Raw genomic sequence first — 57671 nt, forward strand, 5'->3', positions numbered from 1 at the left:
CAGCAAAACACACATTTACGGATGCAAAGTAAAACGGGGCTTTTGTGGTCGAGATCGTACTTTGTCTGTAGCACCGGAGGGGCAACGATTGAAACGCTCAGAGCCTACGTTCAGAGTCAGTCAACGTTTGATTGATCTTTAAAGCCCTGCGGGCTTTTCGCCTTATATCCCCGCCCGCATTGGGCGAGGGTTTACGGCGTTTTTCGCTAAGTGATGAGTTTATGAGTACAAATAGTGATAATAAAAATCACACTCATTCATAATATTTCATCATATAATGTAGTGTACCTATTAATACGTATTAAAAACACACATCACTATTTTGAATTCGGAGACGTTATGATTAATAAATTTAATCAACTTGTTGACTGTTCTGACTTAGGTAAATTGGTATTACGTGTTTCTCTTGGTGTTTTAATGTTATTACATGGACTTCATAAAATGGAACCAGGAGGATTAGCGGGTATTCAGGGCATGTTAGCTAACTTTAATCTACCAGCCTTTATTGCTTACGGTACCATTATTGGGGAAGTGGTTGCTCCTATCCTACTGATTATTGGTTTATTTACTCGTGTCTCAGCATTTGTTTTAGCCGGTACAATGTTGGTTGCTGTTTTGATGGTTCACTCTGGTGATCTATTTGCATTAAACCCTAAAACTGGGGGATGGGCACCAGAAAGTGCGGGCTTTTATCTATTTGCCGCGATTGCTGTTATGTTTTTAGGTAGTGGGCGTTTTGCTGTCAAAAAAGATTAATAAATTTAATAATCAATAAGTTTGAATGTTATCGTTATAACTTGATTAAAATAGATGAATAAACGCCCAGTTTGTTAATTTGAACTGGGCGTTCTCTTTGTAACGATTAAGACTTATTTTTTATTGGCGGGAGTTAATTTAAAGATCTTTTCATTCTCACCTAACCATTGCTGAGCGACTTGGTTTATATCATTAATATTTAATGTTTTTATAATGGCGGGATAAGTGAGTAAACGCTGATACTGTTGGTCATCGGTTGCAACTTGTGCAAGAGCATCTGTCCAATAGCTTGCACTGTCAGTTATCTGTGAATATTCAGTTAGCCAGATATTTTTAGCTTCTTGTAACTCTTGATCCGTAATGCCTGACTGTTTAACGTCATTCACGACTTTACGAGCAAGCGTAATTAATTCATCTGCGCGCTCAGGCGATGCCGTAAAGTTTAAACGACCAGTATAGTAGCTTGTAGGCATTTTCGTTAATACTTCAGAGAAACTAAGTGAATAAATACCACCAGCTCTTTCACGTAGGTTGAGTCTTAGTCGTTGGCTGATCACGGTATCGAGTAAATTTAGCGCTAATACTTGTTGCTGTGACCATTGAGCAGGTGCTGCATATTGAATGCTAACCATGCTTTTATCACTACTTGCAATAGGATATGTTTTGTTAAACGAAATAAGCTTCGGATTAATAGCGGGATCTGCCCAAAATAGGCGTTGCTCTGAACGCGTTGGTAAACTCGCTATCCAGCGTTCAACAAGAGGTTTAACTTGATTTAGATTGACAGGTCCACTGATAACTAACGTCATATCAGCAGGTTGCCCTAAAATCATTTGGTTTGTTTGTTGCAATTGTTGGGCAGTAAATTGTTTCCAAGCACCTTGAGGTGAAACCACTAAACGATCGCCATTTTGGTAGCTTTCTTTATTGATATTATCTAAGAAAGTACGTTCAACAGGTGTTTTTGAGATACCTAATGCCATGGCTTGCTTTTGTTGTTCTAACTTTTCGCCATTAAACTGTGGAGACGTTATTTTTAGATGCATTAATGTGAGTAAGGTTTCTAATTCATCAATTGGTGCTTCGCCACGAAAACCATGGAATAATAATTCGCTATAAGGGCGTAAACTTATTTTGTGTTGCTTGCTAAATAACGCCAATTCACGTGCATTATAATGACCATATCCACTGAATTCAGGTAATTTTAATGCCCATAGCACCATGCCTAAGCTTTGATTTGTCTCAAGTGAAGAGCCTCCTGGAATACGCAGTGAAACTTGAATATTATCTTTGAGATAATTGTCATTTTTCACAATCACTTTTACGTTATTGCTTAATGTCCACTCTTGTGTTTTTTCAATCGGCAGTGATTGCGTTGAAACAACGGAACCTGTGAGTTCAGGTTTAATATCTAACACAACATCTTGAGTTTTTAGCGTAAATGGCCCCGGGTTTGATTGCCTAATTTCGTGCCAACGTTGTGCGACTTTAGTTGCATTAAACAGATTAGCGTCATTATCAGGACCAATCACAGCAACTCGTGGCGATGATTGTTTGAGATATTGGGCAAAATAAGCGGATAATGTTTCAGGGGTCACTTTATTGATTAATTGATAGCTTAAATTTAGCGCCTGTTTTTTAGTTTGAATTGGCATATCCAATTCAATGGCTGTCGTAATTTGGTTGGCTAAATAATCGTGTTCGTAACGTTCTTCACTCGCAGCTTGTTGACTTAGACGTTTTAACAACGCGTTACGAGCATTATCTAACTCTTCTTGAGTAACGGGTACAGAGGCTAGACGCTGAACTTCTGTAAATAAGATATCTAATGCGCCTTGGTAATCATTGCCTTTAGGATGTGCAATCATCAATTGTTGTGAACGACGAGCATCTAACATTGCACCTTGAGCATTGGCGCTAATAGATACAATTAAGCCATTATCAACGATAGTGGAGAAACGTTGATTTAAAATTGACAGCCATAATGAATCCATTAAATCTTCATATTGACCTTGGCGACTATTTAAAGGGGCAGGCAAAGTCCGTTGTAAGGTGAACTGTAAAATACGCGAACCTTGCTCTTTGTCGAAAATCGTTTTAACAAGTAGATCATTGTGATCGATAAAATTGTGCCAAGATGGATCGTCAATCCCTTTATTCTCGCTGTTTTTAGCATTAAACAGTTGCTTAATATCGGCAATAGCATCGCCTTGATTAAAGTTACCAACCAGTACTAATGCCATTCTTTCTGGTTGATACCAAGTATCGTAATAGCGCTTTGCATCTTTCACATCGCCATATTTAACGATATCTAAATCGCCAATAGGATCACGATTTAGATAACGACTACCGTGATAACGTAACTCTTCTAACTGACGGTTAATGCGAAAACCGATACCTTGGCGCAAACGCCATTCTTCAACAATAACGGAACGCTCTTTATCAAATTCAATAGGGTCAAATGTCATTTCAAATGCCCAATCTGATAAGATTTGTAGCCCTGTTTTAATTTGGATCGGGTTTGCATTTGGTAATGACAGTTTATAAGTCGTCGCATTTAAACTTGTTGCAGCATTGACATGACTACCTAACTTCATGCCCAGACTTTCAAGTTGTTTAAACCCTGTTGTTCCTGGAAAATGAGTCGTACCTTTAAACGCCATATGCTCAGTAAAGTGTGAAAAACCGAGCTGTTTTTCATCTTCTTGTACTGATCCACTTTTAACTAAAAGGCGCATTTCAACACCCGTTTGTGGGCGTTGTAGTAAGTAGACATCTAAACCATTATCTAACGTAAAATGGCGAACATCAGGGCGTAGTGATAGCACACTATTATCACCTTGAGATGAGGTGCCTGTGGTACATCCTAAAAGTGAAAGACTGACTGCGACAATCAATAACTTACGATACATATTCGCTATCTCCTGCAGATTGAGAAAGGGACTCGGTCGGGGCTTTTAATGAAAGCACATTATCTGCAATCACATGTGTAAAGCGCTGGTGGCTGACTAAGGCAATACCCGCAGTTGGTAGATGTTGTTTTAGCAACATCAACATGTTTAATGCATTTTGTTCATCAAGTGCAGAGGTGGTTTCATCTAATAAAATAAGTTCCGGTTTATTGAGTAATAAACGAGCAAAAATAAGGCGTTGTTGCTCACCACCTGATAGACGTGTTGTCCAATCCGTTTCCAGTGAAAGTTGATTTTTTATTTTGTCCAAGCCCACTAAGTGGAGTGCTTCTTCATACTCTTTAGCGGAGAATTGATTTGGCTGACAAGGATAAGCAAGCAAACTATCTAAACGTGCAAAAGGCAGATACATCCGTTGTGGGATCCAACACACATTTGGCGAACGTTGAATTTCTCCTTTGAAATAAGGCCAATGTCCACTTAACGCTCTAAGCAATGTTGATTTACCTAAACCAGAACAACCTTCGATAACGATTAATTCACCCGCTTTTACAGAGAGGTCAACTTCTTGGATTAATAGGTTGTCATCTTGCATAAATAGAGAGAGATGAGCTTTTAATTTAGTCTGTTTATCATTTAAATCAGCGACTTCAGACTCATGGTCGTGTTCTAAGAGCACCACAAAATTATAAAGACGTGTCACCGTTGCTTGCCATGCAGCAATCTCTTTATATGAGAAAATAAACCAGCTTAATGCACCTGCAACACTAGAGAATGCTTGTCTTAATTGCATTAATCCCCCAAGCATTAACTCGCCTGCAAGGAATTTAGGTAAGGCAAAAATAATGGGAGCCATTGCAGTAGCTTGTTGGTAGCCCACAGTAAAGAATGCAAGATTTCTTTCGTAGCGGATAAGGTTATTCCAGTTATGAATAACCCCTAAAAAACGGCTCATTAATTCGTTGCGATCACTGATTTCACCGCGTTGGCCGGCAATCGCATCACCATGTTGTTTACGGGTGATGAGTGCTGTACGGTAATCAGCTTCTTTGCGCTGTTTATCCATATTAATTTTACGCAATGGCGAACCAATAAACTGCGTAATGGTGATCCCGATAATGGTATAGATAATACAAGCCCAGAACATATAGCCAGGAATAGTCCATTCGCTACCACCTAATGTGAAAGAGATAGCGCCAGACAGTGACCAAAGAATGGTGGCAAAGGAGATAAGAGTGAGTAACGAGTGTAAAAATGTCACAGTTAAACGCATTGTTGATTCGATCAGTAAACGAATATCTTCTGCAATACGCTGATCTGGGTTATCAGGCTCTTGAGAAGTGAGCCTTAACATATAGTGTTTACTGTTTTTTGATAACCAGCGATCCAGTACTTGTTCAGTCATACCTTCTCGCCAGCGAATAACCATTTTTTGGCGTAAGAAATCACCCATTACCACCACAGTAATTAATCCGGCAATAATAATGACAAATTGTTGAAGAAGTTTGTACAGCGCTTGTCCATCAAGTTGTTGTAATGCATTATAAAAACTGCCATTCCATTCATTCATTTTGACGTTAAACCAAACCGATGACAGGGTTAAGGTCAAAGAGATAATCAATAGAAACCAGCAGTAAAGGGCGGCACGCCGCCCCCAAAAAGGTGAAACTAAATAGAAAAATTGTTTTATTGTTTTCATTGCTTATTGGTCATATTTTTATTGTATATCGACTTGTATGCTCACATTAACTTCGTCAATTTATTAATAGTCGTAGCTGACTTGTAACCAGAACTGACGACCTGGTTCATACGATTTGTATTCTTTATCTTTGTAAGTGAAGTGATCAGCAACATTTCGAGTATTAAGAACGTTATTCACTTCAACAGAGACACCTACACCATAAGCAAACTCAGGTTGCCAGCTTAGTTTGGTATTCCAAGTAAAGCGGCTACTGTAGTTTTGTTTTTTATAGGCATAAATGTAACCATCTTCAGGGGTTTGAATCGGGTTACCGTTATTGGTTTTTTCTGCTTGAGAGCGCCAGCTATTCCATTGCAATTGGTTAAACCAAGTCACATTCCATTCATCCCAAACACTGGTGAGGTCGGCGGTGATTTTTAATGGGGAGTTAAAGTTGCCAGAAGGTAAGTCTTTGGCATCAATGATTTTACCATCATATGACACTTTATTATGGTTAACATTTTGGACATTGGGTCTAAGATCGGCATAACCTGAATCTTTAGGGGTATTAGTTTTGCTTTGTTGCCAACTTATTGAAGCATTGAAAACATGATCAGCTTGTGCCAATTCCCACGGCTGGCTATTTTTAACTGATAGCGTCACTGTGTCGTGTGAACTGCGCCCGTTATTATTAAACTGACGTATATTCAATAATTCTTTTGTTTTAGCATCTGGGTATTTTGTATCACTGCGAACTTCATCGCGACCGTTACGATGAGTGTATTGCAAACGCCATGTTGTTGAGGCAATTTCTTGTTGTAAACCTAAGGTGAATTCATCGTTATAAGGCGTTTTTAAAGCGTCTATACCATCAAAGTCAGTGCGGTTAGTCCATTTATTATCTGAACAATCCATATAACAATGTTGTAAACCCGCATTTTGCGCACCATAGAGAGAATAAGTGAGCATAGATCGGCCATAATAACGGTTTACACCACCAATAAGTAATGTATTACCAGTACCCCAAATATCATAAGTTCCGCTTAAACGTGGAGAGATATTATTTTTTTGAACAAAATCATCACGATCTAAACGAATACCTGGGCGTAATGTCAGACGTTTATATTGAATATTATCATCAAGATAAATAGCGTAACTGGTATAGGTAGCATCATGCGTGCCTGCTAAGTAACGAGTTGTCTGTGCTAATCCTCCCATCCATTCGCCATCATAAGTCGAGCCTCTATAGCTATAGTTATAATAAGGTGAAGTTCGGATATAAGAACCTTTGGTTCTATTTATCTCAAATCCTGTTGTTAGTTGATGAGAAACCGCTCCCCATTCGACAGGATTAAAACGCATAATACTTTTGGCACTGTAAGTTTTTTGCTGACTTTTTAAATCACCTTGCCCCCCACTGTATATACGTTGAGGGTGTTTCCAATCACTCCAATCTTCAACGGCAATGAAATAATTTTGATCATTGGTACGTTTATCTTCTAAATCTTGATAACCTGCGGTTAACTCTAATGAGCCAAGATTTAATTGGTGCTTATAGAGCGCAGTAAAACTTAAGCCATTATGTTCATTATCATAACCTGAGTTATAGACTGAACTTGAGAATAAATAACTTTTGTATCTAGCAATATTTGTTGATAAATCAAATGTTTGTTTTTCTGAAATATTCCAAGAGTATTTCAGAAAATAATTATCTGAGGTACGAGTTTGATCTTTATAATGAGGTGATTGTTCTAAATGTTCTAACTCGCCATTAGCATTATGAATAATGCCTCCTGAGGTACTTATCATCATCGGAATAGTTGATTCTCTGCGTGATGTTGAGAAAATAATCCCGGTATTGTCTGTTAAGCTCGTTTCAAACCAACCACCAAAGTTTTGTTTATCGTATTTTTTCTGGAAACGTGCAGGGTTACTGAAATCGTTATTTGCAGTATCAAAGTTTAGTTTTGGATCGGTGAAAATATTGTTCCAACTTGAACGAGTGGTACGGTAATAGGCATTAGCGTGGGTTTCGCCAGACCAACGACGACTCTGTACATCAACGCTACCGCCTGTAAATCCACCAAATTCCACCGGAATGTTGTTATCGTAAACAGTGACACTATCAATTAAGCGACTATCAAGGTACATCCCTTGTTCATCACTAGTAATACGAGTATTGGTTTCACCATTACCTGAATTGGCGGGGTCAAAGTCGTTGTTAAAACTGACACCATCAAGTTTGTAAGAGTTTTGATAACTACTAGAGCCGTGAATAGAAATACGTGAAGGTTTAATTTCACCCTGATTCATTGATGTGCTGTCATTATTGGAAAATTGAACAGCAGGGTTACTTTTGAGTAAGTCAGTGATGTTACCATCACCCGTATTACGCTGTTTTATCTCTTCTGAAGTAATGTATTGTGGGGCTGAAACCACATCAGTAGCTGGATGATAAGTACTACCAACACCTGTTACTTTAACTTCAGGAATAACGATCGCATTAGCCGTTGCAAGGGGACGAATAACAAATCCACTGTCTTGTGGAATAATTTCTAACCCACTACCGATTAAGACCTTTTGTAATGCTGTTTGGGTTTCAAATTGGCCTGAAAGTGCGGGGGCTCGTAGGTTTTTAACCGAATTTGCGTCAAATAAAATTTGAACTTGCCCTTGTTTTGCAATAGCACTTAATGAATCAGCTAAAGATTGTTCTGGTAAAGCGACTGAAACTGTAGATGCGTAAGCGCAAGGTGTAGCAATCGTGGTACTTATTAGTAATGCTAGCAAAGGCCTCTTAAGAGCCCTTTTTTTATTATGTATTCTCATTTCACCAATCCCATTCACTAACTTAATAATTGTTGTTACTAAGGAAGAGGGTGAAATGAGAATTATCCTCACCTGTAAAAAAGAATATTTTTCATATTTTAATTTACTTGTTGATAATTAAAGCATTATTTTTGTCAGTAAAAACAACATTAACCGGTAATATAAGTGGAATTGCGGTAATAAAGTTTTTGGCATCGTTTATGTTAGCGATCCCAGAGACTTTCATTTTGGCAATTTCCGGGGAGGAAATTTGAACATTGATATCAAGATAAGGTTTGAGTTTGGTTATCACTTCATTCAATGGGCGTTCAAAGAAATGCAGTTGACCAAAACGCCAACTTCCCACGGAATCAATTTTGACCGAAGAGATAACCAAACTGTCACTGGCTAATGTGCTGGTGGCTTGATAGCCTGCGTATAAATAGGCTGGAGAAGATTTTGGTGTTGCTTTTACTTCGACAATCCCTTCATGGACAGCAACGTTAACTTGATTGTTATCATAGCGACTAACTTCAAATTCAGTGCCAACAACTTTAATTAATCGGGTATCAGCATGAACATAAAAAGGGCGATACGGGTTTGATTTTACTTTGAAATAGGCTTGCCCTTTATCTAGCCATAATCGTCTTTCTTCTTGCACGTAAGCCACTCTGACCTGTGTATTTCTATCTAAATAAACTTTAGAGCCATCAGCTAAGGTCATTTCTTTCGGTGAATGGCTGGTTGCAAGCGTCATATTATCCATCAGTAATGCAGGTAAATGACTATAAGGAAGATATAAAACGGTGAGTAAACAAAGTGCAGCCGTGGTGTGGATCATCGGACGCCAAGGAGCGCGTTTTTTCTTTTCAACCGTGGTTATTGTTGGTCGTGGTAATGCATCGCATTGACGCCAGATACCTGCAATATCCTGATATGCCTGCCGGTTTACATCATTTTCTATCCACACTTTAAACGCTTGGCGCTGTTTTGGGGTTATCCTTTGACTGTGTTGTCGGGTAAACCAAAGAGCTGCTTGCTCATCAGGTGATCCATTGAGTAATTCATCATCAGACGTTAAAAAAAGTGAGTCTAGATCCTCATCTACGTGAGGTTTAGTTTCCGGTATATTCTTTTCCGGCTTACTCATCATTCGTGCATTTCTCCTGTCCTGCATCGACATATCTTTTGCAATATAATAGGGCTGCCGCAATATGTTTTTCCACCATACTGATTGAGATATCCATTTGCTCTGCAATTTCGCTTTGTGATAATCCATCAAAACGATAAAGAACAAATGCTTCTCGACGGCGTGGAGGTAATGTTTCAATTGCTTCGCTAAGTAGATCTAAACGCTGTTGGTGCTCAAGGACATATCCCGGATCAATCTCTGTCGTATAACTTTGAGTGGCATCATCGAGTTTACAGTCATCCTGATAGAGATCTTTTTGTTTTTGATTTTTTCTCCAATGGTCAATTAAAACGTGGTTCGCTATTTTAAACAGAAAAGCACGCTCTTCTTGCACGGGTGTTTGTTCTTTTCTGTTTAGCCATAGTGTAAATACATCTTGAGACAAATCATCTGCATCATGGTAATTACCCGTACGTTTGTGGAAAAAACGCACAAGTTGTCCATAGGTTGATTGATAGGCACAACTAATTTTTTGTGCCAATGATTTATTGCTAGCCATAATCTCTGGTGTTTAAAAAAGAGTGAAATAATAAGCTCTTACTGCTTCTTAAGCGAACAAGTTATGATAATTATCAAGCTAATTTTTTATTGTATTATTAATAATAAGCAATATCATTTGTGTTTGTATTATGCCTATAATTCATCAGAAAGAAAATCAGAGGCAAGAATTATGAGTAGTATATCGGCGACTTTCCCACGCCGTTGGTCGTTTTCTATTGGTGGATTAACTGCCAGTGTTTTATTTCATGCAACGCTAGTTGTTGTCGCTATTGGCTGGATAACAGCTAAAGATGAACGTTATGGTGTTTTACCACCGGCAATAACAATGGATCTCGGGGTTTACCAATTAGCTCAGACAGAAACAAAAGATGTTCCGGTTGGTCCTGAAAAAGTTATGTCTGTTCCCGAGCCGGCAGAAATAGAACCAGAACCAATTAAAGAAGTATTGGACTTGCCAAAAATGCCAGTGGTTGAACAAGGTACTTATGAACGCCTCCCCGAAAAGCCAAAAGTAAAGCCCGTGGTTAAGCCCAAACCAGTTGCTGTAAAAGTACCTGATGATCTTCCTGTCTCAGAAGCGCCATCAGATATAACAAGTGCACCTGCTTCTGGTTCTAATACAAGCAGTAGTGCTCAATTTAATAGTTTATCTTCCTCTTCTGTGAGTGGACAAATAGGGTGGGAAAGTTTGGTTCATAGCCATATTAATACCTATAAACGCTATCCACGAACAGCATTGCGTTTTAAAGCAACGGGCGTGACACAAGTATCTATTATGTTAAATGCAAAAGGTGAGTTATTGGATGCGAAAGTGGAAACATCTTCAGGTAATCGTATTCTTGATAAAGAGGCGTTAAATACAATTAAACGCGCTTCGCCATTTCCAGCACCTGAAAGCTATCGTTTAGTCAATGGAAATATTTCGTTTACCGTACCTTTAGGTTTTGATTACAGGCAAGAGAGTTAATTATTACAGTTCTACAATTAGTTATTAAATTTCAAACTAATAAAATAGAAAAAAGCAGAGAATAATCTCTGCTTTTTTTCTATTGAATACAGTAAATCGATGCGATTATTTACTCATTCGTTTGTACTTTATGCGGCGCGGCTGAATAGCATCGTTACCTAATGTACGCTTTTTGTATTCTTCATATTCGGTAAAGTTACCTTCGAAGAATTCCACTTTACCTTCATCTTGATAATCGATGATATGTGTAGCAATACGGTCAAGGAACCAACGGTCATGGGAAATAACCATAGCACAGCCAGGGAACTCTAACAGGGCATTTTCTAATGCACGTAAAGTTTCAACATCGAGGTCGTTGGTTGGTTCATCGAGTAGTAACATGTTACCGCCAACTTGTAGCAGTTTAGCAAGGTGCAAACGACCACGTTCACCACCAGAAAGTTCGCCAACACGTTTACCTTGGTCAACGCCTTTAAAGTTAAAGCGACCAACGTAGGCACGGCTTGGAATTTCAAAGTTGCCAATACGCATAATATCTTGGCCACCTGAAACTTCTTCCCAAACTGTTTTACTGTCGTCCATACTATCGCGGAACTGATCAACAGATGCGAGTTTAACTGTGTCACCAAGTGTTAAGGTGCCTGAATCGGGTTGTTCTTGGCCAGAGATCATCCGAAATAGTGTTGATTTACCTGCACCGTTAGGGCCGATAATACCGACAATTGCGCCTTTAGGAATAGAGAAGCTTAAATCATCAATCAGAACGCGATCACCATAAGATTTTGTTAGATTATTAATTTCTAACACTTTATCCCCTAAACGTGGTCCAGGTGGAATAAAGAGTTCACTGGTCTCATTACGTTTTTGGTAATCAACGCTATTAAGTTCTTCAAAGCGAGCAAGACGAGCCTTACCTTTTGCTTGACGGCCTTTAGGATTTTGACGGATCCACTCAAGTTCTTTCTGAATAGATTTATGGCGAGCCGCTTCAGTTGCTGCTTCTTGCTCAAGACGTGCGTCTTTTTGCTCTAACCATGAAGAGTAGTTACCTTCCCAAGGAATACCTTCACCACGGTCAAGCTCTAAGATCCATCCCGCTACGTTATCAAGGAAGTAACGGTCATGCGTGATCGCGACAACAGTGCCTTCATAATCGTGTAAGAAGCGCTCTAACCAAGCCACAGATTCTGCGTCTAAGTGGTTAGTTGGTTCATCTAATAGCAGCATATCTGGTTTTTCTAAAAGAAGACGACAGATAGCAACACGGCGACGTTCCCCCCCTGAAAGTTTCTCAATTTTAGCGTCCCAGTCAGGTAAACGTAGCGCTTCTGCCGCTCGTTCTAATTGGTTTTCAAGGTTATGACCATCATGAGATTGAATAATCGCTTCTAACTGACCTTGTTCTTTTGCTAATTTATCGAAATCAGCATCAGGATCGGCATAAGCCGCATAAACTTCATCAAGGCGGTTTAATGCGTCTTTCAGTTCGCTAACCGCTTCTTCAACGGCTTCACGTACGGTATGTTCCGGGTTTAATTTAGGTTCTTGTGGTAAGTAACCAATTTTAATACCTGGTTGTGGACGTGCTTCACCTTCGATATCAGTATCAATACCTGCCATGATGCGTAGTAATGTTGACTTACCCGCACCATTAAGACCAAGCACACCAATTTTCGCGCCCGGGAAGAAGCTGAGTGAAATGTTTTTAAGGATATGTCGCTTAGGTGGGACAATTTTCCCGACACGCAACATACTATAAACGTATTGAGCCACTATAATTACCCTTTGATTATAAAAGAGATTTTATCTAAGGTGCCACTTTTTGCGCTAAAAACAAATTTTTTGTGATTAAGTCGCGTGTTTATGACACCAAAATGAACAATAGCAAAGTCAATGTCAGTATTTGCCAAAGACCCGAAAATGATGAAAGTCGCCAGTATACCCGATTTATAAAAGAAAACCTTAGTCAAAAGAGAGGTTTTTCTCTACCTTTCGTACTTCCTCTGAAAGTGAAGAAAATTTCTGTTAAAGAGGGGAACTTACATTGTTAATGATTATCATATTAGCTAATGTATTCACTCTTTGGCGGTTTTATTTGAGGTGGGAGAAATAACGTGGTGAAGCAAAAGTGGTCGTTAACATTCGCAATAGGGGCATTGTGTTTTTCTGCATGGGCACACGCTGACTCATTAAGTGAACAACGTGCTCGTTATCAAGAAATTAAAGCAGCGTGGGATCTAAAAAAAACAGATGAAGTTGAAAAATTACTGCCTACATTGCAAGATTACCCACTTTATCCCTATTTAGAATATCGTCAAATTACAGATAATCTTGATATTGTGGCACCGGCGGTTGTTTCTGAATTTGTTGAAAAATATCCAACACTCCCTCCAGCAAGAGCGCTTCCATCGCTGTTTGTGAATGAACTAGCGAAGCGCCAAGAGTGGCAAAATTTACTGACTTTTAGTCCAAATCCACCTAATCCTAAAGCCGCAAGATGTAATTACTATTATGCAAAGTGGGCAACAGGTGATATTCAAACAGCATGGATTGGGGCTAAAGAAGCATGGCTAAATGGTACTTCAATGCCATCAAGTTGCGATCCTCTTTTTGATGAATGGCAAAAGGCGAATCAATTAACACCAGAATTAGTGTTAGAGCGAATTGACTTAGCGATTAAAAATGGTAATACGGGGCTGGCGGCTTACTTGGCTCGACGTCTTCCTCAAAATTATCAAACTATTAGTGATGCCTTGGTTGAATTACAAGACTATCCAAATTTAGTGGGACGCTATGCAACCGCGCTTTCACCGACGGATTTTACTCGTACCATCATACAATCCGCATTTTCACGTTGGGCTAGAAAAGACGCAGATGCAGCTCGAGCACAGATTGATAATATTGCGCATGCACAAAAAATGACGGCAAGTGAACGTCAGTTAATGCGTGATACAGTGGCGTGGCAATATATGCCTTATGCGACACCAGAGCAGGTAAAATGGCGTGATAGTGTTATTCAAGATACCGCATCAGATACATTACGTGAGCGTCGTGTACGTCTAGCATTAAGCCAAAATCAACCGACTGAATTGACTTTGTGGTTAGAAAGACTTTCACCTGAAAGTAAAAATAAAGAAGAGTGGCGTTATTGGCGAGCAATGGTGTTGCAATCACAAGGTAAAAACAGTGAAGCTCAAGCTATTTTAGAAGCGCTAACGCAACATCGTGGTTTTTATCCAATGGTTGCTGCCGCTAAATTAGGTAAACCTTATGTGATGGTAATAGATAAAGCACCAAGTGTTTCATCAACTATTCCTAATCAGCCAGAAATACAGCGTGTTCGTGAATTAATGTATTGGCAGATGGACAACTTAGCGCGATCAGAGTGGGCAAATTATGTAGCTTCACAGCCAGTACAAATACAGTCTGAATTAGCACGTTATGCGTATGAGCAAAAATGGGCTGATTTAGCGGTGCAGGCCACTATCACAGGGAAAATGTGGGATCATCTAGAAGAACGTTTTCCTCTTGCTTGGAAAAATGAGTTTGAGCAATACACAAAAGATAAATCGATAGATCGCAATTATGCGATGGCGATTGCTCGTCAAGAAAGTGCGTGGAACCCTCAAGCTCGCTCTTCAGCTGGTGCAACAGGTTTAATGCAGGTAATGCCAAAAACAGCCGAATTTACGGTAAAACAAGCAGGTATTACGGGATATGTAAGTAGTGCACAGTTAACTAATCCGGTGAAAAATATTGAGATTGGTACGGCTTACCTTGATTCTGTTTATCAGCGTTTTAACCAAAACCGTATTTTAGCAAGTGCTGCGTATAATGCAGGGCCTGCACGTGTTGATCGTTGGTTATCTGATGCAAATGGTCAATTAGATGCGATAGCGTTTGTTGAAAGTATTCCTTTTGCTGAAACGCGAGGTTATGTCAAAAATGTGCTCTCTTTTGCTGTTTTCTATAGCTATTTTGCCGGTGAACAGCAGCCGGTCTTGACTGAAAACGAGTGGAATAGTCGGTATTAAAAGAGAATAACGCGGATTTATCGTTGGTGCCTCTTTGTACATTAGCAAAGTATGTTATACTATGTACTAGTTAATGAGTGTGGCAAAAGAGGTTCCCACGATGCAAGATCCTGCATTATCACCTGAAGAAAATGAGCACTGGCTAAGATTTGTTGAGTTATTACAACATGCCTTTGAGCAAGATGTGCAATTTCCTATTTTACAACTTTTAATGACACCTGATGAACGTAGTGCTTTGGCAACACGAGTTCGCATTGTGCAAGAGTTAATGCGAGGGGATTTAAGTCAGCGTGAGTTAAAAGAAGAGTTAGGTGTTGGTATTGCCACCATCACTAGAGGCTCTAATAGTTTAAAAACAGCACCACATGATGTGAAATTATGGCTTGAAAAAGAGCTAATGACAAAAAAATAGTCGTGCTGTTATGATCTAAACTAGAATAATAAAAAGCCATTTAATTATTTGATTAAATGGCTTTTTTGTTATTTATTTATCTAAAAACACATCAGATTAATTATTAATCTTCTTTTTGATTGAGTTCTTTATAAATATCATGAGTGACAGGGACTAATGCCAGCACTAATGCTTGTTGATATACAGAGGTGCGACTGAGTAAGCCATCGGTAAAATAACCAATTGCACCGCCACGCTGTTTAATATTGTCAATTTTTGTTAAGAAAGCCATTTCATCGCCAAGCTCACGACCTTCACGGATCCCTTTTAAGATCTGCTCGGGTAACATAAGACTTGCTGAGCGTGATTCTCCTCGAATTTGGCCATGTTCGACAACAATCCAAGCAAAGGTCATATCATCTTCAATACCGGCTTCAACGCCAACCCAAAAATCAGCTTCAGGGCGAACTTGACGAGCTGCCATCACACGTTGGCGTGCGCCAGTTCTCGTTTCTGTATTTCCGATAGGTTGCTGTGGAACACGACTATCGACATTAATATCTTCAATATCAAAGGTATCTTTACCGAACACTTGCTCAAAAGCGAGTTTTATCGCGTTGATTTTTGCTGGATTCGTAGTGGCTGCAATGACATGATACATAATGAATTAATCATCCTTTGAAAAATTAGAGCAGTATAACGGAAAAAATGTATGTTACAGGTCTATCTTGTTCGCCACGGTGAAACTGAATGGAACGTGGCGAGACGTATTCAAGGGCAATCTGATAGCCCGCTAACAGCGAATGGTGTGCGTCAAGCACAGCAAGTTGCTGAAAAAGTAAAATCAGCAGGCATTACCCACATTATCTCAAGCGATCTTGGCCGTACTCGTCAAACGGCAGAAATCATTGCACAAGCTTGTGGCTGTGAAGTGATAACTGACCCACGTTTACGTGAACTCAATATGGGCGTTCTTGAACAGCGAGAGATCGCAACATTAAAGACACAAGAAGAGGTTTGGCGCAAGAGTTTGATTGATGGTACACCCGATGGGCGAATTCCCCAAGGAGAATCAATGGCAGAATTAGCCAGTCGTATGCAGGCTGCACTAAATCAATGTCTTGATTTACCCGAAAATAGCCGTCCACTCTTAGTGAGTCATGGTATTGCTTTAGGGTGCTTATTGAGCACAGTATTGGGATTACCTGCATATGCAGAACGCCGTTTAAGACTGCGTAATTGTTCAATTTCACGTGTTGATTATCAAAATAGCCCTTGGCTTGCTAATGGTTGGGTGATTGAAACGGCGGGTGATGTGAGTCATCTTACTGATATTGCACTAGATGAAGTACAGCGTTAAAAAATAAAAGCTCTCTTTTTCATATCACAAAGAGAGCTTTTTTCTTATGCGGTTACATCTTCGCGTTTAATTGGAATGTAATATTCAAAACGTTCGATATGATCTTGTGGTTCAGTCACCATCTCATTGCTGTAACGCACATTTTTAAGATAGTATTTTTCAACATCATAGCCTTTACGGCGCGTTAATCCCATATTAGGTAAGCAGACACCATAAATTAGGAATAAAAATTCCTGCATTGCACCGCGTTTTGCCTCCCCCTCGAAATCAAAGCGAATATAATCACCACCAGCAAGAGTGACTTCATTGGCTGCATCATCATCGATGAATGTTGCATAGTCTGGCTCAACGGCGGTTGTGTAAAGCACGCGTTGTTCGTCTTCATGCTCATCGCTATGTTGTGTGTGGTGAAGTCCATAAACTTGATGAGGAACAGAGCTTATCTTGCTCATGTAGTAGTGCCAGAAGGTTTGACGCATGTTAGAGCAGGCTTCAGCCCATTGCTCGAGGGTATGGCTACAAGTTTGCTCAATACCAATTAATTTTTTCTCAGATAGCGTTACAAATTCCCATTTAGGTAAATTTTGGGGATCTAAGGTAATTGGTGGACAAATTCCTACCGCACACCATTCATCTGTACGACGATAAAGTGCGGGGGTTCTATCAAATTGCTTTTTAAAAGCGCGGGTAAAGGTCTGTTGAGAATCAAAACGATATTGCAAAGCAATGTCTAAAATAGGGCGACTCGTTAAACGTAATGCAACGGCTGCACGGGATAGACGCCTTGAACGAATATAAGAACCAATCGCTTGTCCTGTAACTTCTTTAAACATGCGTTGTAAATGCCACTTGGAGTAACCCGCTTTGGTTGCGACATTATCGAGGGATAATGGCTTGTCTAGATTACTATCAAGCCAAGCGAGTAAATCACGTATGATGTTGGTTTGATCCATACATCTCCCTTAGTCATATTCGTTTATTTATTGCAGTAGATGGTAAAGAGCCTGAACATCTATAACAAGTTATATTGTTAGATAATCGTAAAATATAGTCTTTTTCATCGGCTAATGTACACAAATTCTTCTATCAGTTAGTAATAGATTGTTTTATTCTAGGCTGAACTATTTCTCATCTTTTCAATGGAACAAGGTAAATATGTTAAATTTCAAAAAGATGCTAGCAGTGTCTATCTTACTCCCTTTTTCTTTGATGGCAAAAGCAGAAGAAATTGGCTACGTGGATACGGTATTCAAGTTTTTTGGCGCTAACCATAAAATTGTGATTGAAGCATTTGATGATCCTGAAGTTAAAAATGTCACTTGTTATTTAAGCCGAGCAAAAACTGGGGGCATTTCAGGTAGTTTAGGTCTTGCTGAAGATACTGCTGATGCGGCGATATCTTGCCAGCAAGTCGGGCCTATTGAACTAAGTGAAAAGGTTATTAAAGGGAAAAATAATGGCGATGTTGTTTTTCAGAAAAGAACATCACTCGTATTTAAAAAGCTTCAAGTTGTGCGTTTTTACGATAAACAGCGCCACGCTTTGGTTTACTTGACTTACTCCGATAAAGTTATTGATGGTTCACCAAAAAATGCGATTAGTGCCGTACCTATTATGCCGTGGAAAGAGTGATTTTTATTTGCTAGAGAAATTAATGATTAATAAAATTAATACGAATAAGGTTAAAAAATTTTTTTAAAAACAAGTCATATTTTTTTCAAAATAGTTGCTGAGATCAATTTTCACCTTTTGTGATTTTATTAATCCATCTTTAGATAAAAGAAAACCCCTGAATATTATTCAGGGGTTTTTTGTTAGTTAAGTGCTTGATATGATATCAAATTACTCGTCTAAATCACCACAAAAGCGATAGCCTTCACCATGAATTGTTGCAATGATTTCTGGTGTATCAGGTGTTGATTCGAAATGCTTACGAATACGACGGATAGTTACGTCAACAGTACGATCATGAGGTTTCAGTTCACGACCTGTCATTTTCTTCAGTAATTCTGCGCGAGTTTGGATTTTTCCTGGGTTCTCGCAGAAATGTAGCATCGCACGAAATTCGCTGCGTGGTAATTTATATTGTTCACCAGCAGGGCTGATTAGTGAGCGACTGTTAATATCAAGCTCCCAACCATTGAATTTATAGCTTTCAACTAAACGGCGTTCTTCTGTGCCATTAACTAAATTCATGGTACGTGACAGTAAGTTACGTGCACGAATCGTTAATTCACGAGGATTAAATGGTTTAGTAATGTAATCATCGGCACCAATTTCTAGGCCTAAGATTTTATCAACTTCATTATCACGACCTGTTAGGAACATTAATGCAACACTTGCCTGTTCACGTAATTCACGAGCAAGTAACAGCCCGTTTTTACCAGGAAGGTTAATATCCATAATGACCAGATTAATATCATGATCAGATAGAACATTGTGCATTTCATTGCCATCAGTGGCTTCGTGTACGATATACCCTTCAGCTTCGAATATGCTTTTCAGGGTATTACGAGTAACAACTTCGTCTTCAACAATCAGAATGTGCGGGGTTTGCATATTTGCTACCTAAAATTACCAAAAATAGAAAAAGGAAATCTGTGTTTAACTTCTGTGTGCGCTTGTGTGGTTATTCATTTTTGTTATTAGCACGTAAAAACTAGACCCAGATTGAAAATTCGATAAATAACCATCACGTTATTACAAAACTTGCAAAATTAATCGATAATGGACGTTAAAATCAGAATGCAAAACGCCCATAGTCTATTAACAGCAATATAACACCAGTTGTATTAAATACCATCTAAAAAGCTAACTTTTGTTGACACATATCAAAATCAAGATAACAGCTTAACCTTGATTTCAATAGTTAACTATATAATTTGATTTATGTAATGTAAAAGAAAAATATATGTTAAATATAGTGGGGTTTATTTTTTTTTGCCAGTTTTGTTACACAAATTAAAGTAGCATAAAATACCTTATTCCTTATAAAAGTACAAATGCCCAAATAACTCAAAGATAGTAGCCTTATTTTCTTTATTTATCCCTTTGTGATAGTAATTTCTATACTACAATAGGGGTAAAATTCGAATAAATTTCATTTAAGTCGAATTCGTTTTTTTAGTAAAAAAAGAGAAAAAGTTTGACATCTCTCTCGCTTTGCTTTAACCAGTATATAGTCAAACTAATTTTGAGACAGACAGGATAGTTATGCGCATTTACAGCCAAGCTAACATGACAATTATTACCACCACCACCGAGATCTTATATCGCGGGGCGGGCTGGCGCATATAAAAAACGAAAATCGAAAAAGCCCGCATTGAGAAATGCGGGTTTTTTTTTGGGGTGAAAAATCAGGAGAGCTGTATGCGAGTGTTAAAATTTGGAGGAACTTCAGTTGCCAACGCAGAGCGTGTGCTGAATGTTGCTGATATCGCTGAGAAAAAAAGAGAGCAGGGACAAGTCGCTCTTGTACTATCAGCACCGGCCAAGATAACTAACTACTTGGTTGCAATGATTGAAAAAACGGCAGAAGGTGAAGATCCTCTCACTCAAGTACGAGAAGCCGAGCAAATTTTTGCCAACTTATTACAAGGTTTAAGAGAAAAACAACCTGGTTTTGATTATGAGCGCTTAAAAGATAAAGTTGAGCGTGAATTTGCAGAGATCAAACATATTCTTCATGGGATATCTTTATTAGGTCAATGTCCTGATAGCATCAATGCGGCGATGATTTGTCGCGGTGAAAAGCTTTCTATCGCCATTATGGGATCCGTTTTACAGGCACGTGGTTATAATGTCACCGTGATCGATCCTGTCAAAAATTTACTCGCACAAGGTCATTATTTAGAATCGACCGTTGATATTCCAGAGTCTACTCGTCGCATCTTAGAACTCAATATCGCAAAAGACGATATAATTTTAATGGCAGGTTTTACTGCAGGTAATGAAAAGAATGAACTTGTGGTATTAGGTCGTAATGGTTCAGACTACTCTGCTGCTGTATTAGCGGCCTGTTTACGTGCGGAGTGCTGTGAAATTTGGACAGATGTTGACGGTGTTTATACTTGTGATCCTCGTTTAGTTCCTGATGCGCGTCTATTAAAAGGCATGTCTTACCAAGAAGCGATGGAACTCTCTTACTTCGGTGCAAAAGTACTTCATCCACGTACTATTGCGCCAATCGCCCAATTTCAAATTCCTTGCTTAATAAAAAACACTGGCAATCCAGACGCGCCGGGTACATTAATTGGTGATGGTCAAAAAGACGATAGTACACCAGTTAAAGGGATCACCAACCTTAATAATATGGCGATGATCAATGTGTCTGGCCCAGGTATGAAAGGCATGGTTGGAATGGCTGCTCGTGTGTTCTCGGTTATGTCGAGAGCAGGTATTTCTGTTGTTCTGATTACACAATCTTCTTCTGAATACAGCATTAGCTTTTGTGTCCCCCAAAAAGAACTGATTAGAGCGCAAAAAGCATTATCAGATGAATTCTATTTAGAATTAAAAGATGGTGTGCTTGACCCATTAGATATCATGGAAAACGTTGCTATCATCTCTGTTGTAGGTGATGGTATGCGTACTTTAAAAGGAATTTCAGCGCGATTTTTCTCTGCATTAACTCGTGGCAATATTAATATTGTTGCTATTGCTCAAGGTTCTTCAGAACGCTCAATTTCAGCTGTTATTGCCAATGATTCAGCAACCAATGCTGTACGTTTATGTCATCAAATGCTTTTCAACACTAATCAAATAGTGGAAGTCTTTATTGTCGGTGTTGGTGGTGTAGGCAACGCATTAATCGAGCAGATCCATCGTCAACAAGCATGGTTGAAAAATAAGCATATTGATCTTCGTGTATGTGGTATTGCTAACTCAAGAGCCATGTTGACAGATATGCAAGGTATTGATTTAGATAATTGGCAACATGCCTTAAAAGAAGCCAAAGAGCCTTTTAGCTTTAGTCAGCTTATTCGTTTAGAAAAAGAGTATCACTTCTTAAATCCAGTGATTGTGGATTGCACATCAAACGAAGAAATTGCGCAACAATACGCAAATTTCTTACAAAATGGCTTTAACGTGGTTACACCAAATAAAAAAGCGAATACGCTGTCGATGGATTATTACTATCAAATTCGACAAGCCGCAGAAGCTTCGCGCCGTAAGTTCTTGTATGACACTAACGTAGGTGCGGGTTTACCGGTTATTGAAAACTTACAAAACTTACTAAATGCAGGCGACGAGTTAGTTCAATTTAATGGTATTCTTTCAGGGTCATTATCTTACATTTTTGGTCAATTAGATGAAGGTAAAAGCTTATCTGAAGCGACTCTTTCAGCTAAAGATAAAGGTTTTACTGAACCAGATCCTCGTGATGATCTTTCTGGTATGGATGTTGCGCGTAAACTGCTTATTTTAGCGCGAGAAGCGGGTTATAAATTAGAACTAAGTGATATTGATGTGGAGCCTGTACTACCCGTTTCATTTGATAGCACAGGTGATGTAGCAAGCTTCTTAAACCGTTTACCTCAAGTTGATGTGGAATTTGATGCAAAAGTCGAAGAGGCTCAAAAGGTAGGTAAGGTATTACGTTATGTCGGCATCATCAATGAAGGCAAATGCCAAGTTAAGATAATGGCTGTTGATGCAAATGATCCTCTATTTAAAGTAAAAAATGGTGAGAATGCTTTAGCCTTTTACACTCGCTACTATCAACCTATTCCATTGGTATTACGTGGATATGGTGCTGGTAATGATGTTACTGCTGCTGGGGTATTTGCAGATGTGTTACGTACCTTATCATGGAAATTGGGAGTTTAAGCGTGGTTAAAGTTTATGCACCGGCATCAATAGGCAATGTGAGTGTCGGATTTGATGTTCTTGGCGCGGCAGTTTCACCTATAGATGGGCAATTACTGGGTGATTGTGTCACCGTTGACGCGGCTTCGACATTTACACTTGAAAGTAAAGGGCACTTTGTTAGCAAATTACCTTCAGATCCTAAACAAAATATTGTGTATCAATGTTGGCAGCTATTTTGTGAAAAATTAGGAAAAGAACTTCCAGTCGCAATGACGCTTGAAAAAAATATGCCGATCGGTTCTGGTCTAGGATCAAGTGCTTGTTCTGTTGTTGCTGCATTGGTTGCACTTAATGAATTTGCTCAAAAGCCGTTTGATGAAAGACAATTGCTACTGATGATGGGGGAGCTTGAAGGCCGCATTTCAGGTAGTGTGCACTATGATAATGTTGCACCTTGTTATTTAGGTGGGTTACAACTGATTTTGGAACAAAATGGCACTATTTGTCAGTCTGTACCCACTTTTGATGATTGGTATTGGATTATGGCATATCCAGGAATTAAAGTTTCTACGGCAGAAGCTAGAGCGATTTTACCAAAACAATACACTAAAGCAGACATCATTAACCACGGTCGTTATTTATCTGGTTTTATCCATGCTTGTCATACTCAGCAATCAGGGCTAGCGGCTAGTTTGATGCAAGATGTGATCGCAGAGCCTTATCGAACCCAACTTCTTCCGGGGTTTGAAAAAGCCCGAGAGGCTTCGCAGAAGAAAGGTGCGTTAGCTTGTGGCATTTCAGGCTCAGGGCCTACCATTTTTACGATTAGTGATTCATTAGAAATCGCACAAGAGATGGCCGAATGGCTGAAACAAAACTACGTACAAAACAGTGAAGGCTTTGTACATATCTGCCGTATAGATACGCGTGGCGCAAGACAGATAGGGTAAGTCATGAAATTATATAATTTGAAAGATAATCAAGAACAAGTCAGCTTTGCTCAAGCAGTAAAACAAGGTTTGGGTAAACAACAAGGGCTCTTTTTTCCACAAGACTTACCTTCGTTTTCTAAAGCTGAAATTGATGAATTATTAGCACTTGATTTTGCAACACGTAGTAGCCGTATTTTGACAGCCTTTATTGGTGATGAAATTCCTGCTGATGTATTAGCAAAACGTATTAGTACTGCATTTGCATTTCCTGCACCTGTCACCCAAGTCGAAGATGATGTGAGTTGTTTAGAGCTTTTCCATGGCCCGACACTGGCATTTAAAGATTTTGGTGGCCGCTTTATGGCGCAAATGTTATCAGAAGTTGCTGGCAACCAACCTGTTACTATTTTAACAGCAACATCAGGTGACACAGGTGCGGCTGTCGCTCATGCTTTCTATAAGTTAGAAAATGTACAAGTTGTTATTCTTTATCCTGAAGGCAAAATTAGTCCGTTACAGGAAAAACTGTTCTGTACATTAGGTGAAAATATTCACACTGTTGCTATTAAAGATGATTTTGATGCTTGCCAATCATTAGTGAAACAAGCTTTTGATGATGAGTTCTTAAAGAAAACAATGTATTTGAACTCCGCGAACTCTATTAATATCAGCCGATTGCTTGCTCAAATTTGTTATTACTTTGAAGCAGTTGCACAAATCCCTGCTGAAAAGCATGATCAGCTAGTGATTTCAGTACCAAGTGGTAACTTTGGTGATCTAACCGCAGGCTTATTGGCTAAATCGATGGGATTACCTATTAAGCGTTTTATTGCGGCAACTAATGCGAATGACACAGTTCCTCGTTATTTAGATAACGGTAAATGGGAACCTCACCGTACTGTTGCAACACTTTCCAATGCAATGGATGTTAGCCAACCAAATAACTGGCCACGTATTGAAGAATTGTATCGTCGTAAAGGTTGGGATCTTTCCGATCTTGCTCATGGCTCAGTGAGTGATGAAATAACAGAAGAAACCGTGCGTGAGCTCGCGAAGAAAGGCTATATTTCAGAGCCTCATGCTGCAATTGCATATCGTTTATTGCGTGATGAACTTCAAGAGGGTGAATATGGTTTATTCTTAGGAACCGCTCATCCGGCGAAGTTTAAAGAAAGTGTTGAGCGTATTTTAGGTGGTGAATTACCATTACCTAAAGAGCTTGCTGAGCGTGCAGATAAAGAATTACTCTCACATTTCTTACCTGCTGATTTTTCTCAGCTACGTGCATTTTTGCTTGAAAGGGCACCTAAATAACAATTAACTTAAATAATTAGATATATATTTAATTAAAAAGCCCAACAAAATGTTGGGCTTTTTTTATCTAAAAATAGGAAAATCAGTATTTAAAAAATATAAAAACAAATTTATATATTTTATTTCCCGTAATAGAATCAATTAGCGTTCAGGAAATTAAATATGAATGGATTAAAAGAAATAATCTTCAAAGATATTATTAATAGTATTGTGTTAAAAATAGAGGAGCATATAAAAGAAAATAGTTCAGAGCTGTTTTTTAAACTAAGTTCTGTAAAAAGAGTATTAACTGAGAATTATATTTCTATTTTTATTTCTAAAAATGAATATGCTGCAAATGAATTCTTAGAAAAGATAGATAATAATTTTTCACTCTATCATAAAAATGATTTCACAAAAGGCATTGATTTTATTAGAAAAGAAATTAATTCAAGTATAGAAAGTTTATTTTCAAATAGTGCTAAAATAGCAAGCAGAGAAGCCAATAAAATACAAAAAGAACGATTAAAATTATTAATCCAGAATAATATATCAGGTGATTATTATCTAGAATTTGAAGATAATAAGATGTTTATACAAATAGATAGTGAAAACAATAAATTCAAAATTATTAATTTTGATGGATATGCGATTTTTTTTTATAACAAGAGAGATCTAATAAATAAAGTTTATGATGTTATAGGTGATAAAAGTAATAGTAATTTATTACATTATCGTTTTTATAATAGAAAAGAGTATGTTAGTTATTTTAATAATAATAAAACTTGGAAAGTAAATAGTAAAAATATTTTTAGAGAAATAATTAATGATATTAAGGAAAGGAAACAAATAAATGTTAATGAAAATATTTCTATTGAATTAAATGAAAGTTATTCATATAAAAATATTTTTATTATTAGGGATAAAATAGAAAATACAGAAAAGGTATTACATATTTATGTCGATGATATAGAAGAAGCATTTACAGTTGCAAAATCTAAATACGATCAGATAATGGAGAGTGGTGAACATTTGCTCTATAAAATCGGTACTGGCTGGTTTATCACTAAAATAAAAAATAATATTGTGAAAAAGTTTTCTCAATATACCGATCTATTAAAACCTTTAGAAAGAGTGCTGAGTCGAGTCAATCTTATTGCTTCAACAGAAACTAATTATGATTTTAGTCATATTCATGTGTTAACAGGTTTATGTTATGGATTGAGCTTAAATTATTTAGTTGAAGTTAGAAACAGCGGCTTAGAAGGAGGAAATAAGTACTTATTCTGGCTAAAAGAAAGCATATCTTCTTATCAGAGTAAAAAAGAATTTATAGCCGATAAACTGGATTCTATTTTATTTAATAGTATACAAGAATATGAAATATTAAATCTAATTAAAGAAATTAAAAGTATTATATTTTCTCAACACTTTCAAATGGATAGATTAGGTGAAAAATCACAATATTTTGTTTTTGATACATTTAAGCCACTTGAATATAGTCAGATATTAGAACATCGAGGATTAAAAAAATCACATGTTAAAAAAATAGTATTTAATATAGATAACATTCATAAACACTTAGAACATGTTATGAATAGCTACAATGATTATTATGCTATTATTGCCTTCAAAGATCATGCTATTGCGATTACCTATAAAAGATATTCTGAGAATAATTATAAATTTTCTTTATTTGATTCTAATAGTGAGTTGTTAGAATACTCTAATGTTAGATCTATGAACGAAGTATTAGAGAAGAAAATGGATTTTTATGGATCAGATGATGTTGATGATCAAAGATATATCATTTTTGATGAATATACCAAAAGTGAGATTTCAAATTACCGAAGTGTTTGGGATTGTAATAATATAGAAATAAATAAAGGAATTGCTGAAAATATAAAAAAAATAGGTTTTTCATTACCATTTAAAGATAATATCACAGGGCGAATTGTTCATTATAGTAAACAAGGAGATCTTATTCTAGAACTTAAAAAAGAAAATATTTTAATTGAAGTTATTGTAAAAGATACATATGTTGATGAAGGTGTTTATTTAGTTAAGAATTATATTGATGATATTCTTGAAAATAGTCAGGCGAGTAAGATTATTTTAAATAAGAATGATGATAATAGTGTTGATATTGTTGTGGATGAATTAAACAACTTTCAAGAGATCAAGAAACAAAATGGGTATATTGAATTTAATGATATTTATTACCGGGATTTAATTGAAATAAACAGCCATATTGTTAAAGGAAAAAAAGCTAAAGAATTGAAAGAAATTGTTTCTTTAATTGATAGATTAAAAGGAAATATTTATTTTGATAAGCTAATAGCTAGTTTCTCTCTAATTAATAAAATCAATATTTTTAACAGTGATAATAAAAGCATATCGCTTATTGAAATTTTAAATAAAGTAAAAAATAAGTTAGAAAATAAACTATTTTATGACAGGTTAAATTATGGGAAAGAAAAACTCATGCAATTAGCTGAGAAAAATAGTTTGGTTGCAGCAAAATTTTATCAATTGATGGTAAACGAAATTAGTGATGGTACTTATGGTGTAAGTAATTTTATTTATAATCAAATTATTGAAAGTCCTTATTTGTCAATAGATAAAAAAAGATGTGTTGGCGTTGAGGGGTATGATTACACTATCGAGTTTCATAATAGCTATCAATATGTTAATGAGATAGTAGAGAGTATTAATATACCTGAGTTAAAGAATACCATTTTAATTGAGGATGAAAGTAAATTACATTTAAAAGAGAATTATAAGAAATTATCAGAGTATAGAAGTGATAAGTATGTTAATAAGTTACTGAGTTTGATTGAAACAGAAATAGATATAAATAAAGGCGATAAAGTTGGATATTATAGTGAACTCTATTTTGATCTCTTTAGAAATAATCAATTTACTAATAGAATGATCATGCATGAAATTTGTCAGTTAGAAAATTATTTCAATAATGGCTATAGGGAACATAATTATAGTTATCACCCTAGTAATTTTTATATTGATAAAGATAATCCTGTTGATATATTTGAATATTCATTTTCTAAAAATAAAAATGAGATAGATAGTAGCTATTTGCTCTTTGATGATAATAAAAATAATTTTAAATTTTTATTTTTGGATAATAAATTCTTTAGTAATAAAAATATTGATAATGTTATTGTTGATAGTATCAATTCCTTCTATCAAGATGATATTATTATCTATTTTTATAATGGCGTAAAAAGTGAAGATTTAGCTATTTACTTAAATGATAACCCAGAAATAAGCGCTTTTCTTGATTATTGTTTAAAAAATAGAATAAGAGTCATTGCGACAGGAAGTGAAGATAATACGCTTTTCCATCATACGTTTATTAAACAAAAAAATGATGTTGATACATTACAAAATATTATTAATGAAAATAAATTCTTTAATGAAAGAACCATTATTTTTGCAAAAAAAGAAAAGTTATTAAGTTATCAATCTGGTGATTTTTTTGTTGAAGGTATTGCTCAGCGATTAAATATGCCGATCTATCAGATCATTGATAATAAAGTCTCTCTTTTACAAGACTATATCATTGTGAAACCCATTATTGAGAGACAGTATATTGATAAACCACTACTTATGGGAGCAATGGCATTTAATATAATGCCTTTATCATCAAATTATGATGATGATTTTGTTATTTCAAATGAAGAGAAAATAGAGATAGAAAATAATCAAATAGCAAAAAAAATCTATCAAGTCATTTCATCTCTGTATCCTAATTATCGAGAAAATGAAGAGTTTAAATTAGGATATGACAAAGAAATAAAAAAGGTGATCGTGGATTATTCAGATAAGATAATATTATCTGATATTTTGAATTATATTACATTAAATCGCTATGATCTTAATATGTATCAAATTGGTTCTATTATTAATAAAGTAGATGCTGTTAATGTAGAATATCATAGAAAAGAACTAAAACGTATCAGTAATGAAATTATCAAAGGGGATATTTCAATAAAAAAAGCAATTCATCAATATATAGATGAATTATCAGTCAGTTTTAAGACAATAGATAAAAAGAAGTTAGAAAATAAAATCACACAAGTAATATATGATCCATTGATGAGCAATAAATTTAATCAATATTTATTAGGTGAAATATCATTTGAACAATGGCATTCATTAGATTTACTAACAAAAGAGCATAGCACCTTAATAGAAAAGGCAAATCAAGCCATTAAGATTATTCATTCAATTTATGACAATCCTGTATTGATAAAAAACCTAAGTTCTTTTTCAGAGAATTTACTCACTTCATTTTTTGATGAAAATAGAAATGGAATTTTATATCGTTCATTACTAGATAATATTTCTATTTTTAAAAACTATAAGAAAATAATAAATTCATTTCAAAATATCATTACGATGGTTCATCATAAGATGATACCTGATTCTTTACCACCCGCTAAGGCCTTAGAACAAGCAAATGATTTAAATCCGTTAGAACTTTTAAAGGTAAATAATCAACAATTACTTAACAAAGAAACTATAACAATAAGTGATTTTTCTATTGATAAACAACTATTGATTAATCTGGGGGCGAAAATTAATGGAAGAAGTCTCGATTCTGTTGATCTTAATACAGTAAATAAATGGGAATCAAAGCTTAGCTTTGATCCTTATCTCCTTAATGATTATTTTTTCTCTTTTTCTGGGGATGAAAAAGATAAATCTCTCATTTCTTTATTTCGTTACTTATTAAATAATAAAAAAGATAAAGTTAAATATTTACTCTCTGGTGATACGAATAGAATTGACTATTTAGCTGCTTCAGAAAGATTAATTAAAATTAATGAATTAGGTCATAAAGAGTATCAAGCACAAGATTGGGATGTTTTAAGAAAAGTATCATTAAACATTCCTCGTCACATGAAAATAATTAGCAAAATTGGTTATGCAAATATTACATTTGGTATGTGGCAATCAATCAATACTACATTTATGCTTGCGGAACAACTTAATAATCCGCTATTAACGATGAAAGAAAGAAAAGAGATTATTAATAATCTTGCCATCATGTGGTCTGAAATGGCTTATAATGGCCTTTCCGAAATGATTGAAATTACGTTAGCTAAAGGTTTATTAAAATATCGGCATAATCCATTGGAATATGTCAATAAAATAAGCACAAGAATTGGAGTAGGACTTAATATTCTTTCTATTGGATTTGATATTTATAACGCTTACGATAATTTTAGCCGTATCTCTGATGAGGATAATAAAAAAAGGCAAATTGATTATATTGTTAATGGTTCTCTTGCTGTTGTTTCGGGATTGGTTACGCTTGGGGTTTCTATTGCAATGCTTGCCGGCTCAACGCTTGCAGGCCCTATTGGTATTGTGGCTGGTGCCGTTATTGCACTTGCAACTTCGATTTATAATGCAACAAGACTTATTGAAGAAGCAAAAGTAAAAGTGCATTTTACACTGAGAGAAGAGCTAGATAATGGTTTTTATGCTTTTTTGATGGGGGATTTGCTACCAAACAAAAAGAATGAAATTGTCTATCTGGAAACAGAAACACAATTAGAAGAGATGATTGATAAAAAAGCGATTAGTTATCTTGAGGAAATAAAGAAACAGAATTATCAGAGTCGTTATTTTTATACAAATGAAAAACAGGTTTATCAAGAATATTATTATTATAAAGTTTTGCCAAACTTAATAGGAAAAACAATAGATTCAATTTTAAATCCCTTGGGAGATTATGTTGCTCAACGGATGTCTCAAAATCTCAGTCAAGAAGAAGCAGAGAAAATTGCCGCGCTCTCTTATCATTTACGTGCAGAAAAGACAGAATATAAATACTATTTGCCTAAAGAAGCCATTGCTACGAATGAAACACTTATTTTTGATATTGATTTTTATGTGAAAGAATTAAAGCGTTATACCTTAGATATTATTCCTGATGGTCATTCACCTATTTTTGATGACGTTATTGATAGTAATTTTATTAGAAAAATGAAAACAACGAGGGAAAACAGTATATTATTATTGGGTGAAAATAAATTAATAAGTGATTTAATAAAATCAAATAAAAATAAAAAATATTACTCATCAGGTTGGAATGAAAATGAAGTTTTTCATTTCAATACACATAATGGTAATGACATTATTGCAGCCCCTTCAAATACTAAGAATACCTTTGATATCTATAATGGAACGAAGAGACTAAGTGGGGGAAATAAAGAAGATATATTTAATTTATTTGCCTCAGAGTCTCCGCTTTATGCAAGTCGTTTTTATGGTAGAGGAGGAAGTGATACACTTCGTATTGTAAAAACAACAAATAAATATCAAGGATATGAAGTTAATTTATTAGATAATTACGTCAAATTTAAACCTTCAGAAGAGCAAACAAATAGTCAAAGTTTCCATTCAAAACTTTTTCTTTATCAAGAGAATGGGCGTCTTTATTCAAAAAAAATAGTTGATTCCATGCCTAATATTATCTTGCAAAATCATAGCATTATCGCTTATTTAGACAGTATTGAAAATGTTATTGGTAGTGAATTTGGCAACGATACTCTTTATGGTAATCATAAAGCTAATTACTTAGATGGCATGGGGGGAGCTGATTTATTATATGGATTAGGGGGAAATGATACCTTAGTTCTACAAGAGGGATATGCTGAAGGTGGTGATGGAAATGATAATTATCTTATATTACGAGCCTCTTTAGAAAAAAATTACAATATTCAGTTTGAAACTATCATTAATGAAAAAAGTGAAGTGGAAACTAGTCTTATAAGATTAAATTATTATTTTGATGAAATACATTCTATTCGTCGCCAAGGGAAAGATATTGTTTTATATATTAAAGTGAATGATGGAAATCAGTATAACGAATCTATTTATCATTTAATAACACTAAGAAATGTGTATGAAAATAAAGAAAATAATTCGTTGGTTCATCGATATACTTTGACAACAATGGATGGTTTTATATTAACGGCAAGTAAAGCTAATAAAGATAATGTATTATATGATTTTAGTTATATAGGTAAATATAATAATACTGAAGATGATATCCAATCATTATATGTTGATGATAATAATCGCTCCTTATCTCTTTCATACTTGAATAAAACTAAAAATATCAATTTATTACCACAATTAAGATATAGTGGGTTTTCTTCGGGAGAGAACTTACGGTTTGGTCTTCAAGGCGATTTTCAAGATAATCATTATTTTGGTATTACAAAAAATTCGATTATTACACTCAGTTCAGGTAGTGATAGTTATCAAATTAAAACATTTTTAGCTTCCAACAGAAATGATAAAATTAATATTTTATTTCCTGACAATAGAGAAAAATTATCTTACCACGATATCAGTAGTTTCTTTTTATCTGATATTAGCGGTTTTGATTTAATGTTTAGCAATAATGTTATATCACATCGTTATCATCCGGATTTTTACTTAAAATTGGCTTTTGAACCCTCCTATATTAATACTATTTTGGAAGCTGGAATGAAGCTTCGCTTTATTGATAAAGATAATCGGATTTTTACTCTTCCAACAAAAGAGAGCGGACAACGTTTGCTGGTTCCTATTACAGACTTAAATTTAGCAATAACAGCTGAAGATAATGTACTTATGATCCCTGAATCTCTTACTTTAAATAAAGAGACGTTATCTGAATATTCTCTTTCTCATTCTTACTCACCACTTTATTCACTTGTTTCGCAAGGACAACTCAATCAAGCGATTGACTTATTATCAATTATTGAGCCAATGGAAGGGAATGATATCGTTGTTAATCGTAATAAAAATAGTTCGGTGATTAATGGTGGATTAGGGGATGATCATATTGTCGTTAATCATGGGCATCATATTTTAATTGCAGGAGAAGGGAATGATAATCTTAATGCTGGAAGTGGAAATGACTTATTAATATCTGAATTTGGTGATGATCATTTAACTGGTGGTGCCGGCAATAATGTTTATATTGTGAAAAAGCGTCAGAGTAAAGTGACTATCTATGATGAAGGGAACAGTAGCCACCTTTTTATTTCAGGGTTATCAAAACACGAAAAACTTATTGCTTCTCAAGTAGGCGATGATATGCAGTATAAAACGCAGGATAATCAGTTTATTTTAACTGTAAAGGCGCAACAAGATAAAACAGTTTCTATTACGGAGAAAAAAAGTATGTTTTCCGCACAATCTCTTGCTGCAATTATTCAAGAAATGGCGCTGTTTAATGAACAACAATTAAAGATAATGCAAGATAGTGAACTTGTTCTGCCATTAGCATGGTCACCATTATCAGCGGTAGTAAAGCATTGGGAACTCTAACGATTAAAAATAGCCCTTTATTAAGGGCTATTTCATCATTGAACGTTTAATTTAAAACAAAATCTATTTAGCCATGGATTCAGCACGTTTAAATACTAGGGTATTACCCTCTGATTCTGTAGAATTAAATTGATAACCTTCAAGATCAAACTCTTTCAGTTGCGCTTTATTAGTTAGTTTTTCTTGAATAATAAAGCGACTCATTAATCCACGGGCTTTTTTAGCGTAGAAGCTGATAACTTTATATTTGCCATTTTTTTCATCAAGAAAAACAGGCTTAATAATTTCAGCATTCAGTTTTTTCGGGTTAACTGATTTAAAATATTCATCAGACGCTAAATTGATTAAAATATTATCACCTTGTTCTTCAAGTGCTTTGTTTAACGCTTCTGTAATGGTATTTCCCCAAAATTGGTATAAATCGCTGCCTTTTTTATTTTTTAGCTTTATACCCATTTCAAGACGATAAGGTTGCATTAAATCAAGAGGACGCAATACGCCATATAAGCCAGAAAGCATACGTAAATGTTGTTGTGCAAATTGAAAATCATCTTCAGAAAAAAGTTCAGCTTGCATTCCAGTATAAACATCACCTTTAAATGCCAAAATAGCTTGTCGTGCATTTTCTGGTGTGAAATTAGGTTGCCATTCACCAAAACGGGCGGCATTTAATCCTGCGAGTTTATCACTTATTTTCATTAAGCTTGCGATATCACTTGATGATAATTTTCGACATTCTTCGATAAGTTGTTGGGAATATTTTAGCAATTCAGGTTGTGTGAAGTGCGTTGTAGCTAAAGGCGATTCGAAATCCAGTGTTTTTGCTGGTGAAATAGTGATTAGCATAATTCCCTCGATACGTTATTTTAATATTGACCAAATATAGCAAATTCTTTTGATTAAAGATTAAATTATAGTAATAGGAAAAAACAATGGTTTCTCTTATTTGTCATGAAATCTGATAATTTAAACGATTCAGCCCGTGCTTCTCTTCTGTTTTTTTCTGCTTTTATTTTGCGAAAACGTTTGGCATTCAAATAATTGCTTTGTATGAATCTAAGCGTCTTGTAGTGTGAGCAGTCCATGTTATTATCAATAGATATCCGCAGGTGACTGCAAACAGATTTACCTAGTAGATGAGATAAACAAAATGACTAACAAATTGACTTCTTTGCGTAAGCTGACAACTGTTGTTGCTGACACTGGTGACATTGCAGCAATGAAACTGTATCAGCCACAAGACGCAACTACCAACCCATCTTTAATTTTAAATGCAGCTCAAATTCCTGAATATCGTAAATTAATTGATGAAGCGATTGAATGGGCGCGTTCACAAAGTGATTCTCGTGAACAACAAATCGTTGATGCTTGCGACAAACTGGCAGTAAATATCGGTTTAGAAATTTTAAAACTGATCCCAGGTCGTATTTCAACAGAAGTTGATGCACGTCTTTCTTACGATACTCAAGCGTGTATCGAAAAAGCACGTCATTTAATCAAACTTTACAATGATGCGGGTATCAGTAATGACCGTATTCTTATCAAATTAGCATCTACTTGGCAGGGTATCCGTGCCGCAGAGCAATTAGAAAAAGAAGGTATCAACTGTAACCTGACTTTACTGTTCTCTTTCGCTCAAGCACGTGCATGTGCTGAAGCAGGTGTTTACCTGATTTCTCCATTTGTTGGTCGTATCATGGATTGGTATAAAGCCAATACCGATAAAAAAGAATTTGCTCCAGCTGAAGATCCAGGTGTAATTTCTGTTACTGAAATCTATAACTATTACAAACAACACGGTTATAACACGGTTGTTATGGGCGCAAGCTTCCGTAATATAGGTGAAATTTTAGAATTAGCCGGTTGTGACCGTTTAACTATTGCTCCAGCACTGTTAAAAGAATTATCAGAAGCTGAAGGTGAAGTTGAACATAAATTATCCTACAAAGGTGAAGTGAAAGCGCGTCCAGAAGCTATCACTGAAGCTCAATTCTATTGGGAGCACAACGCTGATCCAATGGCAGTAGATAAATTATCTGACGGTATTCGTAAATTTGCTGTCGATCAGGAAAAATTAGAGAAAATGATTGCTGATTTATTATAATCTGCGATTAAACTCTCATACATGAGGGAAGTGCTTATCCTCCGTTTGGGTGAGACTTTCAGGTTACAGACAAACCCTATGTACTTCACATAGGGTTTTTTTTTAAGCGAAATACAATTCTCTTATAAATTCAATTTTTTATTTATTCCTATCGGCAATGCCTGTTTTATAATGATTGCTCATGCGAATATTGTTGCTTTTAAAAATCACTTAAATAGTAAAAATTTATTTATATTAATTATCTATACGCATTTTTTATTGAATATATATAGCATCCTACCTAAAAAAACGAATTTATAAAAGTTAAAATCAACTTATTATGACAAAATATAATTATAGCTCCTAATTATTATAAAATAACTTATATTTTACTTATAGGTAAAGGAATATTATTATGAATAAGCATGAAACAACGATTTTAAATATTAATATTGATAATCTTTCTAAAAGAATAGAAAAATATATTAAAACTAATATACCAGATAAGTTAATAAATTATCATGACATTAGAAATTTACTATTAAGAAAATATTTGATTCTTACTACTTATAAGAATGAATATATTGCAAAAGAATATTTATTTAAAATAGAAGAATCTTTTTCTATTTATGATAGAAATAAAGAAACAAGAAAAATGATATCTATTAAGAATAAAATAGATAAAAATATAGAATCTTTTATTAAAGATATAGAAACACAGCAAATAGTTAATAAGGTGACGACGAACAAAAAAACATTAGAAACATTTTTTACAAGCAACAAATATAGTATTTATGATCTTAATTTTTCAGGGGCGAGATTTTATATTTATATTGATAATGAAAAAAATAAATATGAAATTATCAGTTTTAATAGAAAGAAGCGTTCATTTAATAATAGAAAACTTTTGTTAAATTATTTATTTGACAATATAACTCATTTAGATGGAAGTATACAAGTTAATATAAATGTATATAAGAGAAAAGAATTTACTCAATTGGCCAGAAATATAGAAAAATGGGATATAGATGAAAAGTTTTTAAGTAAACAAATTATTAATAATATAAAGTTAAATGAGATTGTGAAGATTAATGAAAACCTCTCTATAAAATTAGTTGAATCATACAATTATAAACAGATTTTTATAGTAAAAAATGATAAGGCTAATACTGAAACACTCGTTCATATCTACACAGATAATATTGAGAAAGCGACTTCTATCATTTCTGAAAATAATTATAAAATTAAAAATAAATCTGAAGTATTACTGTATCAGAAAAATAATAAATGGATCGTTGAGAAAAAAAATAAAAGTGGTGTCATATTTGCACAAGGAAAAGATTTTATTTCACCATTAAAAAATATGCTAGAACGAATAAATGTAGCGGCGAGTAGTTATACTGGTCAATTGCTAGAAGATGTGATGGGTGGGTTTTGTTATGGATTGAGCTTAAGGTATTTAATAGAAGTTAGAAATGCTGGTGTAGAGAGTGCTGAAAATTACCTAAAGTGGTTAAAAAAATCTGCCGAATTATATAAAAATAAGCCTAGTTCAGATAAAGTAGGTGGCTTCTATGAAGTATTACAAAGAAATATATATGAATATAATTTAATGCAATTAACAGAAGAAACGAAGAATATTATTATTGCACATAATTATCAGCAAGAAAGAATTAAAGGACAAAAATATTTATATAATGATTTAAATGGTGAAGTTCCTTACTCTAGTGTACTGAGCGATGTCGGATTATCACCAATTAATAAAGAAAGAACTCTTTTAAGCGAAGAAGTGTTTTTCAAAAAAATAGATGGGTTACTTACTGGAAATGATAATAGATATATATTTATCGAATATAAACAACATCAAACAGCAATTACTTATAAAAAATACTCGGATGGAAATTACAAAGTTACTTTTTTTGAACCTCGATTCGGTATTTTTGAGTTTGATAATATCGAAGATTTGAAAAAGATAATTAAAGAAAAGCAAAAGATCTATGGGCTTTATGAACAAGGGAACATATCATGTTATGGTTTTGATGAATTTGTAGAAGTGAGTAGTAAAAAATATAATCCATTGTTTAGTAATGAAAAATCATCTAAAAGTAGAGAGGTGTTTAGAAATAAAGGTATTGCAGAAAAGCTAAAAACAATCGATTTTTCATTGGAATTTTCTAAAGATATCATAGGGAGAGTAATGCATTATGATGAAAATGGGATATTAATAGTACAAATAAAGCACAATAATAAATTAATAGAAATAAGTGTTGTAGAACCGATTGTTGAAGATGGACTCTTTTTAATAAAAGAAAATATAAATAAAATAATTGAGCATCAAAATGCCAGCAAGATTATTTTAAAGAAAACAAATAATAATATAGCTATTACACCGATAGAGTTTAACCCTGTATGGGCAGATAAAAGGTTGGTTGGTTATATTGAGTTTAATCGCAATGATTATATTCGTATCATTGGTAATTCTTCATCAAATTTTAAAGATATAATTAAACTTGATTTTGAAAAAATAAAAAATTTAATAAATAAATTAGATTCTAATATCTATTTTGAAAAATTAAAGTCTAGCTTAGAATTGCTTAATGCAATATCGATATTCACAAATCAATATAAAGATAATCTGGTAAATAATAAATTAATAGAAATAAAGAGCGATGTAGAGAACCGCCTTTTTTCTGGCGGGCTGCAAAGTGAAAAAAATAAAATAATTGCTATAGCTGAAAAAAATAGCATTATTGCTACTAAGCTCTATCAAGTCATGGTAAATGGTGTTAATAATGGCAATATTAACGACAGTAAATTTGTTTACGATAGAATAATAACGCATAAGTACTTAATTGAGAAAATAAGCAGGCCACAAGGTGTAGCAAATTACGATTATACAATAGTGTTTGATAATCATAATCATAACTTAAAAGAAATAATAAATGATATAGATATTAATCAACTAAAAAATAGGATTTATTTTGATGGTGATAATCAATTAAACTTAAGAATAAATTATAATGAATTGATTTTATTTAATAATAACAAAGGTGTTAAAGCATTATTGTCAATTATAGATAAAGAGATTGATAAACATAGAGACGGACATTCAAAATCTAATCAAGAGATATTTTCTGAGAAATTTATTAATAATGATTATGTAAATAGAATATTACAATTGGAATTCGATGCACTGAGTAATTTCGTTTCGACTACAGAAAGTCAAGTGCTTACCAATAATGATGAATATCCTTATTTTGATAATACTATTTCAGAAAGTACAATTAAAAGAATAGTTATAGAAAATATAAAAAAAACAGGTGTGGGCTTTATTTTATTTGAAAATAATAAAAAAAATATAGAGTTTATTTTAGATAATCCAACAATAATAATGAACAATGTTAAGAAAATAATTATAGACTTAATACCGCAAATCTATCAAGTGGATTTAAATAATTATCTTCAAGGAATAAAAAACAATACTCGAATTTCAAATTTATTAAAAGATAATGATAATTTGAGGAAGTTAGTAGAAACCTGTGCTAAAAATAATATTTCTATTATTGCTACGGGTGAAAGTAGTATTAATGGAGTTCATAATGAATTTATTAGCAAAAACCTTTCTATTAAAAACTTCCATCATATAATTACAGAAAATACAATTATGGGCGAGGGGGTTCTAGTTATTGCAGATAAAGATAAACTTTATAATTTTAAAGATGGAATTATACATGTCGAGGGGCTGGCAAATAAATTAAACACACCTATTTATAATGTTGTTAATAAAGAGATTAGAAGATCACAAACTGATACTGTTTATACCAATACATCAACAAATCACAGAAATGATAGAAATGAAAATATAGATACTATAATTTCTGAATTGGACGTTGATGAACCAATAATTTGTGAAATAAAAAACAATAATAAAATTAAAGAATATTTTAGTAATGTTGTTTATTCCAATAAAATCTATAAAAAATTATCAATTTTATATCCGGAATTTAGACGCGATAAAAACTTTTTATTAGGCTACAAAGATGATATAAAAACGGTCATTTATAACTATTCTCAAGAAATGACAACTAAAGAAATTTTAGAATATATTGAATTAAATAAATATAGTCTTACAAAGAAACAACTAGGTGCAATAGTTAGAGAAATTGATCTAAGAACTTACCAATCAGGATTAAAAACCAAGCAGAATAAAAATTTTACTCGACTGTTTGATAAAATTAATCAAAATAATGGTATAGATAAAAAAGCAATACACTCTTTTTTTCCTCAGCAACAAATTTTACTTAATTTAAAAGATGGAAGCGCAGGGCGTTGTGAAGCATTAACAATATTAATGTTAGTTGCAAAACATTTAGAGCATACAGGCGATATCGGAAGAGTTGAAAGCCTTATTAATAATTTAGTGCTGGCACAATCAGTTATAAATCATGATGTTTATGATGAATATAAATTTAAGCGTTCTAGTCAGGAACTTATTGCGAGTCTTAATGAATTAAGTGAAAATCATCATAGAATTTCAACTACGGTAGGCTTGAATGATAATAATAAACGCTCATTAGATTATGTTATTAATAAACTGACGAATAAAAAACTCAATTCAGATGGTTGCTATTTGCAATTATATACATCAAATCATGTTATTACTGCTTGGGCTAATTTAGATAAAAAAAATAATAACTTCGGTTTTTATGATCCTAATTTTGGATTGGTCGAATTTTCATCTAAAAAGAAATTCATATCTTATCTTAATGATTTTTTTAAATCGAAAGAGATAAATGCAGGTAAGATATACAGTTTAGAAAAAAATATTAAAAATAAATTTTTGTTTGATAAAGTCCTTGATGTTAATGTTAAAAGCCTTTCGAAAATAAAAATAAATAATAAATCACTAGATAATATAGTTGGTAGTAATATTATTAATTATCGAGGTGTTAATACTAATTTACATGAAAATATAGATTTTAGTTATCATGTTAAATATAAAGAATCGATAATTAACAGTAAAAAAGTAGAGGGTAGTTTATTAACAATTAATACCGCAGAGATAAACGGTTATTATTGTTTTGCTGATACAAAAATTGCTACAAGTCGAAAAGTTGTTTTACTTCTAACGGATGATAATGATTTAAATAGCCATTATTTAAATTTTTCTCAAGAATATCATAGAGCTGGTTACGATCTCTTTATTGTTGATGGTTCTACAGACGTTGATGCAGGTAAAAAAGCGTTTGAGTATTTGAAAGCAAGATATAACGCAGATACGGATTCAATTCTACTGCATGGGCATAACCGAAGTGGTGAACAAGTAATTGATTTATACCAATCATTAAATAAAAAAGGTTATTTTCCAGAAGGGATTGTCTTAAGCTCATCTAATAACGATCTAATATCAGTTGTTAATAAAATTGGTGAATTAAATTTTAAAGCGAATATTTATATTGCTTATGATCATCAAATTACAGATGAAAATAATCTCTTCATCAATAGAAATTTAAAATCGTTTGGTCATGAGGTTAAAGAATTTAGTTTTAGTCAACGAGAAGCATATAATTGTTTTTCCGATGCTAGATATCGCCAACAAGATCCAACCAGAAAGTTTTCTAGTTATCAATCAAGAAATCTGATTTTATTACCGATTGAAAAAGAGCCTGCTCCAGTTATTGGCATGCCGGATAATGATCAAAAAACATTCAGGAAAATTGCAAATAGTGAAAATGTGATTGTTGGTGTTAGACCAATAGATGTTCAATCAACGTCATTAATAAAATCTAAACAATACAGCAGTAAAGGGCTTTTAATTAAAGGAAAAAGTGCTGATTGGGGACCTATGGCAGGATTTATTCCTGTTGACCAATCTTTTGCTAAGTTATCCGCCAGAAATGATGTAACCAAATATAATCTAGCGATTCAGGGAGCTCTTGATAAAGGATATGCTATCAAGATACCACTCATACTTTCATCTGAGCGTATTAGAGAATTACATCACAATAATATTTTACAACTTCCTGAATTATTAACCGACACTATTCAGGTTACATGTAGTGTAGATAATCGTGACTATGATTTCTATCTATCTAAATCTAATCAGGATGGAGAAATTTTTTATACAGTTAATTATCATGATAATGAGAAATTAGTGCCTGTCCATGTATTAGGTGACCCAATATCCAAAAAACCAATGATTGCAGATTATGATTTGTTTACAGTGATGTATTCTTATAATGATCTCAGCGAAACGACAATGGTCAAAAAACCTGTATCTTGGGAAGAATGGAAAAGTAGTGTTGATTACGAAAAATTATCACCTACCTACCAAGAATATTATAATAATAAAGATCTCTATGACCGCTATGAGGGTGAACAGTTAGGTCTTATCAGTGCTCATGTTAAGAAAGTAAAAGATAAAATTAATACCTCTTTACAAAGAGGAAAAGAGATGATCCATCATGGCGCAGATGTTACTAATCATTTTTCAGTAATAACTGATAATTTTCCAGCAACCTTTTTCGTTCCAGATGAATTATTAAATAAAGTATTAAATAGTGATAATAATACTTTAAAAGATTTTTTCATTATTAATGAAAACAATACTATTATTATTCGTAATGTAAAAGAATTTTCAGATTTTCAGCAGTTAGTAATAAATAATGGATTTATATCACCTCTAAATGAGAAATGGAATGAGGGTACAGGACAAGATCATTTTTCTAAAAGAAGAAAAAATTCTGAAAACTTTATAAATAATAGTGAAACACTAGATAAAATATTTTCAGTGAGCTATAAAAATAATTATCAATCATCATTGGATGATATTAATAATAAATATTTTAATCGTGTATTTGAGTTAATAAAAAATAATAATTTTGAAAATATTATTTATACAGGCTCAGAGCAAGTAGACAAAGAAATAGCATTATTAAAATCGGCTTACCAACATGCGGAGGCTATTAAAAATTATATGGATGGTGATGGTGTTTATAATAAACTGTCTATAAGCTTAAAAAAGAAAATCCATCATTATAAAAAAGATTTAGACTGGTTTAAAAGAGGAGGATATAAATTATTTGATTATATTATTTCTGATCAAAAAAACTATCTAAATCGTACAGATGCAACCCGACTAAATAATGTATTTAATATAATATTAGAATTACCTGAAATCAAAGGATCAATTTATAAATCTATTTATGTAGAAAATTTATCCAGTTATACAAAAAATATTGAAGCGGGATCAGTTATCACAACTAGCGGTGTTCTGAGGGCTAATAGAAATCCCCAAAAAATAAAGAAAAATGAAAGTAACGTCTTTATATCTATCGTAGGAACGCATAATGCTAGAACGCTGACCGGTATTAGTGATAGATTTACCGACCAAGTTATGGTTGCTCCAGGCAAACATTATCGTGTGATTTCACAAAAAAAAGAAAATAATAAACTCTATATCGTATTAGAAGCGACGGATATTTTAGTCAAAAGTGAACCCATATTTGATCTTTATAATGCAAATTTAAAAGGATTTGCTGTTGATACTCATAGAAGTACCGCTACTGAAACTTTGGAAACTGTAATTTCTGATAAACAGCTACTTGATACAGTCAATAAAATTAACAACGAATTTATAGACACTACCGTTGAGAGTAACTTTATTGATAAAATTATCAATAAGAAATTAACACCAGAATATGCTGAATATCGCTATGCTCAAGAGTTATCATCAATATTTGGAGCAGAAAAAGATTATATCAGTATGCTTAATGAAATTATTAATGATCCACTTTCAAACAAAAAATATAACCAATATGTAAATAATAAAATCAGTCGTGAAGAGTGGTTGGAAAGCTTTAGTCATCATTATTATTCAAATAATTCGTTAAATGAAAAAACTATCAATATAAAAATACTCGTTGAAGCTATTAATGATATGCCTAGCTGTATAAATCTATTATCTGATGCTTCAAAATCACTATTGATGGAATTTTTTTCTTGTGATTTTAACTCATTAAATGGAAAATTATTGCGAATAGTCTCTAACCAAGAGAGTTATGACGATTTTACTCATGCTATTGAAAGAATGAAATTTTATTTAACTCAAGAAACTAATTTTAAAGGGGACTCGATTCATGATGTTTTTTATAAAGTATTACGAACTGAAAATGATAAGCAAAACTATAAAGATGTTATTTTAGCGTTAAAGAAAAAACTACTTCAATCACCACAAAATAAAAATAAATATCAAACATCTATTTTACGACTACCTTTTGAATATAATAATGAAATAACTTCTTTGTTAACACTTTTATATAGTGGATTAAATAAAGAAATGAGCCATGATACGTTAATGGAGCATATTCATTTATTAGAGTTTTTATATAAAAAATCTTCTTCAAATCAATTGAATCAAGAACAAGCAGAATACTTATCTGTTTTTAACTCATTGCTTAATGATATTTATAATAAAAAAGAAATGAGTGGCTATATGACCAGAATAATCGATGGGGGGCTTAATAATAAGATCACTCAATTACCTGTTGGTCATTATCTTTTAGAAATTGATGGCTTAAAAATTAATTTAAATATAGTTTCTACGGAAGATGGCGGATTTATTTTTCATGTTTTTATTGCTGAGCTTGGTGATATCAGTATAACAGGTAATAATAAAGAACAAATAACTTCAGATTTGTTCAGTTTTCTACATCAAGTAGATAATGTGAAAAATAATATTACATTAGATAATTCAAGCGAAAAGCTTTTTTCAGGTACAATTTATCGTGTTGATGGTGATGGTATTATTCCCACTGAATTATTTAACAGAATGAATGTATTGAAAAATAACATTGTTACAAATATCAATAAACAAAATTTTATTGAAATAAATGGTGTTAATATCAATAAAGATCTTTTGTCTCACCTAGGGTGTCAAATAGAAGGGAAATCTATTATAAGTGTCGATCTACATAAAACATCTGATTGGCAAAATAAATTAAGATTTGATGCTGATAAATTAAATGATTTCTTTTTGTCTGCTTCTGGTAGCGATGATGATAAACAAATAGTCTCTTTATTTCGAAAACTTTTAAAAAATAAAGAAAAGAATATTAAAAATATTCTTTCTGTAGATACTTCTCGTATCGATTATATGGCAGCAAAAGAAAGGTTAATTAAAATTATTGAACTGAATGATCGTGAGTTTGATTTTAATTATTGGCATGAACTACGAAATCCTTCTTTGAAAATTCCTCGTCATATGAGAATTATATCCAAAGTTGGTTATGCAAATATTGGTTTTGGTATATGGCAAACAATGCTTTCAACCATGAAAATGGTTGAATCTATTGAAAGTGGAAAATTAACGCCACTCGAACACAAAGAGATGGTAAAGAATTTAGCCATAATGTGGTCCGAAATGGCATACAATGGGCTTTCTGAAATTATTGAAATTGTTGTTGCAAAAGGAATGTTGAGATATAGGGCAAATCCAGCCGAATATGTAGGGAAAATAAGTACTCGCATAGGAATTGCGTTAAATATTCTTTCTGTGGGTTTTGATATTTATAATGCGTATGACAATTTTAGTCAGATCGCTTGTGAAACTGATACGAGAAAAAAAATTGACTATATTGTTAATGGCACGTTTGCCGTCGTTTCGGCATTAGTCACTATTGGTGTTTCAATCGCGATTTTAGCAGGTAGTACAGCCGCGGGGCCGATCGGTATTGTGATTGGTGCCACAATTGCCACTTTTTTAGCTATCTATAATGCAGTAAGGGTAATTGAAGAAGCTAAAAAAAGAGTCAACTTTACTATCGGTGAAGAGATCGAGAATGGATTATCGGTTGTTTTCTTAGGTGATTTAACGCCATCTAAAAAAAATGAAATGACATTACTTGATACCAAAGATTATTTTCGTAATAGAACCGATGAGGTAAGTAAAAATTTTCATGAAAAATTAATTAAATCTAATCCAAGAAGTTATTATTTTTATACTAATGAAGAGTATCATTATCAGGAAAAATATTACTATAGTGTAAAAACTATCTTTTCTCAAGATCCCACTGGGATTATAAACAATGGTCCTATTTCAATTATTTCTAATCATTTAAGTAAACTCTATAAGAAAGAAGAGGCTGAAAATATAGCTTCTGAACATGATATACTGGTATCAGTTAAAACAAATTATAAATATTATGAACCAGAATATCCCATTCCAACAAATGAGAAAATTATCTTTGATTTGGATTTTTATGTTGATGAATTATATAAATATAATGTCGATTTAGAAACTAATGAATATTTAACATTAATAAGAAATACGAAAGATAATATTAATCTTGATAAACTAAATCCTGATTTAGGATTACTTAATGTTAATGAAGTACAGTCGACATATGATTATTTTGGTGATAGTGATGATGTTTTCTATTTTAATACAAATAACGGAAATGATATTATTTCAGCACCAAAAAATGCAATCAATACATTTGATATTTTTAATGGAGTAAAAAGATTAAGTGGTGGTAATAAGAATGATAACTTTAATCTCTTTGTTACCCATGCACCTGAGCATGCCAGTCGTTTTTATGGCCGGGAGGGGATCGATACTTTGCATATCGTTAATAAATCACCACTATACACAGGTTATAATATAAATTTACGTGATAATTATGTAAAGTTTTGTGGCTCTGAAAATCAGCCTACTAATAGTATTGGATTTAAACCTTCAAAACTTTATTATTTTGATGAAAAAAAAAGGGTGGCATCTCCCGTTATAATTAGTGATTCTATGCCTAATATTTCTCTTCAGACAGATAGAGTTATTGCTTATTTAGATAGTTTTGAAAATATTATTGGTAGTGACAATGGTGACGATATATTGGTAGGAAATGACGAAGATAATTATATTGATGGTGTTTCAGGTCATGATCGCATATTAGGATTAAAAGGCAACGATATTATTAAATTATCAGAGGGAGTTGCTAATGGAGGCGAAGGTAACGATATTTATATTATTTCACGTTTAAATAATTCCTATAAAGATAAAAAAAATATATCAATTATAATTGATGAAGAGAATGGAAAAGATAAAGTAGAAAATGAATCAAATATAGTTGAGCAAAATATTATTAAATTAGAACATAATTTTAAAGATATAAAATCAATAAAACGAGTAGGGGTCGATATCGTTGTTATATTAGATAATGGATTTGTTGATAATAAAGATAAAATACAAACGCTTCTTCCTTTAACATCCGTTACTTTAAAGAATATATTTACAAATGATACTGGTTATGAGTTATTAAAAAATTATTGTTTTATTACTAATGATGGGTTTGTGTTAAATTTTAATAATAATGTGATGAATAAAAGTGATCCCTTATTTTATTTTAGTTATATGGAGTCCTATTCAAATCTTTATGATAAATATAAATATATATACATAAATAACGACGAACGAAAGTTTAATGTTCGTTCAGGCACTCTGGCTGTTAAGCATAATATATTGCCAGAATTAGAATACAGTGGGCTTTCTGACGGCAGTGCATTAGAACTCAGCATTGAAGGTGATAGTAACAATAATACTTATCTCGCAATTAATAATCATTCTCGAATTAGGCTAACGGCAGGCGTTGATGTTTATCAATTAAAAACGTTTATAGCTCAAGACAAAGATGAATATGTTGAAGTGTTACCGAACAAAAATAATCTCGATGAGAATATTGATAATATCTCTACTTTTATTTTACCTGATGTAAGTGGTTATGAGCTTAAGTTTGAAAATGGTGCTATATCTCATCGCTATAACCCTGATGGACATAGTCGGCTTGATATGAACGTATCTCAGTGGGGGCTAAGATCAATTTTGCGTTCTGGTATCAAAATAAGAATTATCGATAAATACGGTAAAATGTTTATTTTACCAGATAGAGACAGCAGCAATCAGCTATTAACACCTATTGTGAAAGAAAAACTATCTATAACTCAATCTGATGATAGTATTATTATCCCTGAAGATATAGTCTTAAATAAAATTGTGATGGATGAATTTGATGTCTATTTATCCCCAGAATTACAAAAACAAGCCTTTTTATCTAATTTGCTTAAACATAAATCGATTCCAAATATTATGTTATTGCCTGTTATCGATCTGTTAGCGGGTAATGATATTGTGATTAATAAAAATCAAGGGTGTTCTGTTATTGTTGGCGGTAAGGGTAACGATACCCTCATTGTAGAAGGCGGATATCATATTTTATTTGCTAATGAAGGCAACGATAAACTTTTTGGTGGGAAAGGGAATGATGTTCTTATCTCAGATACAGGCAATGATTATTTAGACGGTGGTGAAGGTAACGATATCTATCTGATTAACAAACATCATGGTGAAATTACGATTAATGATAGTCAAGGGGATAATACCCTCTTTATTACTGGGCTGAATAAAGATGAAATGATGTCCTCTTCTCGTGATGATAATGATGAAGTTCTTTGTTCTCTGGATAATACTTTTATTGTAAGAATAAAAAATAAATATAAAGAACCGCGGGCTTCTTATCAGATTGAACAAAAAGAGCGTGTGCTAACTGATGAAGCATTAGTATCAATTATTCATGAGATGGCTCAGTTTAATCAAAACCAGCTCTCTTCTATGAAGGGAATGTTTTTGCCTGAAGCCCAAGATTGGACACTATTGCCAATTATCACCCAGCATTTAACCTGAGCATTAACGATGATAAAACGGTAAATCGTCATTATTTGATGTATTAATTTTGAGCCCATACCGTAGCGTATGGGCCTAATTTTTAGTGCTTTTCTTTATTAAATCCTCATCCATAATTTATTCCATTATGGGGTAAATCAGACTAAAAAATCGAAAATTTATTATAATCTATAGTTAAATTCTTTTTTTAATATCAACATCCCATTTTAGTAGTTGGCTATTTCATTTTTTTTCGATTAAAAATAATGCTTAAATCAGTTTTCAGTCAGTTTTCAGATTAAATTGATTGGAATATATTATTTATCCAGTAATAATTATAAAAATATATTATTAAAATACTCTATTTATTATTGGTGAATTATGAAAAAGATTGTCTTGGCAACGGTACTTGCATCGTTATTTTTCGGTGGCGCTGCAATGGCAGAGAGCAAAACCGCTTTCTCTTTACCTGCAATTGAAAAAAGTGCTGAAGGTGGAAACGCTGCATCCCAGTATCAATTGGGCGTAAAATATGAGAACGGGGAAGGTGTAGAACAAGATGCACAAAAAGCGCTGGAATGGTATACCAAAGCTGCTGAGCAAGGTCACGCTGAAGCACAGTTAAATTTAGCACTTATGTATGATATGAGTGATTATATTGACCGTGATGCAGAGAAAGCGGTTTATTGGTATAACAAAGCAGCTGTTCAAGGTGTCTCTTTAGCCCAATACAATCTTGCTGTTTCTTATGATGATGGTGACGGTGTAGAGCAAGACCATGAGAAGGCAGTGTATTGGTATACTAAAGCCGGTGAGCAAGGCGATAGTGATGCACAATACAACCTTGGTATCTCTTATGATGAAGGTATCGGTGTAGCACAAGACCATGAAAAAGCGGTAGTTTGGTATACAAAAGCAGCAGAACAAGGTCACTCTGATGCACAATATAACTTGGCTGTTTCCTATGATGATGGTGAAGGTGTAGAACGTAACGGCCCTAAAGCCGTTTTCTGGTATACCAAAGCAGCAAATCAAGGTAATCGTGATGCGCAAAATAATTTAGGCGTAATGTACGATGAAGGAGACGGTGTTGCTAAAGATGCACGTAAAGCAGTTGAATGGTATAGAAAATCAGCCATTCAAGGTAATGGTTTAGCTCAAAATAACCTAGCTTTAAACTATTATTATGGCAAGGGCGTTAAACGTGATTTGAAAGAAGCTTACGCATGGTTCTCTGTTGCTGTTGAAAATGGTGATGGTGATGAAGCGATGCTAAAACGTACTGCTCGTGCATTAAATGCTGCACAATTAGCTGAAGCGAAAAAATTAGCCGCTTCTTATATTGCTAAATATATTGATGAGTAATATTAATTAATATTATTCAAGCTGAAAGAGAGGGAGCTTATGCTCCCTTTTTTATTTTAGTTAAAGCCGAATAAAAATAGATTGTTATCATTTCTTTATTATTGATTCTCAATAATCAAATATTAAATATCAGTAATATATTGAGATTCTTTTTAATTCTCTTGTGTTCTCATGGTAATATCTGCGCGCAAGTTAGACGGTGATTGATTAATTGAGGTTTGATATGAACGAATTACGCATAGGGTTAGTTTCTGTTTCTGATCGCGCATCCAGTGGGATTTATGAAGATAAAGGCTTACCCGCTTTAGAAGCTTGGCTAAAAGCTGCATTAACAACGCCTTTTCATATCGAATCACGCTTAATTCCTGATGAACAACTTATGATTGAGCAAACATTGTGTGAGCTAGTTGATGAAGTTGGCTGTCATTTAGTGTTAACAACAGGGGGAACAGGGCCTGCTCGCCGTGATGTTACTCCTGATGCCACATTAGCAATAGCCGATAGAGAAATGCCAGGTTTTGGCGAGCAAATGCGTCAAATTAGTCTGAAGTTTGTACCTACCGCTATTTTATCCCGCCAAGTTGGTGTTATCCGTAACCAAGCGTTAATTCTAAATCTACCAGGCCAACCTAAAGCTATTGCAGAAACGTTAGAAGGATTAAAAGATAATGAGGGGAATGTGATTGTTAGCGGTATTTTTGCCAGTGTACCCTACTGCATTCAGTTGCTTGATGGCCCTTATGTCGAAACTAATGAAGCTATTGTTGCTGCGTTTAGGCCTAAATCAGCCCGTCGCGCGACTTCAGCATAAATAATTTAAGAGGTTATTTTTGTCGTCAACTTCTGGCTAGAAAACGTGCTAGCCAAGTTTGGATAATGCAAAAGTAACCTTATATTTATTTGATATTTTTATTGTTAAAGTTGAAAAAATATTATTTTTCAAATAATTATGAACTTATTTTAAGTCTGGCCTTAAAAAAGTATTTCAGATAAGTCATGATATAATTTGTGTTTAATATAACTCATTGAAAAATAATAATTTTTAATTATCAACTTATTCTCAAACACAAAATTTTCGCATTTTTTGCATTTTTTTTCATGATTCCCCTTGATGAATGTATTTATGACCCCATCTTCTTTTCAACTGCAATTACCACTATTAAGTTGCGTTGATTTTATATCCGCTTCGAGATGATGTTGTTAAGTCTATTAATTTGTGACTTGAAAAATGAATATTCATCCGCATATAGATTGGTAGTCAAATTGATAAAGAATTCTCTTTGGAGGCGTTTAAATGGGTAAAATTATTGGTATTGACCTGGGTACAACTAACTCTTGTGTTGCTGTAATGGATGGCAAAAATGCCCGGGTTATTGAAAACGCTGAAGGTGATCGCACAACGCCTTCAATCGTTGCTTATGCACAAGATGGTGAAATCTTAGTTGGTCAACCTGCAAAACGTCAGGCTGTGACTAACCCACAAAATACTTTATTTGCCATCAAGCGTTTAATTGGCCGTCGTTTTGAAGATGCTGAAGTTCAGCGTGACGTTGCTATCATGCCTTACAAAATCGTAAAAGCTGATAATGGTGATGCTTGGATTGAAGCGCGTAACGAAAAAATGGCTCCACCACAAGTTTCTGCTGAAGTCCTGAAAAAAATGAAGAAAACAGCAGAAGATTATTTAGGTGAAGCAGTTACTGAAGCTGTTATTACTGTTCCAGCTTACTTTAACGATGCTCAACGTCAAGCAACTAAAGATGCGGGGCGTATCGCAGGGCTTGAAGTTAAACGTATTATTAACGAACCAACAGCAGCCGCTCTAGCTTACGGCTTAGATCGTGAAGTGGGCAACCGTACTATCGCAGTTTACGACTTAGGTGGTGGTACATTCGATATCTCTATCATCGAAATTGATGAAGTTGATGGCGAAAAGACCTATGAAGTTCTGTCAACTAATGGTGATACTCACTTAGGTGGTGAAGACTTCGATAGCCGTTTAATTAACTACTTAGTTGATGAATTTAAAAAAGAACAAGGCATTGATCTGCGTAACGATCCATTAGCAATGCAACGTCTGAAAGAAGCAGCAGAAAAAGCGAAAATCGAATTATCTTCTGCACAACAAACAGATGTTAACTTGCCATATGTCACAGCAGATGCAACAGGTCCTAAACACTTAAATATCAAAGTAACTCGTGCGAAACTGGAATCTTTAGTTGAAGATTTAGTTAAACGTTCAATGGAACCAGTACGTGTTGCATTAGAAGATGCAGGCCTGAAAGTTAGCGAAGTTAACGACGTTATTCTGGTTGGTGGTCAAACTCGTATGCCAATGGTTCAAAAAACCGTTGCTGATTTCTTTGGTAAAGAGCCACGTAAAGACGTTAACCCTGATGAAGCTGTTGCGATGGGTGCGGCTGTTCAAGGTGGTGTGTTAGCAGGTGATGTAAAAGACGTTCTGTTACTAGACGTAACACCACTGTCTTTAGGTATTGAAACAATGGGTGGCGTGATGACTTCCCTGATTGCGAAAAATACCACAATCCCAACTAAACATAGCCAAGTGTTCTCTACCGCAGAAGATAACCAATCTGCTGTAACTATTCACGTATTACAAGGTGAACGTAAACGTGCAAGTGATAACAAATCACTGGGTCAGTTTAACTTAGATGGTATTCAAGCGGCACCACGCGGTATGCCACAAATCGAAGTGACGTTTGATATCGATGCTGATGGTATCTTGCATGTATCAGCGAAAGATAAAAACAGTGGTCGTGAGCAAAACATCACAATCAAAGCATCTTCTGGTTTAAATGAAGATGAAATCCAAAAAATGGTTCGTGATGCAGAAGCAAACGCAGAAGCTGACCGTAAGTTTGAAGAATTAGTACAAACTCGTAACCAAGCAGACCAATTAGTTCACGGTACACGTAAACAAATTGAAGAAGCGGGTGATAAATTACCAGCGAACGATAAAGAAGCTATCGAAAAAGCGGTAAGCGAGTTAGAAATTGCTTCTAAAGGCGAAGATAAAGACGCTATTGAAGCAAAAATTAAAGCATTAGTTGAAGCTTCTGAAAAACTGTTAGAAATCGCACAACAACAAGCTCAAGCAGGCGCAGCAGGTAATGCCGCGGATGCGGATGCAAGTGCGAAGAAAGATGACGATGTTGTCGATGCAGAATTTGAAGAAGTTGACGGCAAAGACAAGAAATAATGCCCTTAACGGGCCGCGGTAACTCATCTATGAATAGTTACTGATACCGAGTACGGGCGTCGAGGAAACTCAACGCCCGTGTGCTTATGTCAAGGGTAATCTAGAATGGCAAAAAGAGATTTTTACGAAGTACTCGGTTTAAGTAAAACAGCCGACGAAAAAGAAATTAAACGCGCATATAAGCGTTTAGCAATGAAATATCACCCAGACCGAAATCAAGGTGATAAAGAGTCAGAAATAAAATTTAAAGAAATCAAAGAAGCTTATGAGATCTTAAGTGATGCTCAAAAACGTGCTGCTTATGATCAATATGGTCATGCTGCATTTGAACAAGGTGGATTTGGTGGCCAAGGTGGCGGTGGCTTCGGTGGCGGTGCTGACTTTGGTGACATCTTTGGCGATGTATTTGGCGATATTTTTGGTGGTGGTCGCCGTCAACAACGCGCAGCGCGTGGTTCTGACTTACAATACAACATGGATCTAACCCTTGAAGAAGCGGTTCGTGGTGTTACTAAAGAAATTCGCATACCAACACTAGAAACATGTGACAAATGTCATGGTAGTGGTGCTAAAGAAGGGACATCAGCAGAAACCTGTTCTACTTGTCATGGCGCTGGTCAGGTTCATTTACGTCAAGGTTTCTTCACTGTACAGCAAGCATGCCCAACTTGTCATGGTCGTGGCAAAGTGATTAAAGAGCCTTGCTCTAAATGTCATGGTGATGGTCGTGTTGAACGCTCTAAAACGCTATCTGTCAAAATTCCAGCGGGTGTTGATACTGGCGACCGTATTCGCTTAAGTGGTGAAGGGGAAGCTGGTGAAAACGGTGCACCTGCAGGCGATTTATACGTACAGGTTCATGTTCGCCAACATCATATTTTTGAACGTGATGGCAATAATCTTTACTGTGAAGTCCCTATTAACTTCGCCATTGCTGCTTTAGGTGGCGAGATTGAAGTTCCAACACTTGATGGTCGTGTGAAACTCAAAATTCCAGCAGAAACACAAACTGGTAAAATGTTCCGCATGAAAGGCAAAGGTGTTAAATCAGTACGTAGTAGTAGTATTGGTGACCTAATGTGTCGTGTTGTGGTTGAAACACCTGTTAAACTCAATGAGAAACAAAAAGAGTTAATACAACAATTGGGTGAATCATTCGGCGGTAAGAGTGGTGAAAAAAATACCCCTCGTTCTAAAAGCTTCTTAGATGGTGTGAAAAAATTCTTTGATGATTTAACCAAATAATTTTTCTTATCACCGTCAAAAAGGCCTGATGATAAATGCTATCATCAGGCCTTTTTATTTGAATGATGTTTAATCTTATCCTATCTTGATAGCAACAATACCGGCTAAAATCACTAAACACGCCAATAGCTGTTTACGGTTAAATTGCTCTTTTAACAGATAGACAGATAAGATCATGGCAAATAATACACTGGTTTCTCTTAAAGCAGCCACAAGTACGATTGAAGCATGACTCATTGCCCATATCACAATTCCATAGCTTATCAATTGCATAAGCCCACCAAAAAATGCAGGTTTCCAATAGTCCTTTATTTTGTTTTTTAAATGCTGGCGATAACGAAGCCAAGCAAGTAAATACATCGCTATGCCATTTAAAAAGAAGAGCCATAAAATATAAGCAAACGGTGTTTCACCTACACGAGAGCCATTTCCATCAGATAAAGTATAACTGGCGGTAAATAATGCGGTCAGCAGAGCAAAAAAGAGTGCATCTTTACGTAAGTTAAACGCCGCTATTTTCCTACTGCGTGAGATAAGGATAATACCCAAAATGATAAGCAAAATGCCTAGTAAGCCAGCGATTTGTAGTGTTTCATGGAAGAGAAAAAAGCCAAGAAAGGCGGTCATTAATGGTGCACTACCACGAGAGATAGGATAGACCTGATTAAAATCAGCCAAAGTATAACAACGGCTTAAAGAGAGTGTGTAACCTACATGGAATAAAACAGAAAGGGCAAGCCATTTCCATGCACCAATATCAGGGACTCCGACCCAAAATAGGGCGGGTAATGTTACAACACCAGAAAAAAAAGTCAGTAGCGAGATCCCTAAAAATCGATCATTGCCTACTTTAACTAATGCATTCCAACACGCATGAAAGATAGCAGCAAATAAAACGGCAATAAAAACAGTAATCGACATATTGATAGAAACCTTAATGAGAAAAGGGTAATTTTTAATAAAACAATACCACACTGGTCAAACAGTAAATATGCGATTACTTCTTTTTATCTTCTGATCTTATTCAAAAGGTGAAGAATAGAAGTTCTCTTTATTCAGTAATAAAAATTGATATGTTTGATCTATTTTATCAATTGGTGTCATTTATTAAAAAAGATGCTTATTTTCATTTGATAGTGAAAAAATAATATTTATATTCAATATCTTATTTTGAGTATTATTAATTCTTGTTGTTTTTATTTTATTGAAAAATTATGTTGATGAATTGATATTATTTACCTTGTTTTTCTTGCTATTTCTTTTTCAATTCGGATAATTCGAGTTATTATCCATAAATAATCTGTTTTTTACGAATTCATAATTAGCATATTATTAACAAGATTAGTGATTTCGAGGTTAATATTATGACGGCAATTATTAGACAATTTTTGAGATTAGAGGCGTCAGGCGGTATTCTTCTGATTATTGCTGCTATTATCGCATTGATTATGGCGAACACACCTCTAAGTGCTTTGTATAATGAGTTTTTATCTATTCCTATCATGATCAAATTCGGCGCGTTCGAACTTGATAAGCCATTATTACTTTGGGTAAACGATGCCTTAATGGCAATCTTTTTCTTGGTCGTAGGATTAGAAGTTAAACGCGAATTAAAAGAAGGCTCTTTGGCTCAGCGTGATAGAGCCATTTTCCCGGCGATAGCTGCAGTGGGAGGGATGTTAGCTCCCGCATTGGTTTATTTGATGTTTAATCATACTGATGCCATTGGACAGCAAGGATGGGCAATTCCAGCGGCAACAGACATTGCTTTTGCTTTGGGTGTTATGGCGTTACTTGGCAAGCGTGTTCCTGTTGAGTTAAAAGTATTCTTATTAGCATTAGCTATCATTGATGACTTAGGTGTCATTGTGATTATTGCGCTCTTTTATTCAAAGAGTATTGCACTAATTCCTCTCGCTTTGGCGGGTTTGATAGTGATTACTCTGGGCATAATGAATTGGCGCAAAGTGGGTAATACGGCGGCTTATTTAATTCTTGGCTTCATCTTGTGGGTGTGTATTTTAAAATCAGGTATTCATGCAACGATTGCAGGAGTGATTGTTGGATTTCTTATCCCATTAAGAAATAAAGAAGGTGATTCTCCTTCAGAAGAATTAGAGCATGTGCTACACCCTTGGGTTGCCTATTTTATTTTACCGCTGTTTGCATTTAGTAACGCAGGGGTTTCTTTAAATGGCGTAACGTTTGACGGCATGTTATCTGCTTTACCGTTAGGTATTGCGTTAGGCCTATTTTTAGGTAAGCCGATAGGTATTTTCCTCTTTAGTTGGGTTTCGGTAAAACTAGGCATTGCAAAATTACCAGATGCGATTAATCTTAAACAAATATTTGCAGTATCTGTGCTATGTGGTATCGGTTTTACTATGTCTATCTTTATTGCTGGATTAGCATTTGATGGCGCGGATGAAGCTTATAATACCTACTCTAAGCTTGGTATTTTGGTTGGTTCAACAATAGCCGCTGTTGTGGGATATTTGTTACTTCGTTCTGTTTTACCGAAGTTAAAAACGAAATCAATATAGGGAAACTTATTACGGATTTGAGTTTCTTAACACAATAAATACCGAGCTATAATATTTAAACCTACGGTGCAATACAGTGTATTGTGCCGTAGGTGTTTTTATGAGGATTGGAAGCAAGGAAAGCCAATCGCAAACTAATGCGTTATTACATAGTCTGTGTTTGAAGCACAGAAGTTGAAAGGAAGATAACTATGCGGGTGTCACATCTCAATTTTAATCATCTTTATTATTTTTGGCATGTGTGTAAAGAAGGCTCTGTTGTGGGTGCAGCGCAAGCGTTGTATCTGACACCTCAGACAATTACAGGGCAAATTAAAGCATTAGAAGAAAGATTGGGTGGCAAGTTATTTAAACGCCAAGGAAGGGGGGTTGTTCCCTCAGAATTGGGTCAGCTCATTTTTCGTTATGCCGATAAAATGTTTATGCTCAGCCAAGAAATGCTGGATATTGTCAACTACAGCCGCGAATCGAATTTACTGTTTGATGTTGGTGTTGCGGACGCATTATCAAAACAATTAGTCAGTCGCATATTAGAAACGGCTGTAATTGATAATGAACAAATCCATCTGCGTTGTTTTGAATCTACTCATGAATTGCTATTAGAGCAATTAAGCCAGCATAAACTGGATATGATCTTATCCGATTGCCCTGTGGATTCGTCACAACAAGAAGGTTTGTTCTCTGTAAAACTTGGCGAATGTAATATGAGCTTTTTTTGTAGTCATCCTCTTCCCGAAAAACCGTTTCCTGAATGCTTAGAAGAGCGAAAGCTTCTTATTCCCGGACGTCGATATATGTTAGGTCGTCATTTATTAACTTGGATACGTAATAAAAATCTTCAAGTGGAAATATTGGGTGAGTTTGATGATGCGGCATTAATGAAAGCATTCGGTTTAAATTATAATGCTATCTTTGTAGCGCCTTCGCTGTATACCGATGAAACTTTTGCTCATAGTAATATTGAAGAAATTGGCATGCTTGATACGGTAAAAGAAGAGTACTACGCAATTTTTGCAGAGCGAATGATCCAACATCCGGCGGTTCAACGTGTTTGTAATACTGATTTTTCAGAACTCTTTAATGGAGATAAAAAGCACATTGAAAATCCATGAAAGGGTGGCGATTAAAAAGTAGAAAACAAAAAAACCGGCATGAGCCGGTTTTTTTATAACACAAGAAAGCAATATTACATTGCTTTGATTTGTGCTTGCAGATTAGCTTTATGACGTGCAGCTTTATTCTTATGAATTAAGCCTTTAGTTGCCTGACGGTCAACAATTGGTTGCATGTCATTAAATGCTTTTTGTGCTGCTTCTTTATCACCTGAAGCAACTGCTGCGTATACTTTTTTGATGTAAGTACGCATCATAGAACGACGGCTTGCGTTGTGCTGACGACGCTTTTCAGACTGAACCGCACGTTTCTTAGCTGATTTGATATTAGCCAAGTTCCAACTCCCAAATATATTCTAGCGAGGACAAATACAAAGGTGAAGGAATATGCCTTT

Annotated in this window: 32 protein-coding genes; 20 read left to right on the forward strand and 12 right to left on the reverse strand. The window is 34.5% G+C overall.

Features of this window, described 5'->3' with window-relative positions:
• Positions 1-135, forward strand: a 135-nt coding sequence (locus tag QSH13_RS14475) for a transposase (RefSeq protein ID WP_286039474.1), incomplete at its 5' end; no start/stop codon positions are given.
• A gap of 204 nt (positions 136-339) precedes the next feature.
• On the forward strand, positions 340-756 hold the full coding sequence (locus tag QSH13_RS14480) for a DoxX family protein (protein WP_109397084.1): 417 nt from the start codon (positions 340-342) through the stop codon (positions 754-756).
• 113 nt (positions 757-869) lie between these two features.
• On the opposite strand, the gene QSH13_RS14485 is transcribed toward QSH13_RS14480, so the two are convergent.
• The 5 genes from QSH13_RS14485 to QSH13_RS14505 all read right to left on the reverse strand — a co-directional run bounded on the left by QSH13_RS14485 (position 870) and on the right by QSH13_RS14505 (position 9848).
• Complete coding sequence (locus QSH13_RS14485) at positions 870-3668, reverse strand: M16 family metallopeptidase (RefSeq protein WP_286039312.1); 2799 nt, start codon at positions 3666-3668, stop codon at positions 870-872.
• A complete protein-coding gene (locus QSH13_RS14490; RefSeq protein WP_109406842.1) occupies positions 3658-5367 on the reverse strand; it encodes an ABC transporter ATP-binding protein/permease in 1710 nt (569 codons plus the stop codon). Before QSH13_RS14490 ends, QSH13_RS14485 begins: the two co-directional genes overlap by 11 nt.
• Positions 5368-5430: 63 nt before the next feature.
• Complete coding sequence (locus tag QSH13_RS14495) at positions 5431-8178, reverse strand: TonB-dependent receptor (RefSeq protein WP_235376108.1); 2748 nt, start codon at positions 8176-8178, stop codon at positions 5431-5433.
• A 103-nt stretch (positions 8179-8281) separates the two neighbouring features.
• Positions 8282-9310 (reverse strand): FecR family protein, encoded by a 1029-nt coding sequence (locus QSH13_RS14500; protein WP_286039313.1) that lies wholly within the window; start codon positions 9308-9310, stop codon positions 8282-8284.
• Positions 9300-9848 (reverse strand): RNA polymerase sigma factor, encoded by a 549-nt coding sequence (locus tag QSH13_RS14505; protein WP_109397088.1) that lies wholly within the window; start codon positions 9846-9848, stop codon positions 9300-9302. The genes QSH13_RS14500 and QSH13_RS14505 overlap by 11 nt, the downstream gene beginning before the upstream one ends.
• A gap of 171 nt (positions 9849-10019) precedes the next feature.
• Here QSH13_RS14505 and QSH13_RS14510 point away from each other — a divergent pair, with 171 nt between their 5' ends.
• Complete coding sequence (locus QSH13_RS14510; protein ID WP_109397089.1) at positions 10020-10817, forward strand: energy transducer TonB; 798 nt, start codon at positions 10020-10022, stop codon at positions 10815-10817.
• Positions 10818-10922: 105 nt separating this feature from the next.
• Here QSH13_RS14510 and ettA read toward each other — a convergent pair whose 3' ends face one another.
• Entirely contained in the window at positions 10923-12590 is a 1668-nt protein-coding gene (gene ettA / locus QSH13_RS14515; RefSeq protein WP_109397090.1) for an energy-dependent translational throttle protein EttA, read from the reverse strand.
• 101 nt (positions 12591-12691) lie between these two features.
• Here ettA and QSH13_RS14520 point away from each other — a divergent pair, with 101 nt between their 5' ends.
• The 3 genes from QSH13_RS14520 (at position 12692) to trpR (ending at position 15263) form a co-directional block, all read left to right on the forward strand.
• The gene (locus QSH13_RS14520; protein ID WP_162556443.1) at positions 12692-12868 is read left to right on the forward strand and encodes a hypothetical protein; all 177 of its coding nucleotides are present in this window, start codon (positions 12692-12694) and stop codon (positions 12866-12868) included.
• A gap of 63 nt (positions 12869-12931) precedes the next feature.
• Positions 12932-14851, forward strand: a complete 1920-nt coding sequence (sltY, locus tag QSH13_RS14525; protein WP_286039314.1) for a murein transglycosylase — start codon at positions 12932-12934, stop codon at positions 14849-14851.
• 100 nt (positions 14852-14951) lie between these two features.
• A complete protein-coding gene (gene trpR / locus QSH13_RS14530; RefSeq protein WP_036911763.1) occupies positions 14952-15263 on the forward strand; it encodes a trp operon repressor in 312 nt (103 codons plus the stop codon).
• A 103-nt stretch (positions 15264-15366) separates the two neighbouring features.
• Here the strand turns inward: trpR and yjjX are convergent, their stop codons facing one another.
• A complete protein-coding gene (gene yjjX, locus QSH13_RS14535; protein WP_023580954.1) occupies positions 15367-15903 on the reverse strand; it encodes an inosine/xanthosine triphosphatase in 537 nt (178 codons plus the stop codon).
• Positions 15904-15954: 51 nt separating this feature from the next.
• On the opposite strand from yjjX, the gene gpmB reads away from it, so the two are divergent.
• On the forward strand, positions 15955-16602 hold the full coding sequence (gpmB, locus tag QSH13_RS14540) for a 2,3-diphosphoglycerate-dependent phosphoglycerate mutase GpmB (RefSeq protein ID WP_109397092.1): 648 nt from the start codon (positions 15955-15957) through the stop codon (positions 16600-16602).
• Between the two features lie 44 nt (positions 16603-16646).
• On the opposite strand, the gene robA is transcribed toward gpmB, so the two are convergent.
• A complete protein-coding gene (robA, locus tag QSH13_RS14545; RefSeq protein ID WP_109397093.1) occupies positions 16647-17555 on the reverse strand; it encodes an MDR efflux pump AcrAB transcriptional activator RobA in 909 nt (302 codons plus the stop codon).
• Positions 17556-17775: 220 nt separating this feature from the next.
• Between robA and creA the strand changes: the two genes are divergently transcribed.
• Positions 17776-18234: a protein CreA gene (creA, locus tag QSH13_RS14550; protein ID WP_171455359.1), complete on the forward strand. Its 459-nt coding sequence runs from the start codon at positions 17776-17778 to the stop codon at positions 18232-18234.
• A 210-nt stretch (positions 18235-18444) separates the two neighbouring features.
• Here creA and arcA read toward each other — a convergent pair whose 3' ends face one another.
• A complete protein-coding gene (gene arcA, locus QSH13_RS14555) occupies positions 18445-19161 on the reverse strand; it encodes a two-component system response regulator ArcA (protein WP_006535263.1) in 717 nt (238 codons plus the stop codon).
• A gap of 810 nt (positions 19162-19971) precedes the next feature.
• On the opposite strand from arcA, the gene thrA reads away from it, so the two are divergent.
• From thrA to QSH13_RS14575, 4 genes are all read left to right on the forward strand, one after another.
• Entirely contained in the window at positions 19972-22431 is a 2460-nt protein-coding gene (gene thrA, locus QSH13_RS14560) for a bifunctional aspartate kinase/homoserine dehydrogenase I (RefSeq protein WP_109397094.1), read from the forward strand.
• Positions 22432-22433: 2 nt separating this feature from the next.
• Entirely contained in the window at positions 22434-23363 is a 930-nt protein-coding gene (thrB, locus tag QSH13_RS14565) for a homoserine kinase (protein WP_491005529.1), read from the forward strand.
• 3 nt (positions 23364-23366) lie between these two features.
• Positions 23367-24659, forward strand: coding sequence for a threonine synthase (gene thrC / locus QSH13_RS14570; RefSeq protein WP_196544663.1), 1293 nt, complete (start codon positions 23367-23369; stop codon positions 24657-24659).
• Between the two features lie 162 nt (positions 24660-24821).
• On the forward strand, positions 24822-32996 hold the full coding sequence (locus tag QSH13_RS14575; RefSeq protein ID WP_286039315.1) for an RTX toxin: 8175 nt from the start codon (positions 24822-24824) through the stop codon (positions 32994-32996).
• Positions 32997-33059: 63 nt separating this feature from the next.
• Here the strand turns inward: QSH13_RS14575 and yaaA are convergent, their stop codons facing one another.
• Positions 33060-33842, reverse strand: a complete 783-nt coding sequence (gene yaaA, locus QSH13_RS14580; protein ID WP_286039316.1) for a peroxide stress protein YaaA — start codon at positions 33840-33842, stop codon at positions 33060-33062.
• 304 nt (positions 33843-34146) lie between these two features.
• On the opposite strand from yaaA, the gene tal reads away from it, so the two are divergent.
• From tal to dnaJ, 6 genes are all read left to right on the forward strand, one after another.
• Positions 34147-35100 (forward strand): transaldolase, encoded by a 954-nt coding sequence (gene tal, locus QSH13_RS14585; protein WP_072063732.1) that lies wholly within the window; start codon positions 34147-34149, stop codon positions 35098-35100.
• Between the two features lie 394 nt (positions 35101-35494).
• Complete coding sequence (locus tag QSH13_RS14590) at positions 35495-47812, forward strand: anthrax toxin-like adenylyl cyclase domain-containing protein (protein ID WP_286039317.1); 12318 nt, start codon at positions 35495-35497, stop codon at positions 47810-47812.
• 360 nt (positions 47813-48172) lie between these two features.
• Positions 48173-49156 carry an SEL1-like repeat protein gene (locus tag QSH13_RS14595; protein ID WP_286039318.1) on the forward strand — a complete coding sequence of 328 codons (984 nt, stop codon included), beginning with the start codon at positions 48173-48175 and terminating at the stop codon, positions 49154-49156.
• A gap of 223 nt (positions 49157-49379) precedes the next feature.
• Complete coding sequence (gene mog / locus QSH13_RS14600) at positions 49380-49967, forward strand: molybdopterin adenylyltransferase (RefSeq protein WP_109397100.1); 588 nt, start codon at positions 49380-49382, stop codon at positions 49965-49967.
• A 483-nt stretch (positions 49968-50450) separates the two neighbouring features.
• Positions 50451-52376 (forward strand): molecular chaperone DnaK, encoded by a 1926-nt coding sequence (dnaK, locus tag QSH13_RS14605; RefSeq protein WP_109397101.1) that lies wholly within the window; start codon positions 50451-50453, stop codon positions 52374-52376.
• A 105-nt stretch (positions 52377-52481) separates the two neighbouring features.
• A complete protein-coding gene (gene dnaJ, locus QSH13_RS14610) occupies positions 52482-53621 on the forward strand; it encodes a molecular chaperone DnaJ (protein WP_109397102.1) in 1140 nt (379 codons plus the stop codon).
• 75 nt (positions 53622-53696) lie between these two features.
• Here dnaJ and QSH13_RS14615 read toward each other — a convergent pair whose 3' ends face one another.
• Positions 53697-54542: a DMT family transporter gene (locus QSH13_RS14615; RefSeq protein ID WP_196544448.1), complete on the reverse strand. Its 846-nt coding sequence runs from the start codon at positions 54540-54542 to the stop codon at positions 53697-53699.
• A 443-nt stretch (positions 54543-54985) separates the two neighbouring features.
• Here QSH13_RS14615 and nhaA point away from each other — a divergent pair, with 443 nt between their 5' ends.
• Together nhaA and nhaR are read left to right on the forward strand one after the other, a co-directional pair.
• On the forward strand, positions 54986-56164 hold the full coding sequence (nhaA, locus tag QSH13_RS14620; RefSeq protein WP_109397104.1) for a Na+/H+ antiporter NhaA: 1179 nt from the start codon (positions 54986-54988) through the stop codon (positions 56162-56164).
• Positions 56165-56355: 191 nt separating this feature from the next.
• Positions 56356-57276 carry a transcriptional activator NhaR gene (nhaR, locus tag QSH13_RS14625; protein ID WP_196544447.1) on the forward strand — a complete coding sequence of 307 codons (921 nt, stop codon included), beginning with the start codon at positions 56356-56358 and terminating at the stop codon, positions 57274-57276.
• A gap of 74 nt (positions 57277-57350) precedes the next feature.
• Here the strand turns inward: nhaR and rpsT are convergent, their stop codons facing one another.
• Positions 57351-57611 (reverse strand): 30S ribosomal protein S20, encoded by a 261-nt coding sequence (gene rpsT / locus QSH13_RS14630; RefSeq protein ID WP_004248964.1) that lies wholly within the window; start codon positions 57609-57611, stop codon positions 57351-57353.
• Between the last annotated feature and the right edge of the window lie 60 nt (positions 57612-57671).

The sequence above is a fragment of the Proteus faecis genome, assembly GCF_030286765.1.
GTDB lineage: Bacteria > Pseudomonadota > Gammaproteobacteria > Enterobacterales > Enterobacteriaceae > Proteus > Proteus faecis.

Excerpts from the sequence above, each read along its gene's own strand:
- QSH13_RS14480 (WP_109397084.1), top strand. The coding sequence starts at position 340 with ATGATTAATAAATTTAATCAACTTGTTGACTGTTCTGACTTAGGTAAA.
- QSH13_RS14485 (WP_286039312.1), bottom strand. The coding sequence starts at position 3,668 with ATGTATCGTAAGTTATTGATTGTCGCAGTCAGTCTTTCACTTTTAGGA.
- QSH13_RS14490 (WP_109406842.1), bottom strand. The coding sequence starts at position 5,367 with ATGAAAACAATAAAACAATTTTTCTATTTAGTTTCACCTTTTTGGGGG.
- QSH13_RS14495 (WP_235376108.1), bottom strand. The coding sequence starts at position 8,178 with ATGAGAATACATAATAAAAAAAGGGCTCTTAAGAGGCCTTTGCTAGCA.
- QSH13_RS14500 (WP_286039313.1), bottom strand. The coding sequence starts at position 9,310 with ATGATGAGTAAGCCGGAAAAGAATATACCGGAAACTAAACCTCACGTA.
- QSH13_RS14505 (WP_109397088.1), bottom strand. The coding sequence starts at position 9,848 with ATGGCTAGCAATAAATCATTGGCACAAAAAATTAGTTGTGCCTATCAA.
- QSH13_RS14510 (WP_109397089.1), top strand. The coding sequence starts at position 10,020 with ATGAGTAGTATATCGGCGACTTTCCCACGCCGTTGGTCGTTTTCTATT.
- QSH13_RS14520 (WP_162556443.1), top strand. The coding sequence starts at position 12,692 with ATGAACAATAGCAAAGTCAATGTCAGTATTTGCCAAAGACCCGAAAAT.
- trpR (WP_036911763.1), top strand. The coding sequence starts at position 14,952 with ATGCAAGATCCTGCATTATCACCTGAAGAAAATGAGCACTGGCTAAGA.
- yjjX (WP_023580954.1), bottom strand. The coding sequence starts at position 15,903 with ATGTATCATGTCATTGCAGCCACTACGAATCCAGCAAAAATCAACGCG.
- gpmB (WP_109397092.1), top strand. The coding sequence starts at position 15,955 with ATGTTACAGGTCTATCTTGTTCGCCACGGTGAAACTGAATGGAACGTG.
- robA (WP_109397093.1), bottom strand. The coding sequence starts at position 17,555 with ATGGATCAAACCAACATCATACGTGATTTACTCGCTTGGCTTGATAGT.
- creA (WP_171455359.1), top strand. The coding sequence starts at position 17,776 with ATGCTAGCAGTGTCTATCTTACTCCCTTTTTCTTTGATGGCAAAAGCA.
- arcA (WP_006535263.1), bottom strand. The coding sequence starts at position 19,161 with ATGCAAACCCCGCACATTCTGATTGTTGAAGACGAAGTTGTTACTCGT.
- thrA (WP_109397094.1), top strand. The coding sequence starts at position 19,972 with ATGCGAGTGTTAAAATTTGGAGGAACTTCAGTTGCCAACGCAGAGCGT.
- thrC (WP_196544663.1), top strand. The coding sequence starts at position 23,367 with ATGAAATTATATAATTTGAAAGATAATCAAGAACAAGTCAGCTTTGCT.
- QSH13_RS14575 (WP_286039315.1), top strand. The coding sequence starts at position 24,822 with ATGAATGGATTAAAAGAAATAATCTTCAAAGATATTATTAATAGTATT.
- yaaA (WP_286039316.1), bottom strand. The coding sequence starts at position 33,842 with ATGCTAATCACTATTTCACCAGCAAAAACACTGGATTTCGAATCGCCT.
- tal (WP_072063732.1), top strand. The coding sequence starts at position 34,147 with ATGACTAACAAATTGACTTCTTTGCGTAAGCTGACAACTGTTGTTGCT.
- QSH13_RS14590 (WP_286039317.1), top strand. The coding sequence starts at position 35,495 with ATGAATAAGCATGAAACAACGATTTTAAATATTAATATTGATAATCTT.
- QSH13_RS14595 (WP_286039318.1), top strand. The coding sequence starts at position 48,173 with ATGAAAAAGATTGTCTTGGCAACGGTACTTGCATCGTTATTTTTCGGT.
- mog (WP_109397100.1), top strand. The coding sequence starts at position 49,380 with ATGAACGAATTACGCATAGGGTTAGTTTCTGTTTCTGATCGCGCATCC.
- dnaK (WP_109397101.1), top strand. The coding sequence starts at position 50,451 with ATGGGTAAAATTATTGGTATTGACCTGGGTACAACTAACTCTTGTGTT.
- dnaJ (WP_109397102.1), top strand. The coding sequence starts at position 52,482 with ATGGCAAAAAGAGATTTTTACGAAGTACTCGGTTTAAGTAAAACAGCC.
- QSH13_RS14615 (WP_196544448.1), bottom strand. The coding sequence starts at position 54,542 with ATGTCGATTACTGTTTTTATTGCCGTTTTATTTGCTGCTATCTTTCAT.
- nhaA (WP_109397104.1), top strand. The coding sequence starts at position 54,986 with ATGACGGCAATTATTAGACAATTTTTGAGATTAGAGGCGTCAGGCGGT.
- nhaR (WP_196544447.1), top strand. The coding sequence starts at position 56,356 with ATGCGGGTGTCACATCTCAATTTTAATCATCTTTATTATTTTTGGCAT.